This is a genomic window from Prosthecobacter sp. SYSU 5D2, assembly GCF_039655865.1.
GTDB lineage: Bacteria > Verrucomicrobiota > Verrucomicrobiia > Verrucomicrobiales > Verrucomicrobiaceae > Prosthecobacter.
This window is the reverse complement of sequence record NZ_JBBYXL010000007.1, coordinates 115344-173014: the sequence shown is the minus strand read 5'-3', so window position 1 is coordinate 173014 and position 57671 is coordinate 115344. Positions and strand designations below refer to the sequence as shown.

Sequence of the window (57671 nt, the reverse complement as noted above, 5' to 3'; positions counted from 1 at the left end):
ACGCAGAATTATCTGGGGCCAGACCTGCTGCTCTGCTCAGCGGACGATCTTGACTTTGTAGCTGACGGCACCGGGGGCTTTGGGGTTTTCGCCGCCGTACTGGATGCGGAGGATGACGTTGTTCCGGGAGGTCTGGACGACGTAGGTGAAGGGTTTGCTTTGGGTCAGGGGTGGCACGGGTTTGATGATGGGGCCGGGCTTCCCATTGACGGGGGATTCGGTGATGGCGAGGCGGGTTTTGTCTCCCCGCTCTGTTTTCTCGGCATCCGGATTGTCAGACGGGTACATGCCGTCGTTTTTCCACTGGCCGCTCAGGTAGCTGAGGGTAATGACATCGCCTTTGCGCAAGTTGCCGAGCTTGAACCCTTCGGGCGAATTGGCGGGGACGACGGCGATGGTCTCCAGCACAGGCACCTGGACGCCGGGGGTGAAGCTGCCCATGGCGGTCATTTTGGATTCCATGAGGGTGATCTCTGCCTGCACGGCCTGGGCTGCTTCGGGCCGGGCATCGCGGGTGAAGGTTTCCTGCATGCGCTTGAGCTCGTCCAGATAGGTTTGGGAAAGAGGCTTCACGGCCCGCTCCACGGCGGACTGGTAGGACGTGCGGAGACCGCTGAGCTCCGCTGGCTCCTGAGCCATTAGGTTGGACACAGCCAGGCAGATGAAGGAAATCAATACATTTCTCATGGTGGTTTTATTAACCGCCCCCACCGCCTGTGCAAACAAAAGTGTCCAGCTTGCTCAGCCTGAAAGGGCTGTGGCCGAGGTGATCATGGCAAGAGGGCTGAGTGACGGGTGGCTCCCCATTGTATGACAGGTGTGAGCGGTTTTTTTGTGAACTGTCGGCGGGCCTGCAGCATTGCATGAAATCACACCGGCTAACAGCATATGAGTCCAAGAATTTGGTTCTTAATTTTGAGGCCTGATGGTAAAATGACTGTCTCTTTAAAGTGCCCTCATCCGCGCAACCTGTCTGCGGTCAGCCGGTTTCAAGACCCACCTCTTTTTTATGAAGTCACGATTTTTCTGTCTCCTTCTGTCCGGTTTCTGCACTTTTGGTTATGCCCAAGTCACCTCGGAAAACAATGACCGGCTGCGCCAGGGACTGAAGCAGTATCCGCAGGCGGATGCGAACAAAGACGGCATCCTGACGATGGAGGAGGCGCGGGCTTTCCTGGCCAGCAAGAAGTCCGCCCCACCCACCAAGACGGAGGCGAAACCGGGGGCGATGAAACCGGATGCGGCGGATGTCTCCTACGGGCCGCATGAGCGCAACAAGCTGGATCTATATCTGGCCAAAAACGCGACCGGCGCCACGCCTGTGGTCATCCTGATTCACGGCGGTGGATTTCGCAATGGGGACAAGAGCAAGTGGGCTTCTGACAAGACGGTGAAGGAACTGCTGGAGCGGGGCATTTCCTGCGCGGCGCTGAACTACCCCTTTCTGACGGACAAGCCGGTCCAGGACATCCTGCGTGACTGCGCGCGGGCGGTGCAGCATCTGCGGGCGAATGCGGACAAGTGGAAGCTGGACAAGACCCGCTTTGCCTCCATGGGCGGCTCGGCCGGGGCAGGCACGTCCCTGTGGCTGGCCACCCGCGATGACCTGGCGGACCCGAAGGCGGAGGACCCGGTGCTGCGTGAATCCACGCGGCTCCTCTGCGCGGTGTGCAATGCCACCCAGGCGACGTATGATGTGTCCCGCTGGGAGTCCTTCATGGGGCCGTCGAAGCCGGAATTCGGCACCAGTGAAGTTGAGGCGGCGCTTTTTTATCATCTGCCTTCCATTGAGGCTTTTGAGACGGAGCCGGGCAAAGCCATCCTGAAGGAGTGCGACATGCTGTCCTGGATCAGCAAGGATGATCCGCCGCTGCTCATCAACAACAGCCAGGTGGTGGAGGCCCCCACCAACCGGGGCGAGTGGCTGCACTGCATCCACCATGCGCGTGAGGTGCACAAGGTCTGCGCTGCGGCGGAGGTGCCCTGCATTGTGCTGCAAGATCAGGTGGAGCCGAAGACGGATGCCACCGAGTTTTTGGTGAAGCACCTGACGGCGGAGGCGGAATGAATTGGGGCATTACCGGCGCTCCTGCAACGGAGTGACATAGGAAAAAAATGTCCAATGTCAGCGCGGTTTTGCCTGATGATGGACACCTCCGCCATGACCACACGCCGCCATTTTATTGCCTCTATCACCGCTGCCCTGGGCGGCAGCCTCATCGCCGCTGACGGCAAACCCAAGACGATCCTGCTGCAATCGGCGTGGGATACGATCAACATTGGCGACATCGGCCACACACCGGGTACGTTGCGGGTGCTGGAGGAGCATTTGCCGGAGGTGAAGGTGGTCCTTTGGGCTTCCAAGCTGGATGAGCGGGTGGAGGCGCTGCTGCGCCGGCGGTTCCCAAAGGTGGAGATTATCCAGGGACATCTGACGGGCAAAAAAGAGCGTGATGAGGTGCTGCGCCAGGCCATTGCGAATTGTGATCTTTTTATCCGCAACTCCGGCATGGGCCAGAGCACGGACTATATGGAATACTGCCTCAAAGCAGGCAAGCCGTATGGCCTGTTTGGCCAGTCGTTTTTCCCGACGATGGTGGAAGGCAAGGGGGCGGCGGAGCGCATTGAGCTGCTCAACAACGCGGCCTTCATCTATACCCGTGAGACCAAGACGCTGGACATTCTGAAGGGCGCGGGGGTAAAAACGCCGGTGCTGGAATTTGGTCCGGACGGCTGCTTTGGGATTGATGTGACCGATGATGAACGGGCGCTGGCGACGATGAAAAAGCTGGGCCTGGAAGACCGCCAGTTCATCACCCTGCAACTGCGCACGCATACCGCCAAACATGAAGGTGTGGACAATCCGCCGCTGAACCCGCTGAACCCGACGCCACAGATGGTGGCTGATGATGAGCGGCGCGCGGCGAAGTATCGTGAGCTGGTGACGACCTGGGTGCAGAAGACTGGGAAGAAGGTGCTCATCGCTCCCGAGGTGAAGAAGGAGATGGTGCATAACAAACGATTGATCTACGATCTGCTGCCGCCGGAGATCCAGAAGAACGTGGTGAACCTGGAGTACTTTTGGAACGCGGACGAGGCGGCCTCCGTCTTCGCGCGGGCACATACCATTGTCTGCCATGAGCCGCATTCACCGATCATCGCGCTCGCCAACGGCACCCCGATCATCCACACGTATTCAGAATTCCACAGCCCCAAGTGCTGGATGTTCAAGGATATCGGCCTGGGTGAATGGCTGCTGGAATTTGATGAAACGCCGGTGGAAAAAATGGCCGACACTCTGCTGGCCATTGATGCCGATTACCCGGCCGCCCTGGAGAAAGTGAAGAAAGCCATGGAGTATGTGCACGGCTGCTTTGCCTCGTCTAGCAAGACGATCAAGGGTGTCATTGGATGAAATCGGAGCAGCTTTTGAAACCACTCAGAAGCTAGTTAGCGTGAGGGCAAAGCCTTCTCACAGTCCCATGGGCTGATCCTCCCCGATCACCTTGACCTCCATCTCCAGTTGCACGCCGCGCTCGCGCTGGGCGATCTCCTGGATCTCGGCGATGAGGTCCAGCACTTCTCGGGAAGTCGCGCCGCCGGAGTTGACGATGAAGTTGCCATGCACATCGGAGACGACCGCTTTGCCCACGCGGCGGCCTTTGAGGCCCAGTTCATCAATGAGCCGGCCGGCTCCGCAGACCTCTGGATTTTTAAAGGCGCAGCCGGCGCTGGCGCCGACGGGCTGGCTGGTGCGGCGCTTTTGATGTGAGGCCGCCAGTCCGGCATCAATCTCCGCCTGCGGAGCCGGGCTGCCTTTCAGCACGGCGGAAACGATGTAGCGCTCCTCAAACTCCGGCACGTTTCGGTAATGGTGTACAATATCCGCCAATGATTTCTCCCGGAGCTGGCCGTCGGTGTCTATGAACCGCACGCTGACGATCTGATCAAAGGTCTCCGTGCCCATGGCACCGGCATTCATGCGGATGGCCCCGCCCAGATTTCCGGGCACGCCTTCCATCCACTCAAAACCGCCCAGCCCGGCATTGCGCGCGCTGCTGGCGATCTTTTTCAAACGGGCACCGGCACCGGCCACCAGCGTTTCCCCCTCCACCCGCACGTCCTCAAATTCACCCTTGGCCGGATGAATGACCGCACCGCGGATGCCGCCGTCTTTGACCAGCAGATTGGACCCGCGCCCGATGACCCGGATGGGCACCGACTGAGCCCGCAGGTAGCGGACGACTTCGGCAAAACCCGCCACAGTAGCAGGCTCCACCCAATACTGCGCGGGGCCGCCGATGAGAAAAGTCGTGTGGCGGTTCATCGGCTCATACAGCTTCGCGCTGCCGCCGCCGTTGGTCTCCAAAAGAGCGCAGAGCTTTTCAAGGACAGCGAGGTCACGTGCAATGCAGCGGCCCACTTCATGAACGTTTCCAGCTCCCAGCGTGATCAGCAGATCCCCGGGACGGAGGGCATTGCCCACCTTGTCGCGTGAGAGCATCAGCGTCGGGGTGGACTGCGCCTTTGTCGCGGACTGTGCCTTCACTTCTTCCACAATCGTCTCGCCGCTGACGCCTGGCAGCGGCTTCTCGCTGGCGGCATAAACGTCCGTGACAAACAGCTCATCCACATCGCCGAAGCTCGCGCCAAACTCTTTTTTCAAAAGCTGGGTGCGGCTGTAACGGTGCGGCTGGAAAAGGCAGACGATGCGCTTCGGTTGCAGGCCCTTGGCCGTGGCCAGCGTCGCAGCGATCTCACTTGGATGATGTCCATAATCATCCACCACGGTAAACCGCTCGCCGCTGTGCCGGATCTCAAAACGCCGCTTGGCCCCGCGAAAGCTCTTCAGCGCGTGCTGGATGTTTTCAAAGGGCACGCCCAACCGGGTCGCGAGGGCAATGGCAGCGAGCGCATTGGAGACATTGTGCTTCCCCGGGATGCCCAGCGTCGCCACGCCTAACAAACGATTCTTTTCATACACCTCAAAGTCGCTGCGGTCCGGCTTCATGGCCAGGATGTTCGCGGAATAATCAAAGTCGCGCGACCAGCCATAACTCACCCCTTGCGGCCCTGCGCAGACTTCCCGCGCGACAGGATCTTCAGCGCAGTGCACCCAATGTCCCGGAGTCTGCGACAGGAGCTGGCGAAAGACTTTTTTGATCGCCTCGATGCCGTCATAAAAATCCAGGTGCTCCGCCTCGATGTTGAGGATGATGGAATGCTGCGGGTGGAAGTTCACCAGTGTGCCATCGCTTTCATCCCCCTCCGCCACAAAGAGGTCGCCCTCGGGATCCCAGTGCGCATTGGCCCCCAGGATGGGGATCTCCGCACCCACATAGTGGCTCGGTTTCAAACCTCCCTGGCGCAGGACATGGGCCGTCAGGGCGGATGTCGTCGTCTTGCCATGGGTGCCGCCCACCACCACACCCTGCTTGTTGGCCATCACGGCCGCCAGCGCCTCCGCCCGCCGCACCAGCGGGATGCCTTGCTTATAGGCCGCCTCATAGGCCACATTCCCCGGCTTGATGGCGCTGGAGTAAATGACCATGTCACACTCTTCCACCTCCTTTTCCGAATGGGGTGAAAAGAACTGTAGCCCCAGCTTCACCAGGCGGTCCGTCTCCAGGGTCGTCACCTTGTCCGATCCGCTCACCCGGTGCCCCAGCGCCAGCAGCAGCGAGGCCAGCCCGCTCATCCCCGATCCGGCCACGCCGATGAGGTCAATGCGCATGGGGTGACGGCTTTCTTTGAGGAGGCTGAGGACGGCGTGGGACATGGAGCGCCCACGTTAAACGGAAGCCGTGCGCGGGCAAGCGGGAGCACGCATTGTTGCGGGGGTGGGGGGCGCATGAATTCCACCAATATTTACGCACTTCCCTCGATGTCCTGCCTGAGCCGGGCAGGAAGATCCATGTTCTCATGCAGCACGCTGATCACGCCAAGATGCTTCTTGGAAAGCTCACGGAAGAAAACGTAGTGGTGCCGGTAACGGCAGTAATACACTCCTGCCATTGCAGCATCCGGTACCGGCCGCCAGCGGTGACGCTGACTTGCGACTTTATCAATGTCGGCGACCAGACCGCGCACATAAGCATCTGCCTGCTTCTCTCCCCATTTCTCTTCTGTGTAATCCCAGATTCCAGAATTCGCTCCTGGGCGGCAGGGTAAATTTTAGCGGCCATGGGCGCTCTTGCGTTTTTTGGCCTGAACAATCAAGTCCTCGGCATCCAGTGCCACAAACTCTGAAGCATCGGCCACAGCTCCCGCCGCCAGTTCATGACGAAGCCAGGCCCATTTCCGCTCCTGCTCCTGTTCATAATCACGACGTACGAGATCCCGAATGTACTCGCTGGTGGAATTGTACAGTCCTGTCTGCGAGACACGTTGGTGGATAAAGCTCTGGAGCTCTCCTGCAAATCTGACGTTCACACCTTCAGCCATAGATTGCATTTTAAAAGCTGTCCCACAAATTGTCAATCCTGTGAGACAACTTCACCCCCGCAGCCGCACCCAGGTCGCCCCCCACCCGCCGGACCTTTCCCCGGCGGGCCAGGTCCAGCCTTCCACCATCTCCATTTTGGTCAGGGCCGCATGCACACCGGTGCGCAGGGTGCCGGTGCCTTTACCATGGATGACACGCACATTCAGGATGCCCAGCTTCTGGCATTCGCCGAGGTAGTCCACCAGCAGATCGCCCACCTCGTTGGGGCGGAAGGTATGCAAATCCAGTTCATCGGTGATGGGGATGCGGACGGGTTCTTCCTCTTCTGGCATTCGGCCATCCTATCCCGGACAGACGGTTCAGCCACAGGATAAAAGGACTTGGCGGCTGCTTTTAGTGCATTGGCATTCAATTGCCGTTTTAAACAGTCGCTGGCATTCTCACTTCACCTCTGCAGCCACGGGGTCCAGGGCGGCATCAATTCGTTTGCGCAGGTCGCCGTTCCAGTCGGCGGGGCTGAGGCCACGGCGGTTGGCAATGGCGGCGTAGTTGAGGCCGTCGCTGCGCTGGGCGGAGACGGAAGTGACGCCGGGGAGGCTTCCGTTGAAACTGTAACTGAACCGTGCGCCGGGCTTGCGCGGCTGACCGCTGATCCAGTAGGCCTCCAGGAAGCGGCAGTAGTCTGCAGCGGTGCTTGCCAGCCCACCGGCACCGTCGCGAGCCTCGGCGCGGTAGGGCAGGGGGATTTCCTTTTGGGGATAATCGGGGTGATAGCAGTACCAGATCTCCCCGGGCTGACGCTCGCGGGCATCGGAGCTGCTGAGACTGAAGGAGAGCGCTTCGGCGGTTTTGAAAACAGTGGCCTGGAGGTAGTCGGTGAAGGTCTGGCCGCTAACTTTTTCAATGACGCGGACGAGGAGGATGTAGCCAAAGTTGCAATAGACCTCCTTGTTCCCTGGATCGAAATCCAGGGGAAGGGTGAGGCCATAACGGACGACGTGCAGTGGCCGCAGTTCCTCGGGCTTGAGGCGGAACATTTCCGTCATCTCTGTGCTGCGGGTGGTGAAGTCGCCGGAGGCGTCGCGGTCCCAGCCACCTTTGTGGTCCAGCAGGTGCTGAATGGTGACGGTCTTCCACCGCGGGTCGCAGCCTTTGGCTTCTTTATATTGGGCCAGCTCCAAAACGTCGAACACGGGATCTTCGGGTTTCAGCCTGCCATCGGTGACCAGGGTCTGAATGGCGGCACTGACGACGGGTTTGGTCATGGAGGCGAGACGCATTTTCACTCCGGGCAGCAGCGGAATTTTCATGTCGGCATCGGCCCAACCAAAAGTGCGTTCATGCAGGATCTTGCCGTTGCGGCTGACGGCGAAGCTGACGGCGGGCACGCCTTTTTCCACCATGAACTCGCGGATGGCTTCGTCCACCGGGGCCAGGGCTGCATGAGCAGTGCCGTTAACAGGGATTTTTTCGGCCTTCAGCTGTTTGACGTCTTCAAAGCGGTCCTCGGCCTTGATCACCTGCACGGAAGGGGCGGGCTTGAGCTGCTGCTGGACGAAGGCCTGGTCCTCCGGGGACAGGCGTGCCAGCTCAAGCTTGAACTGTCTGCCTCCGCGCAATATGATGGTCACCTCGGTGGCAGTCGCCGAGACAAATTCGGCTTCAATTTTCTTACCCGTGGAGGCTTCTGTCCAGGTTCGGGCTGGCAGGCGGTCAGCAGCCAGAAGGATTAGCAGAGCGAGGTATAACCGGCAATTCATGCGCCACATCTAGCGAAACGCGATTCAAAAGGCAATGCGATTGGCGGGCCTCCTGGCTGTCATTTGCGTGCCAGTGCAATCTCCACGGTCATCTCGCATTCTGCCTAATCAAACCCTGACCGGACTTTCATCTTGCAAGGCCTTGGGGCCAAAAACCCCTGATTTACCTGGGAAAGAGACTGTGACAGGCGTGGCACGGTGGATGCAATGAGAGAAATCTCGAATCCCCACACACGCCATGACTGCTCCATCCTTTGTCCTGCCGCTCCAGAATTTCCTGTTCATGCTTCCGGCCGATACGACCCCGGCTGAGCAGGAGGTGATTGTGAACCTTGCCCGCCGCCTGACGGCCATGGGTTATGTGTACATCGCCAGTGCTCATGAAAAGACCATGGAGGACCGCGAGGACATCCGCTTCATGCCTTTCCACCAGGATCTGCTGCCATCCTTTGGAGTGATGGCCGGTGTCTTTGTGGTGAGAGATCAGGACATCGCTGCGGCAGCCCGTGAGGCTTACCCAAATGCCCACGTGCTCGTGATTGATCCAGACCGGGTGCAGGAAGACCTGGCAGATTACGAGCCAGAAGTGATCCGCTCCTGGCCCGCCCCTGCCGCACAGAAACGTCTGGTTGCCGCCTAACAAATATTAGCGCTTGCGACGGCGCATCAGAAGGCAGCCCAAACCGCTGACGAGAAGCAATGCACGCGAAGGCTCCGGAATGATGCCGACGATGAGGATGCCGTCGCTGTTGAAGAGGCTGGTGTCCCATTTGAGGCCTTCGCTGAGGATGGCCTGGCTAAGGTCCAGGTTGTCCACCCAGTTGGTATCACTGCCGGTGCCCAGGGTGGTCCAGTCAAGGAGGTTAAAGGTATCGCCTTCATCGGCTGCGTAGTTTAGCAGGATGCGCAGGGTGGCTGAAGTATCGAGAGTGAAAGCCTCCAAAACGAGCCGGTCACTGCTGCCATCCGCAATGAGACGGAAATCAGCCTGGCTGCCAGCTTCGAGAACGGTCTCTCCTGTCAAAGTCAGCGTCCCCGCCGCCGTGGCCGTGCCACCTTGAAGGAGCGCACCATTTTGCAGGATGACATTGCCGGTGATGCGGCCCGTGCCCAGCAGCCGTGCACCGCTGGCGATGGTCACAGCACCAGTGCCCGTGGCGCTTCCGCTGGAGTTTGCGACCAGCAGCGTTCCCCCGGTGATGAGCGTGCCGCCAGTGTAGGTATTTCCTGTGGCCGCGAAACGCAGAGTGCCGGGGCCCTGCTTGGTCAGCATTCCTTCCCCAGTAACATTACCTGTGAGACTGATGGTGCCGGTGGCCACCTCAGTGCTGACGAGCGTATCGCCCGCCAGGTTGAGTTCGCGATTGAAGGTGGTGGTGAAAACGGCGTTCTGGCTGGTGCTGCTGTTAATCTGGCGCAGAGCACCTTCGCCGCCGCCAGTGCCATTGAAAGTGTATTTCCCACCTGAGGCCATGGACCAGGTGCCTGCGGTATTGTCATCAATAATGAATTGTGCACCCGCTGCCACAGTCAGGTTTTTGGCCAGGTTGAGCTGGGCTGACGTCATGAGCAAGGAGCCTTCAGCGATCAGGATCTCTCCGGAGAAGGTGCTGGCATTGGACCCCACGCTCCACCGGCCCGGGCCGGTTTTGACCACGTTACCGGCGCCGAAGAATCCGCTTCCCTGGAAGGTCTGATTGGATTGGAAGTCCAGCGTGCCGCCTGCAGGCCCGATGGTGACCGTGCGGCTCGCGGCGGTGACGGAGCCCAGATTGCTGGCCGTCAGCTGCAGGGTGCCACCGTTGATGAAGACATCCGCCGTGGTGGCCCCAAGGCCGCGCGTACTCGATACAGAGACCGTGCCGCTGTTGATGACCGTGGTGCCGGTAAAAGTATTGGTGGCCGGCAAATACAGGGTGCCGCTGCCGTTCATGACTACCGGTTCCAGTGCAGTGCCGCTGATGACTCCGCTCAAACGGAGATCACCCTCACCCGTGATGGTGAGCACGTTGCTGCCCAGCGCCAGGGCGGAGGTGATGGCGGCCAGGCCGCTGCCGTTTTGGACAATGCCTGTGCTGACGCCAAGTGTGATGGGGCTGCTCAGGGTGAAGTCATCGGACCGGTTAAAGGCCAGGCTGCCGCCGCTGAGGACCAGCGGCCCGGTGATGCTGCCGCTGATGCCCCCGTTGCCAAGCTGGAGGCTGCCGCCGCTGACTGTTGTGCCACCGGAATAGTCATTGTCCGTGGCGAGGACGAGCGTTCCGCTTCCGGATTTGTTTAGCGCGGTGATACCGCTGATCTTGCCGCTGCCGTTGAAGGTGTAATCGGAAGCCGCATTGATGGATACGGCGTTAGGCCGGAGGACGCCTTCAAGGGTGACATCAAAGCGGGAGGCGGTGTCGTCAAAGTGCACAAAGTCCGCCTGTACAAAGTTGGTGGAGGCCAGGCTGGTGATGGTCTGCCAGTTTTGTGTGCCGCCGATGTCCACGCCAGTGCCAGCATCCCACTTCGCATTGGTGGTGCCGGTCCAGCGTACTTCCTCCCCCTGGAGGATGGTGGCCGTGATTTTCGTGCCTGCGGTGTCATAGTTCAGGGTGCCGGAGGCGCGCCCGGCCAGCTCCAATGCAAACCCGGAGGTAATGGCGCTGCCGCTGTAGTCTAACAAAGTGTATAGACCCGTGGCGAAGTGCTGGCTGTTGGTCAGACGCAGCAGGACTTCCCCTCCCAAGCTGAGCGCGTCCGTATCCGTGACATTCACCAAGGGCAGCACCGGCAGCGTTGAAGAAGCAAATTCATACTGCAATACCGAGCCGCCAGCCAGCATGACCGCCGGGACATTGAGGGAAGCAGCCACGGCATCGTAGCTGACCGCCAGGAGCGCCCCGTCCACTGTTGCGAGGCCGCCTGCCATGGTGCCAGGCTTCAGCCGCAAGGTGCCTTCGCTGACGGTGGTCAGGCCCGTGGAGTCCAGGTTGCCGCTGAGGTTCAGTGTGCCAGCACCGGTCTTGATCAGCGGGCCGTCACCTGAGATGGCACCCGTGAAATTCAGCACAGTGCCCGGCTCAGTCACCTCCACTTTTCCACCACCCGCATGGAGGGTGATGTTTCTGGATGTGCTGCCAATGCCGGAGCCGTAAATCTGAAGCGTGCCCTGCGTTTCCGCCGTTCCGAATTCCAGGCCAGCCAGCGGACCTCCCGAGACAACAGCCGTTCCGGTGGCCGGAACTGAGGTGGTGGGCATAGCCAGTGTGCCTTCACGTACCTGCAGGGCCAGATTGGCATTGAATGTCATGCCAATACCCATGGTAACTGTGCCGGATGTGGTCTTGGCCGCCACCCCGCCACCCGACTGGCCCAGCGCACCGCCGCCAGTCCCTGTCCCTGAGTTCTGGGTGCTCATGGTACCTGAGCGCAGATCAATCACCACCGTTCCTGGAACCGTCGTCTCTCCGTTGGAGGCCAGCGAACCTGCTGTCGTGGTGACCAGATAGTCCCCCCCATTGAGCACCAGGCCTCCATAGGTCTCCCCCGTGCGCAACTCAAAAAGCCCGCCCGTGTTCACTGTGATGATGGTGGTGCCGGGAAGATCCGGATTGCCTTCGCCGCCGAAGATAAAGGTGCCGCCGTCATTGACCATGATGGACTTGGCGCTGATGTCTCCGCTGCTGCCGCGATCCGTGAGCTGGACCGTGCCGGCATTGATGTTCAGCGTGCCGTTAAAGGTGTTCAGACCCAGGAGGTTCAGGTGGCCGCTGCCGTTCTTGTTGATAACGCCGCTGCCGGTGATGGCGCCCGCCAGATCCAGCATGCCGATTCCGTCAAAAGTGAGCGTGTTGGTGCCCAGGGCCAGCCGCGAATTCATGGTAACTGTGGCGGCTCCGTTCTGCACCAAAGTGTTGCTGCCGGTCAGATTGACGGCATTGTCAAAAAAGAAGGGTTCCGCGTGGTTGAAAGCGAGCGTGCTGTTGGCCAGGGAAAGGGGGCCTGTGATGCTGCCGGTGCCACCGCCATTGCCAAGCTGAAGCGTGCCTCCCGTTACCACAGTACCGCCCGTGTAGTCATTGTCCGTGGCCAGGACAAGTGTGCCTGTGCCGGATTTGCTGAGACCTGTGGTTCCAGTGATCTTGCCTGTGCCGCTGAATGTGTAATCCTCGCTGGCATCCACCTTGATGGAAAAAGGGTTCATGATTTCCTGGATCTGGACGTCAAAACGCGCGGCGCTGTCATCAAAAAGGACGGTGTCCGTCTGGATGAAATTCGTCGCCGTGCTGCCAGTGACAAGCTGCCAGTTGTCCGTGCCACCCACTCCCGCTGCCGTGCCCACATCCCAGGCCGTATCCACCGCACCGGTCCATTTCACACTGTCAGTGCCCGTGATGTTCATCTGGATCTGGGTGTTGTCCACATCATAGACCAGGCTGCCCAGGGTGCGGCCAGGCAGCTGGAGTGTGAGCCCGCTGGTGATGGCCGTGCCTGCGTAATCCAGCAGCGTGTAAGTGCCGTTGGCAAATGGGAGCGAATTGGTCACCTGCAGCACAGCGCCTTCATTGAAGAAAAAGCCGTCTGTATTCCCCACTTTCACCAATGCATGGGCGGAAACGGTATCCCGGCCCAGTTCCAGCAGCAGCGTTGCGGTGTCCTGCATTACCAGGGCAGGCAGGCTGAAGCTGCTGCTGCTGTTGCCTGAATTCACTGCCAGCACCGTCCCTGCCTCCACATAAAATCCACCGGAGGCGGTCACAGGATTGACCCTCAGCATACCTTCTGCCACTTGCGTGGGTCCAGTCGCAGCAAAAGAACCTGACAGGTACAGCGTGCCGGGTCCTTTCTTGCTGAGGATGCCTGAGCCGGTATTGGCCCCGGAGAGTGTCAGAATCGTGCTGGCCTGAGTCACCTGGATCACCCCGGTGCCCCCGGTGCTGCGGATGAGGTTTCCTGCCCGCAGTGCACTGGCCCCCTGGTATTCCAGGGTCCCCGTGGTTCCATCAGCGCCAAAAGTCAGCGGAGCGGTGCCCAGGTTCATCGCATGGGCCATGACCACCTTGCCCTCCTGGAGGCGCAGTCCCCCGGTGTTCGTCAGAGCCACGGCCCCGCTCATCGTCACCGTGCCTGCCGTCGTTTTAAAGATCGGCGCGCTGCCCGCCATGTTGTAGGCGGAGGCTGTGTAAATGTTCCCGGTGATGCTGCCGTGCGTCCAGGATTGTGCTGTTGTGCCGTTCGGGGTGGCCGTCCCGTTGGTGAGGGAGATGCTGCCGCCCAGGAGGTTGAAGCCGCCAAAGGTCTGGGTCTCCTGCCAGCTTACGGTTCCACCTTCATTGACAGTGATGTAGGTCGTCAGGGGCAGGTTGGGATCGCCGATGCCTGCATTGCCAAACTGGTAAGTGCCCCCATCGTTCACCACGATGGAAACGGGATTAAAGTTGGTGGTCACGGCATTGCCCGTGGACGTCCCTCCCCAGCTTGAGAAGCGTCCCTCGTTGATGATGATCGTCCCGGTGAATCCGCTGCTGTTGCTGTCCTGGATGAAGGTGCCGGAGCCCGTTTTGGTGATCGTGGCGGAACCCGCCAGGATTCCCGTCACGCGCGTGATGCCGGTGATGTCCAGCGTGGGTGCCAAGCCGTCAAAAGTCAGTGTATTGGCCGTGGAGGAAGCCGCCAGCGTGAGGGTGCCATTGCCTGTATTGTTGACCGTCAGGCGGTTCAACGTCAGCGCTCCGAGGTTGTTCGTGCTGGTGTAGGAACTGGTGGCATTGAAGCGCAGATGCAACTCCGGACCGCTGACCGGCACACCGGCAGGGCTCCAATTGCCTGCGACATTCCAGTTTCCGGTGGTCACGTTCCAGACAGACTGGGCGGACAGCGGGCTGTCTGGCACGAACAAGGCGAGGACAGCTAAAGCGTAACAGGGGAGCAGTTTCATGGGGGGGCAGCCCCGTAGCTCAAGCTCTGAGCACCGTCAGTGTTTCTTGAGAGACGATATTGTTTCCTGGATAGGTGTGGCTGAGGGGGGGCTGAAACCTATCGGATTCTGATTAGCTACATGTTCGTGATGAGACATTTGAAAACCGGCTAGGCACAGCAGTGTAAGGATGTGGCTATGAAATAATAAACCGGAGCTTTAGCACTCAGAAGAGATCGTCACATGGCTTGCATTGTCATTCACAGGTGACCAGCGAAAGGACCGTCCCCCCTTTATGAAGCGACTCTTTTGGCCTCTGCTGGCGGTGCTTGTATGCACGCTGAGAACTCTTTCCGCGCAAACCGCGAGTCCCACCTTTGGTAACATCACCGTCCTCCAGAATAATGAGACGAACGCGGCCAACGGCGTCTCACTCAGCCTGAGCTACAGCCAGGCAGCGCTGTCAGCGGATGGCATCACTTCATTAGGAAACATCGCTTTGCGATCCGGCTCCAACCGGGGGGATTTTCTTTTTGGATTCACCCCCACCACGGCCAATGACCGCAGCCTGGGCATCATGATTTCCAATGTGGCCCAGCTAACCCGTGACAATACCGCCTTTGGAGACGCCACCGGGCCGCTCCGGGCGACGAGTGCCACCGCCAACGATGCCAATGGCTACTTCATCCCCGTGCATTCCACCCCGGCTGGCGGTGAATTTAATATCAATCTGGCCGCCTCCTGGTTCCCCTATGCGGACGGCTGGATCGGCGGTCACGCCGTCAACAGTGCCAACGGCGGCATCCTGACCAGCATGGCAAGCTCCCCCGGCCTGACCCTCAGCACCACCGCCCCCGGGCCAAGTACCTTGTATGATCCCGGAGCAACCGGTGTCTATGAACTCAACCTGGCCGGCATCAACAGCCAGACCGACGGCATTCTCATCGTCACGGGCGGCAAGAATGAAGACAACTATGCAGGTTCCATCGCCAATGCGGATGGCACCTGGACCATCCAGGTGAAGGACAATGGAGCCAATGGCGCGGCCACCGAACCCGACGGGCTGGCCTTTGTTTATGTCCCCACCACCTCCGTCGTCAGCGGCGATGCCCCAGGCGTGCATGCCATGGGCAGGCTCAACGGTAACCTCAGCCGCGACATCACTGGCGGGAATTACGCCTTTGTCCGCAGTGCGACTGGTCGCTACGAGCTCTATGCCCCCGGCATTGACCCCGCCCAGGCCACCCTGCTGCTCAGTCCGGAGCTGGCGGATGTGGCGGGGGACAATCTCTGGTTTTATGAACCCACCACCCATGGCTGGGACCTGGAATACCTGGACCTGCCAGGACTGGGCTACCAGGATAATGGCAACACAGCCGATTCGCTGAGCTTCGTCCTGATGGCCAGCGGCAGCACCGCCGCCATCTGGGATGCCGGCGGTGCCAATACCGGCTGGACCACGGCAGGCAACTGGACCGGTGACGTGCTCCCCACCGCTGGCCAGGATGTGGTCATCGGCACCGGCACTGGCAATGTCGCCATCAACAGCGGCACCGAGGTGGGCATGCTCATGATTTCCCGCCCGACCGGCTTCACCCTTTCCAGCAATACCCCCCTGCCCATCAGCACCGGCATCATCATCAACAGCCGGCCCACCAGCACCCAGACCTTCATCATCAGCGCCCCCTTGGTTCTGGAGGAGGATGCCTTCATCTTTGCGCAAACGATTGGCTCCAGCCTGACCCTGCGCCTGGACGTAGCCTCCGGCAATGCCGTGACGGCAGAGGATAAAAACCTCATGCTCGGCGGCGGCAGCGGTATCGAAATCCGCGACCCCATCTCCCTCGGCAGCGGCAAGCTCATCAAAGAAGGTGCCAATCAGGTGACGCTTACCACCGCTCACAATGTAGGTGGCGTGCAAATCTTTTTTGGCCCCACTTCCACCACCAACGGAGCCTTCCGCCTAAATGCCCCAGCAGCCTATGGCGGTTTCGGCAACGGTGACATCGTGCTGACCCACCCGAGTGGCAACTTGACGGCGCTCTACTTTGATTCAGCAGCCGGGAGCGGCACCTTTGCCAACAACCTGGTTCTGCAAAGCGCCGCCACCAATGCCGGTGCTCGTATCCTTGTGGACAGTGCCGCCGGGTTCAATACCACCATGTCCGGCCTCATCTCCGGTGGCAATGCCACGTCTGAATTCATCGTCAGCAATGACGCCGCCGGGGGCCAGGGTCGCCTGCACCTGACCAATGAGAGTAACAGCTTCACCGCCCTGCGGGTGAATTTAAACCGCGGCGGCCTGGTCATCTACAGTGACGGTGCCCTGGGGGATGCCACCAACCCGCTGTATCTGGATACGAATAACACTACGCCTGACACCCTGACCGGACTTCACTTCGGCGCAGATAACATCACTCTGGCTGCCACGCGGGCCGTGACGCTGAATACGCCCACTGCTATTCAGACAGGAGCTTTTCATTCGACCATCGCCGGGGACATCAGTGGCATGGGCGGGCTGGCCAAAACCGGCACCGGCACCCTCACGCTCACCGGCAGCAACAGCTATGCCGGCAGCACCCTCGTGCAGGGCGGCACCCTCTTGCTCAATCCTGCCACCGGCTCCGCCATCGGCCTCGGCCCAGTCAGTATTGACTCCACCGCCACCCTCGCCGGCCAGGGAGATGTGGCCGGAGCCGTCAGCGTCCTCGCCGGTGGCCGCATCACTCCAGGCATCGGCACCCAGGCTGGTACCCTCTCCCTCCTCACCGGCCTGGATGTCCAGGGCGATGGCCGCCTGGTCCTGGACCTCTTCGCCAACGGCCAGAACGACCGCCTTGCCATCACCGGCACCCTGCAAATGAGCACCACCTCCATGATCGAGGTCCTGCTCCAATACACCCCCTCCGCCGGCGACCAGTTTGATCTCCTCGACTGGTCCACCCTCATCGTCCCTGGCCTTCTTGAGGACCGCCTCTCCGTCCCCGACCTCACCAGCCTCGGCCTCGCCTGGGATTACACCCAGTTTCAAAGCCAGGGCATCCTGGGCGTCCAGTTCATCCCCGAACCCACTCGCGGCATCCTCCTCCTCACCGGCATGATGAGCCTGCTTTTCCGTCGGCGGCGATAGAAGAGGGCGCGGTCCTCGCCGAAGCCCGGCTTGACTCCCCCGGCTGCCTCGCTTGGATGGTCTGCCCGTCATGGAACTGCCTGCCATTGTTGAATCCCTGCTTTTTGCGACCCAGGAGCCCTTGCCCCTGACGCAGATGGTCACGGCGGTGAAGGACACGGCGAAGGACATCCGGGATGCCACGCCCGAGGGCGAAACGGCCCCCGAATGGGTGGAGCCGCTGCTGACCGTGGATGAGCTCAGCATCCGCGAGGCGATTGACCAGCTCGTGGCCCATTATGAGCAGGACGGACGCGCCTTCACCATCGTGGAGCGCAGCCATGGCTGGCGGCTCTGTGCCAAGGTGGACTACGTGGAGTGGTGCCGCGCCCTTTACCCCGGCAAGAAGGTGCAGCGCCTCAGCCAGCCTGCGCTGGAGACCCTGGCCATCATCGCCTACCGCCAGCCCATCACCAAAGCAGGCGTGGAGGCGGTGCGTGGCGTGAGTGTGGATGCCATGGTGCAACAGCTCGTGGACCGTGGCCTGGTGAAGATCGAAGGTCGCGCCGACCTGCCCGGACGCCCCCTGCTGTACGGCACCACGGACGCCTTTTTGGACCACTTTGCCGTTCGCACGCTGGATGAGCTGCCGAATGCCGCCGAGCTGCGCCGCGTGAAGCTGCCGACTGCGGATACTGAGCAGCCAGGTGCCTCCGCCCCTGAAGAAACCCAGCTCTCCCTGGGTTCCACTGAATCCGCCGCCCCGGCAGAATCCGGGCACCTTGAATCATGACGCTGGAAGAAACTCGCATCAAGATTGACGCCATTGACCAGCAGCTCATCCGCCTGCTGAACGAGCGTGCCGAGATGGTCCACGTCATTGGCGAGATCAAAAAGAAGGACGGCCTGGACATCTACGTGCCGGGCCGTGAAGAAAAGCTGCTGCGCAAGCTCTGCGAGCTGAATGATGCGCAAAAGGGCCTCCTCACCGAGAAAGCCATCCGTGCCATTTTCCGCGAGATCATGAGCGCGGCGCTGGCATTGGAAAACAGCCTTAGCATCGCCTATCTGGGCCCTGCCGGTTCCTGGACTCACCAGGTGGCGATCAACAAATTTGGCAACAGCGTAGCTTATGCCGCCGAGGCCAGCACGGAGGGCGTTTTTGCCCGCGTGGCCAGCCAGGAGGTGGACTACGGCGTGCTGCCCATCGAGCATTCCACCGAAGGGGCCGTCCATCACACGCTGGACCACCTGGTGGATTCCGATTTGCAGATTTATGCGGAGATCCTCTGGAAGGTGGAGACCGTCGTCATGGCCAAAGGTGATGCCGCCTCCATCCATGTCATCTACGGCCTGCCCCAAATGCTCGCGCAGTGCCGCCCCTGGCTGTCGGCCTGTTTTCCCCATGCCGCATTGAAGGAAAGCGCCTCCTCCAGCCTCGCCGCCACCCATGCTGAAAACGAGCCCGGTGCCGCCGCTATCGGCACGCCCCTGGGTGCGGAACTTCACGGCCTGCGTGTCCTTTCCACCTCCCCGCGCGAGCATGCTTCCCGCGCCCGGTTCATCATCCTGGGCCGCCGCAGCGGTGCCCCCTCCGGCCATGACAACACCATGCTCATGGTCCACGCCCGCGACCGCGTTGGCGCGCTCCTGGAGGTGCTGCAAGTCTTCGCCAGCCGCAATGTGAACGTCCGCCAGATCGAGAACCGCCCCGTTCCCGGCGACATCACAGGCGAGCAAGCCCGCTTCTTCCTCGAGATCAGCGGCCATCATCAGGAGCCTTCCTTGCAGGAGGCCATTCATGACCTGACCACCCAGGGAGCCAAAGTCAAAGTCCTCGGCAGCTACCCGGCTCCCGGCTGGGTGGAGGAAAGGTAGGCATCGCTGGAGGAGGCTGGTCGTCAACCTTATCCTACCGCCTCATGACTTTCGTCTATATCCGCATGGCCTGCCTGCTGCTGGCCCTCATTGCCGCGCCGCTGTCACTGCTGTTGCTGATGGTGGGGCAGTCTTTTGAGAGCACTGTGTTTGGCATGGCCGGGGTGATGATCGGCCTGGCGCCACTGCTGGTCTGTCTAGGGCGGGAAAATGAACAACCGGGTTTGGAATGGGCGGGGTGGCTGGGCTTTCTGGTGTGGGCGGGACTGACGATCTGGTTGGTGACACGGGCGCCGGACGGAAAGCGGCCCGCCGAGGCCCGAATCCAGCATCGGTATGCGGATGGTGGATGGAGGTTTCAGCGGCAGGCGCTGGGCAACCTTGTGCCGGAGCTGGACCAGTTTTTAATGGGCTTCCAGGTGGTGCCTCTGCTGGATTCGCTGATGACCTTTGAGCAGGCAAGGGAGCTGTCCGGCTGGACGGAGGAAATCTACCGGGAGCTGGAGGCGGATGAGGACTTCCATGCGCTGGGCAGCGTGATGCCAGTGGCCTATGAGGATCTTTTCTTCGGCCGGGCCAATCGGGGGCATTCCTTCATCTATGTGCCGCCCGGACTGAAGCGGGATGTGCCAGCCCCCGTGCTGGTTTTTCTGCACGGCAGCGGCGGTAACTTCAAGGCCTATCCCTGGCTCCTCTCACAGGTGGCGGATGCTCTGGGCATGGTACTGGTCTGTCCCAGCTACGGCATGGGCAACTGGACGGAACCAGCTTCCGCCAAGGTTGTGGAAAAGGCCCTGGCCGAGGCCGGCAAAGTGGCCCGGCTAGACCGGGAAAGGATGCACCTGATGGGCCTGTCCAACGGCGGCAAGGGCGTGAGCCACGTGGGCCGGGACCTGGGGACCCAGTTCCGCTCCCTCACGTTCATCTCTCCGATCATGGAGGAAGATGCCACGGAGTCCTTACGGTTCATGGCCCGCTGGAAAGACAAGCCGGTCTTTGTCATTACCGGTGCCGAGGATGACCGCGTACCCTTGTCGTACGTTGCCGATGCAGCCGCCCGGATGAAGAAAAACGGTGCCCAGGTGACCTTCAAGACGGTCACCGATGCCGATCATTTTCTGCTGTTCAGCCACCGGGAGGAGGTTATTGCGCAATTGAAGCAGTGGCTGGCGGCAGCGATGAAGACGGAGGAAGGGAAGACTGCGCCGCGATAAGATGCTTTATACCGATATCCAAAAAGAATGTCCAAAATTCAGCCACTCCGTCCACGACCTGCTCCGCAGGAGCAGCCCCATCGGCACTATGACACCGATGCAGGTGGCGATCTGATGGGGCAACCCTGCGGGTTGGTCTTCAAGACGGGTCGTGCTTGCCTGACCGGAGGTTAGCTCGCCGAGGCTCGCGTCACCTTCCGGCTACTCATGGGTTAGCCCTTCGGGCTAGAAAAACGGGCCACACAGAGGCTTGCTTGCGCTTAAGCGAGGTTGCGGAAACACTGCGGCTGACAGGAGCCACACGCTTGTCCAACACACGCCGGACACCGGACGGATATGACCGCATGCTGAGGAGCTTCAGCCGGGCTTTGGATTGGATGAGCCCCATTCGCTGGCACGGACTTTTCAGACAACCTGTATGGAAATCAGTATAACCAACGCCCAAACGATGCGGATGAATCACTCTGCCACGCTCACAGTATGCGTCACGGCCTTCACGCGCTTGCGGACGTTGCTGGCGTATTTGGCGTGTTTGGCCAGGACCTTCTTTTTCAGGACTTCGAGGGCGTTTTTAAACTCGGGGTCGGTTTCGGATTCGGGGGCGTAGGTACGGAAGTGGGTGATGAGGTTTTTGATCATCGTGGTCTCGTAGGCCTGCTTGGAGCCGATGGCATTGATCAGGTCAGCAAAGGCGGTGTCAAAGGGGGTGGTGGCGAATTCGGCGGGGAGATTGATGCCTGCTTCGAGCTGGGCTTTGGCGAATTCTTTGGTTTCGCTGCCCCAGGTGACTTTGGCTTTGTCCTTGGTCAGGCCGTTGACGGTGAGGATGTAGCGGTTGAGGTCCTGGTTGAAACGGGTGAAGGGGAGGATGCTGCGGGTGCTGGTAGAGGCCTTGGGATCTGCATCAAAGCAGAAGGGCCAGGTGGTGCTGGCGAGCGTAACGCTGCCGGGCGCGCGGGCGGTGATCTGGTGGCCCTCGCTGGCGGTGGATTCACCGCCGAGGTGAATCGTGATCTGGCCGATGTTACCGTCCAGTTTCAGGCCTTTGAGGAAGGCTTCCGCCATGAGCAGGTGGCCGTTGGGGCCGGGGTGGAAGCCGTCTGGGCCGCAGACATCGTAGTCCTGGCCGAGCACGGGCTTGGCCTTGGCCATGGCGTCAATCATGGTGTCGTGCACATTGGCAAAGCTGTGGCCGGTTTCGGCAGCCAGTTTTTGGGCGATGTCGCGCAGATGGGCGAGGTTGTCGTTGTAGATGGCGGGCTCAAAGCGGGTGAAAAACTTCGTATCCACGGCACCTGGGGAGCCGACGGCGACGTGCTGCACCCCCATGTCCTTCAGGCCGTCCATAACGAGGCGCATATTCTTTTCATACTCGGCGCCGATGGCATCGGTGTAGGTGGTGTACTGGCCGTCGTTCATGCCGTAACAGGTGGTGGCGACGGTGGGGTTGAAGACGCTAAGGTCGTTCTTTAACCGGGCGGCAAAGCCGCTGGCGCGCTCGCCGCTCCAGCCGAACTGGAAGACCTGAATGTCCTGCCGCCCGGTGCAGGCCAGTAGGTAGGCCTCCATGTATTTGGAATAGAGCTTCTGCTCGGTGATGCTGTCGCCAATGATGGCCACGCGCGCATTGGCGGGGAGGAGGGATTCGGCGTGGGCAAGGCTGGTGCCGAGGAGGACGAGAGGGAGGAGGAGTTGGCGGAGCATGAGGAGAAAATGACGAATGCAGAATGACGAATGCAGAATGACGAAGACTGAGGACTGAGGACTGAGGACTGAAAAAAACGGAATCCTGAAACCTGTCCTTGCCAGCCCGGGTGTCATTTAGTTTTGAATTGCAAAATGCTTCCTGCGTGACAGAAGGGCTAGGCTGTTTTACTTGCAGCCGACATGCGCATTCTTTGGGTGAAAACTGGGCCGCTGCTTCCGCTGGATACGGGGGGGAAGCGCCGCACCCATGCCATGCTGACGGAGATCAGCCGCCAGCATGAGGTGACCTATCTGGCGCTGCTGCCGGAGGGCATGACAGTCTCTGCTGAGGAAGAGGCGGATGCGTATGCACAAAGGAAGATCTGGATTCCCACCCGGCAGGCCCCGAAAAGCTCTCCGCGCTTCTGGCTGGATCTGGCACGCAGCACGGTGCTGACTAGCCGCCCGTATGCGGTGCAGCGGTATGAGGAGCCCCGGTTGCGCGCGAGCCTGCAAGCCATGGCTGCGCAAAAGGAATATGACCTGGTGATCTGCGATTTCCTGGCCCCGGCGCTGAATTTCCAGGGGGTGGACTTTGCCTGCCCGACGGTGCTGTTTCAGCACAACATCGAATCCCAGATCTGGAAGCGGCTGGCGGAGGCGGAAACCGGTCTCATCAAACGCCGCTACCTGCACCTGCAATACCAGCGTATGCACGCCTGGGAGGACCGGCTCTCACGCCTTTTTGACGGGGTGATCACGGTCTCCCCGGATGATTCCCGGCTGGCGCTTGAGCTGTATGGCCTGACGAATGTGCTGGGGGATGTACCCACCGGAGTGGATGTGGACTTTTTCAAACCGGGGCCGCCGCCTGCATCGCCGCCCTTTTGGTTAGGCTTTCTCGGCTCCATGGACTGGATGCCCAACATTGATGCGTGCCAGTTTTTTCTGGATGAGATTTTCCCGCAGGTGCTGGCGCAGAGACCGGACTGTCGGCTGAAGATCATCGGCCGGAATCCGCCTGCGAGCCTGCGGGAGCGCGCCAGCGAGCAGGTGGTCATCACGGGCACGGTGGACGATGTGAGGCCGCATGTGCAGGGCTGCCACGCCATCCTGGTGCCGCTGCGTGCCGGCGGGGGCACACGGATCAAGATTTACGAAGCCATGGCCATGGGCGTGCCGGTCATCTCCACCCGCATCGGGGCGGAAGGGCTGCCGGTGCAGCATGACAGTGACATCCTGCTGGCGGATGAACCGGCTGCCTTTGCCCGTGAAATCCTGCGTCTGGCAGGCGATGCGGCCCTGGCGGACAAAGTGGCAAAACAGGCTCGCATGAACGTTGAGAACCATTATTCATGGAAAGCGGCCACTGGCATCTTCATGGACCTGTGCGCTGCCTGCCCCTCCCGTTGACTTTTTCTATCCTATGGCCTCCGAATCATCCCGCTCACTGGACCGTCTGCGCCATCACTATGAGGTGGAGCGCGAGCTGGCCGCCCGGCTGCGAAATTCCACCAAGGAGGAGCGCAGCACACTGTTTGCCACGCTGTATGGGGAGCTCTTTGAGCGGGTGCCTGACCATCCGCGGCTGACGCGGCGGGACACGCCCGAGGACAGCCGCCGCAAGGTGGCCTCCCAGATGCGGCTGCTGACACCGTTTTTAAAACCTGACAGCGTGCTGCTGGAATTTGCCCCCGGGGACTGCCGCCTCGCGGCTGCCGCGGCGGCCAAGGTGAAGAAGGTCATCGGAGTGGACATCTCCGACCAGCGCTCCGCCACGGAGGCTTCCCCGCCGAACCTGGAACTGGTAGTCTATGACGGCTACACGCTGGACGTGCCGGCGCAGTCCGTGGACATCTGCTTCAGCTACCAGTTCCTGGAGCATCTGCATCCGGATGACATCGGCCCGCATTTCCAAATTGCCCGGCGGGTGCTGAAGCCGGGTGGTGTGTATGTTTATGACACGCCTCATCGCTACTCCGGGCCGCATGACATCTCCGCTCATTTTACGGACAAGCTGGAGTGCTTTCACTTCCAGGAATGGACACACCGGGAGATGCGCCAGCTTTTGAAGAAGCACGGTTTTTCCACGACCTGGGTCTTCCGCTTTGGCAAGCCGCAGCGCAGTGCGCTGGTGAATGGACTGGTGGACACACTTGAACTGTTGCTCAGCCCGCTGCCGCACAAGCTGCGCCGTCGGCTCTGCCAGCGTCTTTTCCCCTCCGTCGGTCTGGTGGCCGTGGCTGACTGAAGCATGAGCGCCGTGCCTCCCACCGTCCGCGTTCTTCACGTCCTGGATTCCCTGGCCCCAGGTGGCCTGGAGAACGGCGTGGTGAATGTCGCCCAGCGGCTCAACGGCCAGGGTTTTGACATCCATTCCGCGTGCCTGCGCTTTCGGGGAGACTTCGCCGAGCGCATGCCGGAGCCGGAAAAAGTGGTGGTGATGGGCAAGACGGCGGGCTTTTCCTTCAAAGCCGTGCGCGCGCTGCGCAAACACATCCTGCGAGTGCAGGCGGACGTCATCCATTCGCATAATTTGGGCACACTCATTTATGCCGCGCTGGCCACGCTGGGCGGGCGCACGCACCCAATTGTGCATGGTGAGCATGGCCAGGTGCAGAAGCAGGATCTCACGCCCAAGCGGCTGGCGCAGCGTCGCTGGCTCTTCAAAGTCTGCCGCAGTGTGCACGTCGTCAGCAGCAGCGTACGGGACAATTTGCAGGACCTGGGCCTGGACCCGCAAAAGAAGATCGTGGTGACGCCGAATGGCGTGGACAGCCAGCGTTTTTCCCCCGCACCGGACCGCGCCGCCGCCAGGCAAGAACTGGGCTTTCCAGGGAATGCCACAGTCATCGGCATCGTCGGCCGGCTGGTGGCGCTGAAGCGGCATGAAATGCTTTTCGCTGCCTTTGAAAAACTGGCCTCGCAATGGCCCTCCCTGCGCCTTTTGGTCGTGGGCGATGGTGGGGCGGAGCGGGACCACATCATCGGCCTCATGAAGGCCCATCCTTTCGCTGACCGCATCCTCTGGGCCGGGCATCAAAACGACCTGCCCAAATACTATCGCGCCATGGACCTTCTGGCCGCACCTTCGGAGATCGAAGGTCTGTCGAACGCCGTGCTGGAGGCCATGGCCTGCGGGGTGCCGGTGCTGGCGCATTCCGCCTGCGGCAATGCGGAGGTGATTGAAAACGGCCTAACAGGTTATTTGTCAGACATTCATGATGCAGTCACCCTGGCCGCCTGCATTGAGGCCCCATTGAAGGATGCTGCCTCACTGGCCCGCTGCGGCAGCGGTGCCCGCGAAACGGTGCTGAAACGCTACTCCATGGAGGCGATGGCGGACTGCTACCGGAAGCTCTATCGTGATGCAGCGAAAGCGAAGGAATAACGTTGAACCCTAAAGGCTCAGGACCATGGTGGATTATCTGGATGAACGCATGCAGGACGGATCGCGACTGTTCGCCATCCTGCGGGATCCTATCTCATGGAAGGCCCTGAGAGATCATCTGGAGTCACGGGAAGACATGAAGATCCTGCGCTTTGAGACGGACGGCATCACGGAAGGCTGGCTGGACTTTGAATACTTCGGCCACCAGTTCACCGTGCACGATCCGCTGGGGGAGTTTTATGTGTTTGTGAAGGACCCGGAGTGCCCCGTCTTCATCCTGGGAGAACTGATGACCCATTTTCGGAAGCTGAAGCCAGGCGTTTAAATTTTGCCAGTTCGTAAAAGCCAATACCCGTCAGGATGATGCCAAAGGCGCACATGCCCCAGCCAGAGAGTGTACTGCCGGGCCTGAGCACGCTGTCTTTTGGATCTTGCGGATCGTAATGCACGGTCACCGGCTGACCCGGCTGCCAGGGTTGGAACCGGGCGCTGCCGGCATACTCGGAGAGTGCCTCCTCCTGGCTGTTAAATATGCCCGGCAATGTGTCGGAGGAGTGGGAATGCACGTCCCCCCAGTAAAGCCGTCCCTCCACCCAATAAGAATAGGTGACTCTCACGCCATAAGTGATGTGCTTGCCTGAGCCCTTGGTCACCCGGTAGGAGGAGATGCTGCCCTGTACGGTGGGCCAGAAGTGCGACTGCAAGGCCGCAGTCAGCATGAAAGCGGCCAGCAGCAGCGCCCCCAGGCCCGATCCCATCAGCAGCCAGGCGATGCCCCGGCTGGCGTATCTCGGACGTTTACGGCTCATGGGGATTGCTTCGCGGTCTGTTTCTCCCAGCGCGTGAAGCTCCGCTCCACAGCCACCCAGAAGCGCCAGCCTGCGCCCGCGCCACGCCCGGTCAACCAGCCATGCACTTCCGCCGTGAGGAAGGCTGAGATAGCAGCCAGCAGGACCATGAGTAAAAGCAAAACCATGCCTGCAAAGAACGCCTCCCATCCGCCCACCTGACGCTCAAAGGCCGCATCCAGATATTGATTCCACAAAGACGAAAGGGGCCTGCTACGAGGGGAAGTTGAAAAACCGATCTGGGTGACCAGCAGCAGCACCGGTGGCAGCCAGGCCGATGAACGTTGATGCTCAAAGAACCGCACCAGGAACGCCCCGCACAGAACAGGACAGAGAAAGACCAGCAAGTGCAGCGCCGGTTCCGGCTCCGCCTTGCCATATACACCCCAGGCCAGGAGATGAACCCCCGTCATGAGAGCCAGGAAGATCCATCCGTCTAACTTCATGTGTGTTCGCGTGTCAGTGGTTAGGCCACAAACTTTCCAGGATTCAGGATGCCGTTGGGATCGAGGGCTTTTTTCAGGCGGGAGTGCATATCGAGTGCCTCGGCGGAAAGAGCTTCGGGGAACCAGCGGTTCTTGGCGATGCCGACGCCGTGCTCGCCGGTGATGGCTCCATCCCAGGCAATGACCTTGCGGAAAAGCTGGTCCAGGGCCGCTTCGGCCCGCTCGCGCAAAACGGGATCGTCCATGCTGAGGACCATGATGTTGACGTGGATGTTGCCATCCCCGGCATGGCCGAAGCTGGCGATGGGGAAGCCGCACTCAGCCTGCAGCCCTTCGGCAAATTCAACGAGGTCCACCAGCCGGCTGCGGGGCACCACGATGTCCTCGTTCAGCTTGATGAGGCCGGTGTTGCGCAGGCTGTAGCTGAACTCGCGGCGCAGTTTCCAGAAACGTTCGCAGGCTTCTTCCCCCAGGGCCTCTTCCAGTGAAACGCAGCCCAGCTCGCGCACCAGCTTCGCCAGCGTCACCAGCTCGCCTTTCACGGATTCATCCTGGCCGTCAATCTCCACCAGCAAGTGGGCATCGCCCAGCGGCGTGACGGATTCGCCCAGATATTCACGGGCGGCTTTAAGGGTGAACTTGTCCGCGATCTCCAGGGCGCTGGGCAGGAAACCAGCGTTTAAAATGCGCTGCACCGCGTTGGCCGCCTCGGCAAAGGTGGCGAACCCGGCGGAAAGCATGGCCCGCATGGGAGGATGCGGGATGAGGCGAAGGGTCGCCTGGGTGACTACGCCGAGCAGGCCCTCGCTGCCGACCATGAGGCCCACGAGGTCAAAACCCGTCTTGTTTTTGTGGCAGCGGCCACCGGCCTTGACGATGGAGCCGTCCGCCAGCACGGCCTCCAGGCCCAGCACGTAGTGGCGGGTCACGCCATACTTCAGGCAGCGCGGACCACCGGCATTCGTGGCCACATTGCCGCCCAGGCTGCATTCTTTCAGGCTGGCAGGGTCCGGCGGATAAAACCAGCCCAGTTCACGAACGGCGGCCTGCAGGTCGCCGGTGATGACGCCCGGCTCCACGATGGCCACGCCATCGGCAATGTTGATTTCCACGATCTTGTTCATCCGTGCCAGCGACAGGGCAATGCCCCCGCGCAGTGGCACCGCGCCGCCCACATAACCCACGCGGGAGCCCTGCGGCGTCACGGGGATTTTGTGCTCATTGGCATACTTTAGCACCTTGGACACGTCTTCAGCGGACTCCGCATGAACGACCACTTCTGGCGGATGGGAGGCAAACCATTTGTCCGTGCTGTGCGTCACCAGATCCTCCGGGGTGGAGGAAACACGCGCTGCGCCGATGAGGGAAATGAGATCTTCTGCCAGGGAGGCCATGCCGCACCCTGCACGGCTGCGCGGCCGGTGCAACGGGCGCGGAGGCAGGGGGCCTGGTTATTTCATGACACCAGCTTTTTCATGAAGCCGCTTTTCATCGCAATGATCACCCCCCGGCTTCCGTTTTAGCTTTTCCATGAAGCTTGCCCTGAGTCTCACCCTTCTCCTTTCCACCCTGTCCCTGCACGCAGAGCTGCGCCTGCCAGCCATCATCGGGGATAACATGGTGCTCCAGCAAAAGCAGGCCAATCCCATCTGGGGCTGGGACACGCCAGGGACCGAAGTGACAGTGAAATTCGCCGGCCAGACCAAGACCGCCAAAGCCGGTGCCGACGGCAAATGGACCGTGAAGCTGGATGCGGTGCCTGCCAGTGCCAAGGCCGCCACCCTTTCCATCCAGGGCAGCAGCAGCAAGGCACTGAAAAACGTCCTCGTCGGTGAAGTATGGCTCTGCTCCGGGCAGTCCAACATGGGTTTTTCCGTTAGCAGCACCTGGGATGCAGATCTCACCATTGCGCAGGCCAAATATCCTCAAATCCGCCTCATCTCCGTGCCGCAGGTAGGCACGCAGGAGATCCAGGATGATTTCAAAGGCCAGTGGGAAGAGTGCTCCCCAGCCAATGTGGGCGCCTTTACCGCTGTCGGTTATCATTATGGCCGGGTGCTGCATGAGGTGCTGGGCGTGCCGGTGGGCCTGATTGACAATGCCTGGGGCGGCAGTGCGGCGGAGGCCTGGGTACGCCGTGACCTGCTGGAAAAGGATGCCCGTTTCAAAGGCATCATGGACACCTGGAAAAAGAATGAGGCCGAATTCAGCCAGGAGGCTTTTGACAAACAGGAGGCCGCTTATAAAGCCAAGGCTGATGCCTGGGCCACCGCCCGCAGGGAGGCCATCAAAAACGGCACCCCGCAGCCAGCCCCCATCGGTCGCGCCCCGCGCAATCCTATGACCGGCCAGCACCGCCCCGGCAACCTTTATGCCGGTGTGCTGCATCCCACCATCGGCTACGGCATCAAAGGCGCCATCTGGTACCAGGGGGAAAGCAACGCCTCCCGCGCCAAAGAATACCGCGACCTGTTTCCCTTCATGATCGAGCATTGGCGCAAGGAATGGAAGCAGGGCGACTTCCCTTTTTACTGGGTGCAGCTGGCCGACTACCTTGCCGAGCAGCCTGATCCCGTGGAAAGCACCTGGGCCGAACTGCGTGAAGCCCAGACGATGACCATCAGCAAGCTGCCCAACACCGGCGAGTGTGTCATCACCGACCTGGGTGAGGCGAACGACATCCACCCGAAAAACAAGGTGGATGTGGCCGAGCGCCTGGTCCGCTGGGCACTGGCCAGAGACTATGGCATGAAAATGCCCTACCGCAGCCCCACCTACAAGGACGTGAAGTTTGAGGAGGGCAAAGCCATCATCTCCTTTGACTACGCCCCTACCGGCCTGCGTGTGGTGGATGTGGATGAGGTGCGCGGTTTTGCCATCTGCGGGGAGGACCGCAAGTGGGTGTGGGCGGAAGCCGTCATCCTGCCCGATAACAAGCTGAGCCCGCGCACCCCGCGTGGCAACCAGATCGCCGTCAGCAGCCCGAAGGTGGCCAAGCCCGTGGCTGTGCGCTACGCCTGGGCGGACAATCCCGTGGCCAATGTCTATTCCGCCGAGGGCCTGCCCTTGACCCCTTTCCGCACCGACGACTTTCCCATGATTACCGACCCCGCCAATCCCGACGGCCTTCAGGCTCAGGTCCTGAAGCGCGCTGAGGAAATTCGCGCCGTGCAGGCCGCCCGTGCTGCCGCGCAAAAGAAGATGGCGGATACCCTCAAAGCCAAAACCGAAAGGGCGAAAAAGGACAAAGCGGACGGCAGCAAAAAGCCCAAAGCCCAGGCCGCAAAGAAAGACGTCCCGTGACAGGTTTCATTTGCGCATAGGCATTCGTGTTTCACTCTCGGCTGCATATGTCCCGTTTCGCCCCCCTTTTTCTGCTCGGACTGGCCCTCCTGCTGCCAGCCTGCAGCTCCACCAGTCCGCGCCAGCAGCAGCTCATTGAATACCGCCGCCTGGAGATCGCGGCGGAGACGCCGGGGGACTATTACATTGGTCGCCGGTTCAATATCGAGCGCACGCACCTCTGGGGTTACGTGCGCCGTCCCGGCCAGCCCTGGCATCAGTCCAAGCTGGTCATGATGAATGAAAAATACATGCGCCAGCCTGACCGCTACCCTGAAATACCCTCGGGAGACGGCCCCGCCTTTGGTAGCGATCACAATCATGAATACCGCCTCTGGGGTTACTATTCGGGACGCCGGGTGTATGATCCCAACAGCAACCTGGCCCTCCCGGAATTTGTCCTCCAGCGCTATGAGCTGAAGAACCGCTCCCCCGGCTGGCTTTTCAATCCGGGTGAGCGCTTCAATGGCAAGCAGCTTCTGCGGGGTGAAGCAGGTTCAACACCTTGAGTGCCTCCATGAGCCGCTCCACCTGCTCCGGCAGATGCGCGGCGGAAAACGTCAGCCGCAGCCTTGCCCGTCCCCGCGCCACTGTTGGGTAGCGGATGGCAGGCACCATCAGTCCCGCTGAACGCAGGGCCGCACTCGCTGCCATGGCTGCGTTTTCGTCTCCCAGGATCAGCGGCAGGATGGCGCTCTGGAAGCCAGTGTTTCCCAGGCCCACCTTCGTTTGGACATTCTCTACATGTGCACGCAGCAGCTTCCGGCGGCGTTCGCCTTCCTCCCCCCGCACCATCTCCAGCGCGGTCAGCGCCGCATGGGCCACCGCCGGTGGCGGGGCGGTCGTGTAGATAAAACTGCGGGCCCGGTTGATCAGCAGGTCCACCACGGCGTGCGAGGCCGCCAGGTAACCTCCGCTCAGGCCCAGCGCCTTGCTCAATGTGCCCATCTGCAGCTCAATGCGGCCCTCCAGCCCCAGCTCTGCCGCCAGACCCCGGCCCTGGGGTCCCAGCACACCCACGGCATGCGCTTCATCCAGCAGCAGCCAGGCACCGTAGCGCTCCTTCAGAGCCACCATCTCGCGCAGCGGAGCGGCATCGCCGTCCATGCTGAATATGGATTCCGTGACGATGAGCACCCGCCCTTTGGCCGTTTGCAAAAGCCGCTCCAGCTTCTCCAGATGATTGTGCGGAAACACCCGCAACGTCGCCCCGCTTAGCCGTGCCGCATCCACCAGGCAGGCATGGCTCAGCTTGTCCAAAAGCACCGTGTCCCCCGGTCCCAGCAGGGCGGGTAAAGTACCCATGGGCACGGCAAACCCGCTGGAAAAGGTCAGCGCCCCTTCAGTGCCCTTAAAGTCCGCCAGGGCTGCCTCCAATTCTGCATGGGGGCGCAGGCTGCCGCAGACCAGCCGGGAAGCACCCGATCCTGCGCCATATCGCGCCGCGCCATCCTGCAGTGCTGCCTTCAGCACATCGCAGGAGGCCAGTCCCAGGTAGTCGTTGGAGGAAAAATTGACAAAGCTTTTCCCCTCATGCTCCAGCAGCGGTCCCTGCGGGGAATCCATCACCCGCAGCTCGCGCCACAGGCCTTCGGCGCGGAGCTGATCCAGTTGTGGCCGGATCTCCCAGCTCACTCCTTCAGCCTCCGCTCCACAATCTCGTCCTTTTCCACCCCCAGGGACACCGCCTTGTCGTAATGCCGCTTGGCCAGCTCTATCGCCGGCGGTTTCTGGTCCAGGTAGAGCAGCGCCAGATTGAAATGGGCGATGCCGTACTGCGGGTTCAGCTCGATGGCGCGCAACAGCTCGTTTTGCGCCGCATCCACCCAGCCCAGATTCTTCGCCGCGATGGCCAGATAATTGTGCGCCCGTGCATCCGTCGGCTCCTCATGAATCGCACGGGTGAAGCAGGAGATGGCGCGGTAGGTGTCACCTTCGGAGGAAAAGATCAGTCCCAGGGCACTCCAGCTCTGCGCCAGATGCGGGTTGATCTCCACGGACCTCTCGAAGCAATCCACTGCCGCCAGCGTCTTGCCGGCCTGCTGCTCCACCGCGCCCAGGTTGGCCCAGGCCAGCGCATTGTTTTCATCCAGCTTCAGCATCTCTTCATAGGCCGCACGTGCCTCTTCCCACTTCTGCTCGCCAAAAGCCGTCGCCGCCCGTTGGGCCAGCACGGTCGTGTGGTTCGGCAGTTCCCCAATGCTTCCTGGCGTGGCCAGACCAGCCTTGGGCACCGCAGCCGCTGGCTCAGGGGGAAGAGTGACAGGGGCTGCTGCTGGCAAAGGGGTAGGCGTCACGGGAGAAGGCGTCTCATCCGCTTTTTTCTCCACTGACGGAGCAATGGGTACCGGAGCCTTTTCGGGCGCAGCCGGGACAGCAGGTGGGGGTGTCGTCTCTGGTGCCTTCCCAGGTTCCTGGGCGACGACGCTGAAGGCAGCACTCGTGATCAGAAGAAGGAAACGAAGGGTGGGAAAAGCAGGCACAGCTAAAGATTCATGCAAAATGGCGGACACGCAAAGGTTCGATGCAAACTAAGTGCACGGATGTACAAGTTTCTTCCATGCAAGAAGGCCCCGTAAAACTTCTTGCATCCTGGCTCGTTAGGTTGAAGTGTTCAGGCGAACAAACAACATTCCATGTTCGATTTCAACACCAAGCTCACCGACCGCCAGCGCGAACTGCTGGACTACCTGCGCCAGTATCAGCGCGAAAACGGTGTCATGCCCAGCACGCGTGACATTCAGCGGCACTTTGGCTTCTCCAGCCAGACCGCCGCCATGAGCCACCTGCGGGCTTTGGAAAAAAAAGGTGTCATCCAGCGTCATCCCAACAAGGCCCGCGCCGTCGTCTTTCCAGAGGATCTCGAGCGTGCCGAGATCGTGGACATCCCCCTTTATGGCATGATCCCCGCCGGTTACGCCAGCGCGCAGGAGCAGACGGCGGATGGCTCCATCGCCGTGGATGTGCACACGCTCGGCCTCAGCCGCAGCGCCAAGGCCTTTGCCCTCAAGGTGCGCGGTGAATCCATGATCGGTGCCAACATTTGCGATGGCGACATGGTCATCCTTGAAGCCAAAGAGCCCCGGCCGCGCGACATCGTCGCCGCCCTCATTGATGGCGAGACTACCCTGAAGCGTTTCCTCATCAAAGAAGGCCGCCCCTACCTCCAGGCGGAGAATCCCGACTTTCCGGATCTCATCCCCGCCAATGAGCTCATCATTCAGGGCGTCATGCAGGCCCTCATCCGCCAGGTCGGTCGTGACTGACCTGGCTCACTTGCCCCGTCGCCTCAGTCCACCGCCCGCTTCTTCGGCCTCGTCATGAAAAACAGAACGATGCCCAGCAGAGCCACGATGCATGTGGCAAAGGTCAGCGTTGTCAGCACCAGGTCGCGGACATCCTTGTTGGGGATGAAACCGAACTTGTGAAAATTGGTGAAGATACGGGCCTCAAACTGCCGCCCGTCATCCGTGTGGCGGGTCACGCTCCCGGTGGTGGTGGAAACGTAAACACGGGTGTGATGTTCATCCTCCAGGTCAAACCGGTACACTGGCAGGATGCGGAAAATGTTGATATACTCATTGTTAAACGCCGTGAGGTAGTCCGTCTTCGTTACCTCCGCACCGCCCAGGAAGGCCTTTGCGATCTCGCCCGCATACACCTCATCCTGGGCTGCATCCACCCGGCCATCCACTGCGCTCACATACTGGGCTGAGCGACTGCCGTTCACATACACCTGATACCAGGGCTGGCCGCCAATGCTGCGCACATTCACCGCTGCCACACCTTGAGCCGCATCGGGCAGACGGGCGGTCGCATCGGCGATGCTCATGGTGATCTGGTTGACGTTCAGCCCTTCTCCACTGGGGCTCGCCGCTGGCGGGGGCGGCTGCGTGCGCGTCATGATGTTATGAATCACACCGCTCCCGGCGGACATGAGGATGCTGATGCTGAAGATCAGGCCTAACCAACGATGGGCTTTTCGGACGAAGTTTTTGTTCATGTAAAGAGGATGGGAAAAAGGCAGGAGACAAGGACATGCCTCCTGCCCCGGTTTCAAACAGGATTACCATTTCCATTCGATGCCGGCGTACACCGCGCGGCCATCACCAGGAAAATACACCGCACTGCCTGCATTCGCGGTTTTCAGCACACCGGTAGTGGCGGCAAAGGTTTCATCCGTCAGGTTCTTGCCTTCGATGAAAAAGGACAGCCCCTTGGGCGTACGATAGCCCAGCTTGAATCCCAGCAGCGCATAGCTTCCCGCCTTCTGCGTGTTGGCCAGGTCCACAAAGTAAGCCTGTGGTACCCATTCCACATTCGGCCCTGCATAAAAGCCGCAGGGATGTTCATACAGCAGCTCGGCACGGTAATAATGCCGGGGCATGCCGGGCAGCTCGTTATTGCTGAACTGGCCGCCGCTGGCGAAGTGGAAGTCGCTAAACAGGTACACCTGACGCAGAAAAAGCCGGTCTCCTTTGACTGCTTCGGTACCTGCCTGTTTGCCACTGCCCATCGTTTCATCCTGCCAGGGGGTTACGATCCCGCGCAGAAGGTCAAAGTCCACCATCGCCTCAATGCCGTGATGGATGGTGCGGCCGGCATTCACCGTCTGCGTGGGGTTCACACCGGGGATGCCCAGGGACAGCAGCTCGTTGTCAAGCCATGAGTAGTACCAGGCCAGGTCCCAGCTCACCCGGTCCGCACGGCCACGGGTGCCCAGCTCGAGGGTCGTGCCTCGCTGCGCATCCAGTTGCACCAGCCCAGGAGCCGCACCGGCATTGGACAGCTCACCAAAGGACGGTGGTTCAAAGCTGCGGCTGACATTAAAGAACACCTGCGTCTGCGGATTCACCTCCCACAGCACGCCCAGCTTGGGGCTGAATCCCCAGTATTCCTGCATGTCCGTATTATCCGCGCCAAAGATGAGCTGCTCCTCAAAGTCACGTTTGGCATAGCTGCCCTGCGCCCCCAGGACCAGCGCCACGGAATCCGTCACATAAAACGTATTCTGCAGATACAGGTCCACATTGGCGGACTGGTGCTGGTTCTCCGCCGTGCGCAGGCCGCGCTCGCCGCCCAGGTTCTGGAAACGGTTGTCCTGGGTGATGCCATACATCGCCCCCAGTCCCAGGGTGAAAAGGTTCCGGTGCCCCGCCAGGTCCGCCAGCGAGTCATAACGCACATCCACGCCGAAGTCATTGGAGAGCTGGTCAATCACCTGGAAGATGGGGTGATCCAGATCCTTCCAGGACCAGAAGCTGCTCACCGTCAGCTTGTGGTCGTCGCTGCCAAAGGTCGTCTTGTTGGCGATGCGCAGCAGCTCAAAATCACGCTTCTGCCTCAGTGCCACGCTGCCCGCATTCGCCTGATCCGGACGGCTTTCCAGCTGGGCACGGGTCAGGGCTCCCGGCAGTTGCGAATCCGTCTGCACATAGGTCAGGTAAAAACGGGTCTCCACTTCGTCATTGAAACGGTAGCCCACATTGCCAAAGAAACGCTGGTTGCTCTGACGGCTCCAGTCACGATACCCGTCCGAGGACGAATGCGTGAAGCTGGCATAATAATCCGCCGCCCCCAGCACCATGCCTGAGCTGATTTGCGCCCGGAAGGAATCAAAGCTGCCTGCTTCAAAACGCATCTGCGCCGGTGCCGCATCGTAACCCGTCATGGAGACAAAGTTGATGGCCCCACCCAACGTGGTGGATCCATATTGGAGGGCATTGGCGCCACGGAAGACCTCCACATAGCGCGCCGAGAGCGGCTCAATGGCCTGCATGTCAAATCCCCCGTCCGCCAGGTTCAGCGGTGATCCGTCCTGCATCAGCTTCAGCCCGCGACCATGAAAGGTGCGCTGGATGCCGGAGCCACGGATGGAGATGCGGGATTCCTCCGCCCCGAAACGCGGCTGAACGAAGACACCGGGGGAATAGTCCAGCGCATCCTTCAGCGTCGTGGCTCGGCCACGTTTGTAGTCTTCCGCATCCACCACATTCACCCCGCCGGGGATCTGGGCCAGTTGCTTTTTCACCGTCGCCACACTCGGCACGGTCAGGGATTCCGCCTGGGCATCCGCCGTCACCACCACCTCAGGGAGGTTCATGGGCTCATCGGCAGATTGGGAGTAAACAGAGGGGCAGACAGCGGTCACGCCGCCCGCGATCAGCAGGGACAAAAAGAAATTCAGTTTCACAAAAAGTTGGGGAGAGAGAACATGGGCATGACCACGCCGCATAAAGCAGACGCGGTTCACGACACCGGGATGAAGAGAACAAATGGCCACCTCCTGGGTGGCAGGTGCTTCATGCCTGGCCTTGTCTCGGCGGCGTCCACGGCGGCATCATGGCCAGCCGTTCTCCCTGTTGGGTGGGTTCGGGGAAAGTCCTCAGCACAGGGGCCGGAGCCACCACGCAGACCATCTGGGCCAGCACGGCCTCCAGCTTTTTCAGCGGTGCGCTGGCCGTCTTTTCCTGATCCTGTTTTTGTCCATTCTCCACCGCTTTGCAAAGCTGGCACGGATGCTCACCATCAAAAGTCTTCGTCACCGCCTCGATCAGCGATCCGTCCCTGGCATAGCTGATCAGCATGCCCGTCCACGCCACCCCTTGCAGCAGCGTCCATTGCAGGCCTAATGAAATGCATAGCAACGCCACCAGCATCCACCGCGCCAGGCGGGGAAGGAGAGGGTGTTGGTTGGCGGGAGTCACGTCCGCCATGATGAAGAACCCCAACCAAAGATCAAATCAAACAATCAAATTCGTCGGCAGGGCAGGGTTGTCTTCACCACCTCGCTGCCCGGGCTTTCCAGCAGACCTTCTTAGCAAGTCTGCAACCCCCAAGAAGCCGGCCTTTTCGATGGACAAGGTCGTGTCGCAAGCAAACGGATCGGCATGTCTCCCGACTTGTTGAAATCCGTCCTTCTGCCACTGGCGCTCATCATCATCATGTTTGGCATGGGGATGACGCTCAAGGTCGCAGACTTCACCCGAGTGTTGTTTTCTCCAAAAGCGACGTTGCTTGGGCTGGGCTGTCAGCTGCTGGCGCTGCCGCTCATTGCTTGGGGATTGGCGCATCTGTTCCAGCTGCCCGGCGATCTCGCGGCGGGCCTGATGCTCCTCGCGGCCTGCCCAGGCGGACCGACCTCCAACATCATCACCCATCTTTCCAAAGGAGACACGGCTTTGTCGGTCACGTTGACGGCGATTGCGAGTGTGATCACGGTGTTCACCATTCCGCTGCTGGTGAGTTTTTCGATGGATCATTTCATGGGTGCCGGGCAGGCCATTACCTTGCCTTTTGGCAAGACTTTCCTTCAGCTCATGGTCGTGACCTTGCTGCCGGTGGGCCTGGGGATGTGGGTGCATCATGCGCGGCCTCATCTCACACAGCGGCTGGCAGGCACGGTGAACGCACTCTCGGTGGGGTTCCTGGCGCTCATCATCCTCGCCGCCGTGTTCAGCGAGAAGAACCTGGGGGCACAGATCGTCGCCGGTGGCCCGGCGGCGGTGACACTTAACCTTTGCGGCATGCTGGTGGGCTATGCACTGGCCACGGGTTTTCGGCTGCCCCAGCCCCAGCGGGTGACCCTTTCCATTGAGGTGGGGATTCAAAACGGCACCCTGGCTCTCGCCATCGCCCTCGGCTTGCTGGACAGCCCCCGCCTGGCCATCCCCGCCGTGGTTTACAGCCTCTTTATGTTCCTGAGCGGGACCTTCATGATTCTTCGTTTCAGTCGTCGCCGTGCATAAAAAGAATTCTTTTCTTCTACTCCTCACCGGCAAAAGTACGCTGAAGGGCGTTCAGCTTCGCTGCATCCGGCTCGCCGTCTTCGGCGATGATGCGGTAGCGGGAAACCCAGGTTTTGCCGGGATCGATTTGAAACGGTTCCTCCACGGTGGGGATGAAGCAGAAATAGGGCATCGCGGAATGCAGGCGCACATGCTGGGGATGCCGGAAATTGGTGGGATGCGGGATCAGGGTGATCGAGACAGGCGCTGCATCCACGGGGCCGCTCATGCACACCCAGAGGGGGCGGCTGTGATTGCCATTGGCCTGGGTCAGGCCCTCGCTGGTGAGGATCGCGCATGGGGCGACGAACTCGTCTTTCAACGCGCCTTTTCCTGCGGAGATTTGCGCGTCCGGGAACCACTGGCGTGAGCCGCGGACCGCCATGCCGCCGTAGTGGAACTTGTCCAACGTGAGGGGTGAGTCCGCCACGCAGCGCTGCTCCGAAGTGAAGTCAATGTGACCCGTCTCCGCGTGGACTTTCACCGTCCATATCTCGCGCAAAATCGTCCGGTCACCGTTGACATGGGCCAGCTCGATACGGAAGCCGGCCAGCGACTCTTCATTGATCACTTCCAGCACTTTTTCATGGCGTATCTTGGCGGCGCCGGGTTCCCAGAAGTTCAGCGTCTCGCCTTCAAAAGTCGCCTTCTTCCAGGCAAAGAACAGCCCATGCTGATGCGCATGATGCGGCACCGGGTAGCCATCCGTGATGACCCGGCCCGACGGTGTGGAAATGGGATGAATGAACCCGCTGCGCCCATACTCCTGCCCCACACCCTCTGGAACCTGGATGGTCTTCTGGTAACTCAGCACCTGCCGTCCATCACGCGTGATGACTAGCTGATCCGCGCTCTCCACACAAGCGACTCCGGCCAGTGCGGGGATCGAGGTGAACAGGAAGACCGCAGCGAGGAGGAAGAGCGTTTTCATCGGCGTTTAAGGAAACCCACTTCAACGCCGGCCGCACGGTGGACTTGCGCAGGGTTGTGAAGGCTGTGAGAGGAGCGCGGAGACTCCTCTCCGGAATCGAAAAACTAGGCAGCGAAGCCGCGATGAAAGAGGCGGGCAAGAGTGCCCACGCTCCTCTCGCACCGCTTGGACTACTGATGATACTCCTGCAACGCCTTCACCTGAACCTCACTCCCCTGGAGTGACTTAATCGCCCGCATGGCGGCATCGGCACCGCGCAGCGTCGTCATGATCGGAATGCGGTTTTGCATGGCGGCGGTGCGGATTTTGATTTCGTCTTCGCGGGGGTTTTTGCCGCTGGGGGTGTTGATGACGAGGGCCATGTCCTTGTTCTTCATGAGATCAATGACGTTGGGGCGCTGGCCGCTGGCGAGCTTGGGCAGGATGTTAACGGGAGTGCCGCTTTCGGAAATGACCTGGCCGGTACCGGCGGTGGCGTAGAGGGTGAAGCCGAGGTCGGCGTAGCCTTTGGCGATGCGGGCGACGTTGGGGCGGTCGGTTTCTTTGACGCTGATGAAGACGTTGCCTTTCGTCGGCAGGGTGCCGCCGGCGGCCATCTGGCTTTTGGCAAAGGCGAGGCCCATGTCCATGTCGATGCCCATGACTTCGCCGGTGGATTTCATCTCAGGCCCAAGGGCGATGTCCACGCCCTGGAACTTGCTGAAGGGGAAGACGGCTTCTTTGACGCTGAAGTGCTTCGGACGGATTTCCTCGGTGAAGCCGAGCTCCTTGAGGGTCTTGCCGACCATGATCTTGGCGGCGAGCTTGGGCAGCGGCACGCCGATGGCTTTGCTGACGAAGGGGGCGGTGCGGCTGGCACGCGGGTTGACCTCAATGACATACAGGTCATCGCCTTTGACGGCGAGCTGCATGTTCATGAGGCCGCGCACGCCGAGGGCTTTGGCCAGCTTTTTGGCGGCATCGCTGATGCGGGCCTGCATCTCGGCAGTGAGGCTGAAGGGGGGGATGACGCAGGCGCTGTCGCCGGAGTGGATGCCGGCCTCTTCGATGTGCTCCATGATCGCGCCGATGACGGTGGTCTCGCCATCGCTGATGCAGTCCACATCCACCTCGGTGGCGTCTTCCAGGAAGCGGTCCACCAGCACGGGGCGGTCGGGCGTGGCCTCGACGGCGTTCTTCATGTAGTGGGTCAGCTCGGCATCGCTATAGACGATCTGCATGGCGCGGCCGCCGAGCACGAAGCTGGGGCGCACGAGGCTGGGGTAACCGATGCGGGCGGTGATGGCCAAAGCCTCCTCCAGGGAGGTGGCGGTGCCGCTGGGGGCCTGGTGCAAACCGAGCTCATCCAGGAGCGCGGCGAACATCTTGCGGTCTTCGGCCAGCTCGATGTTTTTCGGGCTGGTGCCGATGATGCGCACGCCGTTTTCTTCCAGGCCTTTGGCGAGGTTCAGCGGCGTCTGACCACCGAACTGGACGATGACACCGAGCACCTTGTCGTTGCGGTTTTCCCGCTCATAGATGTTGAGCACATCTTCCAGGGTCAGCGGCTCAAAGTAGAGCTTGTCGCTGGTGTCGTAGTCGGTGGAAACGGTCTCCGGGTTGGAATTGACCATGATGGTCTCATACCCCAGCTCACGCAGGGCGAAGGAGGCATGCACACAGCAGTAATCGAACTCAATGCCCTGGCCGATGCGGTTCGGCCCGCCACCCAGGATGATGACCTTGGGCTTGTCATTGTCCTGAACTTCGTCTTCGGTGCCGTAGGTGGAGTAATAGTAAGGCGTGTAAGCCTCGAACTCCGCCGCACAGGTGTCCACGAGGCGGTAAGTGGGGAGGACACGGTTTGCTTTCCTCAAACGACGGATGTCGGGTTCGGAAAGATTCATCGCGATTGCGATCTGACGGTCCGAGAAACCAAGCTTTTTGTATTTCCTCCACTGGGCTTGCTCCGCATTTCCATCCTTCATGGAAGCGGCTAGCTTGAATGACTCCTCGGTCAAGGGTTCAGCATGATGAGGAATGAGCTTCTGCTCCTTCACAATCTCCTCAAGCTGCCTCAAGAACCACCGGTCAATCTTCGTCAGCTCAAAGACCTTCTCCACATCCCAACCGATGGCAAAGGCCTGGCCGAGGAAGAAGATGCGCTCGGCATTGGGGACGGTGAGTTTGGTGGTCAGGGTCTCTTCGTCCACTTCCACATCGGCACCGTCGCCGATCAATCCGAAGCGTTTGATTTCCAGGCTGCGCAGGGCCTTCTGCATGGATTCCTTGAAGGTGCGGCCAATGGCCATGGCCTCGCCCACGGACTTCATCTGGGTGGTGAGGGTGGTATCGGCACCGGGGAATTTTTCGAAGGTGAAACGCGGGATCTTGGTGACGACGTAGTCAATGGTCGGCTCAAAGGAGGCCGGGGTCTCGCGGGTGATATCGTTTTTCAGCTCGTCCAGGGTATAACCAACAGCGAGTTTGGCGGCGATCTTGGCAATGGGGTATCCGGTGGCCTTGGAGGCGAGTGCGGAGGAGCGCGACACACGCGGATTCATCTCGATGACGATCATGCGCCCGGTGTCCGGATGCACGGCGAACTGGATGTTCGACCCGCCCGTCTCCACACCGATCTCGCGGATGCAGGCAAAGGAGGCATCGCGCATGATCTGGTATTCGCGATCCGTCAGCGTCTGGATGGGGGCCACGGTGATGCTGTCGCCAGTATGCACGCCCATGGGATCCAGGTTTTCGATGGAGCAGATGATGACGCAGTTGTCCGCCTTGTCCCGCATCACTTCCATTTCGAATTCCTTCCAGCCCAGGAGGGACTCTTCGATGAGCACTTCACTGACGGGGGAGAGATCCAGGCCGCGGGCGGTGATGGTTTCGAATTCTTCCTTGTTATACGCAATGCCGCCGCCGGTGCCCCCCAGGGTATAAGCCGGACGGATGATGAGGGGCATGGTGCCGATCTCCTCAGCAATGACGCGGGCTTCTTCAATGGTGTGGGCCACGCCGGACTGCGGCAGGTCCAGCCCGATGCCGAGCATGGCGTTTTTAAACTTGAGGCGGTCCTCGCCCTTCTCGATGGCATCCGGCTTCGCGCCGATCATGCGCACGCCGTGTTTCTCCAGCACGCCGGAGTGGTGCAGAGACATGGCCGTATTCAGCGCGGTCTGGCCGCCCAGGGTAGGCAGCAGCACGTCCGGCTTTTCCTTGATGATGATCTTCTCCACGATCTCTGGAGTGATCGGCTCAATGTAGGTCCGGAAGGCAAATTCCGGATCGGTCATGATGGTGGCCGGGTTGGAATTAATCAAGACCACCTCGTAGCCCTCCTCGCGCAGGGCCTTGCAGGCCTGGACGCCGGAATAGTCGAACTCACAGCCCTGGCCGATGACGATGGGGCCGGAACCGATGACGAGGATGCGTTTGATGGAGGGATCTTTGGGCATGGAGGGGAAAAATGACGAAATCCGAAGGACGAATGACGAATTTGAGGAAGAAAGCGTGAGTTGGAGGCTTTCAGGGCTGCCACAGGTGGAGGCGGCGGTTCCAGGACCGCTCATCTTTTGCGGCGGCAGCCGGGAAAGCGCGGCATCTTGCACAGAGCAGACGCGCTGTAAAGGGCGGAGGATGAAGATGTGTTGCCGGAAGGCCCGGATTGTGGCATTTTTTGAGCCGGAAGTCATGAGTGCGCTTTTAAACCTCCCCACGATCAAGGACCAGACGGCCTTCAATCTGGACCGTTGGGATGAGCTGGCCCGTGATGAGGACGTGCGCAAACTGCAAGGCCGGGTGGAAACCGACCGCTTCGGGAGGACGATCATGTATCATTATGCGGAATATTCACATGGCGGCAGGCAGTTTGATATCGGCACCTGGCTGGCAAAATTATTGCCTGAAGGAAAGGTGAACGTCGAATGCCCCATCTCCACCTCCGACGGTGTGAAGGTGGCTGATGTGTCCTGGGTATCCAAAAAGCGCCTGCTCAAAATTGGTGGCCGCACCGCCCTGTCCGCCGCACCGGAGATCTGCGTGGAAGTCATTTCCCCTGCGAACACCCGAGGAGAGATCGAGGAAAAGCGACGGCTATACTTCGAAGCTGGAGCCAAGGAAGTCTGGATCTGCGATAAAAAAGGCCGGATGATTTTTTTCCTCAAGGATGCTCCGGCAGTCGCAGTGAAGGTGTCGAAACTCTGCCCGGAGATGCCGAAGATGATTGAGTGATTCAGGGTTCTGCGTACCGCATTTATGTGGGGATTGGTGGCTGAGTGAAGTCAAAGATTCCGCTTAAAAGCGATACTTCGAACGTTAAGATTCCTCTGCCCGCAGCTTCTCAAAAACCACCCGTATCTCCTCCAAACGCCCAATCATCAGCACAGCCTCGTATTCAAAAACCAGTCCCGGTTTGAGCGCGAAGGTGCGAATGGGTGCGCAGTAGGAGCAGTCGCCGACGTTTCCGTTGCGCACGCGGTAGCTGGTCAGTTCCTCGGCATGCGGCACATAGAGCCCCAGGCCGGAATCCTGGGCATCCACCCAGGCGGCCCAGGGTTTTGGCCCCAGGCGGAAGAGCTCATTGGGAAAACCGGGCTGCTTTCGCTGGAGACTGCCGTCCTCTCCCACGAAAACCAGGGTATCCAATACGGATTTCACAAACAGGGCGGGCAGCTCCTGGTGATAGGGCCGGTGCTGTTTCTCGCCTGAATAGGTCATCTTGAACTTGAGCCGGGCCAGTTTTCCCTCCAGGCGCAGCCATTGCTCCATGGACACCTCCTTCAGCAGCTCTCCTGTGGCCCAATGGCGCGGGTGGATTTTGGCGTAGAGCTGGTCCTTTTCCTCGCGGCTTTCCACCACCTGGGCGGGTTCATTGCGCCAGCTTCCGCCCTGCACCGGGTTATACCGCCACGGTTTGCCGTTCCAGTCGCTGCCGTCAGTGTCGCCATAATAGGACTGCTGGAGGTAGCGGCCCACATCGTAGGCATTCAAAAGGTTGTTCTTGGAGCCTGACGAAGAGAACCACCCGATGCAAGCCCCGGCGCTGAGGTTGGCCCCCAAGCGCACCTGACCGTTGTCCAGATAAACCCAGCGCTCCAGATCCTGGGCGATCACGGGCGCGGCCAGCAGACAGAGGGCGATAATCAAACGCATGGCCCATGAAACGGCGGGATGCCCCCCGCGCAAGGACGGACACTCGCGCCTCAATAGTATGAGGACAGGCCTTCTTGGCACCTTGAGCGTAGCGTGCGTCCGTGTTATCACATCCCGTGCCTCCAACTCTCGCCACGCTAGTTTATCCGCTCATTGCCGCGCTTTTTTATGCCTTCGGGGCGTTGGTGCTAAAGCGGTCCAGCGAGCTGGGTGTCGGCCTTTGGCGCACCACTTTTGTGGCCAATTTCATCGTCGCGGGCCTGTTTTCCATCCTTTGGCTCTTTGGCGGCCCGCCGGTGGACCGCGATCTCCTGTGGCAGCCAGGTGTCATCGCCATGTGCCTCTTCGTCGGGCAGATTTGCCAGTTCATTGCCCTGGAAAAGGGGGATGTGTCCGTGGCAGTTCCGGTATTTGGTTTAAAGGTCATCATTGTGGCCTTCCTCACCCCTTTTATCATTGGCGATGCCGTGGGCCTGAAACTCTGGGGCGCAGCGTTTCTGAGCGTCCTGGGTATCGCCTTTCTGAACAAGAAGGACCAGGGAAAAAGACCGCGCGGGCTGGCCATTACCCTCATTGCCGGCGGCACCGGGGCCGTGTGCTTTGCCATCTTTGACGTCCTGGTGCAAAAGTGGGGGCCGCACTGGGGCATGGGGCGGCTTTTGCCCTGCATCTTTTGGATTAATGCGTTGTTTTCCTGTGGCCTCGTCTTCCGTTTTTCAGCCCCTCTCAGCGCCATTCCCCGGCCGGCCTGGGGATGGCTCACGGGCGGCTCCGTCCTGCTGGGCACGCAGAGCATCCTCTTCGTCAGCACCCTTGCCGTCTATGGCAAAGCCACCTCTGCGAACATCGTGTATGCCTCACGCGGCCTGCTCAGCGTCCTTCTCGTCTGGATGGTCGGCCATTGGTTCGCCAATCTCGAGCAGAACCTCGGCCCTTCTGTGCTCCGCTGGCGTCTGGCCGGTGCCCTCCTGATGATGAGCGCCATCGTCCTGGTGATCGTCTGAGGCGAGCCAGATGAAGGTCACGAACAAGATAAGGATGAAGAGCCTGGCTGCCCCCTCTCTTCATCTTAACCTTGTTCAAAACCTTCATCCTCCCCGTCTTCATCACCCTCAATAAATCTCCGGCTCCGGCACCCCTTCCGGATGATGCTGCAGGAAGTCAAAATCCGCTCCCTCGTTCGCCTGGGTCACGTGGTCCACGAACAGCTTCGCATACCCGCGATGATACCGCTGCGGTGCCGGTTTCCATTCCGCCCGCCGTTTCGCCAGCTCCTCGTCACTCACATGCAGGTGCAACTTCCGGTTAGGCACATCCAGCTCGATGAGGTCTCCGTTCTTCACCAGCGCCAGCGGCCCGCCCACGGCGCTTTCCGGAGCAATGTGGAGCGCGCAGGCCCCGTAGCTCGTCCCGCTCATCCGGCAGTCGGACAGCCGCACCATGTCGCGGATGCCCTGCAGGATCAGCTTCTTCGGGATCGGGAGTTGTCCCCATTCCGGCATGCCCGGTGCACCCACCGGCCCCGCATTGCGCAGGATCAAAACCGTGTCCTTCGTCACGTCCAGGTCCAGGTTGTCAATCTGCGCCTTCATCTCCGGATAGCTGTCGAAGACCAGCGCCGGGCCCGTGTGCTGGCACAGCTCCGGTGTCGCCGCCGCATGTTTGATCACCGCTCCGTCCGGGCACAGGTTGCCCCGCAGGATCGCCGTGCCGCCGTCCGGCTGGATCGGGTCCGCAGGCGTGCGGATCACATCCGGCTGATAGATCTCGCAGCCCGCCACATTCTCGCCCAGGGTCTTGCCCGTGATGGTCAGCACATCCATGTGCAGAAGCTCCCTCATCCCGTTCAGCAGGGCCCGCAGACCACCCGCCACGTAAAATTCATCCATCAGATACTTGCCCGCCGGCCGCATGTTCGCCAGCAGCGGGATGCGCCGGCTGATCTCGTCGAACTTCTCCAAGGGCAGCTTGATGCCCAGCCGCCCCGCCATCGCCACCAGGTGGACGATCGCGTTTGTACTGCCCCCCAGCGCCATGTCCACCGCTATGGCATTTTCAAAGGAACGCTCCGTGACGATCTTCGAGGGCCGCAGGTCATTCCACGCATTCTCCACGATCTGCCGCCCCGCTACTGCCGCCAGCCGCACATGCGCCGCATCCACCGCCGGCACGGAAGATGCCCCTGGGATCACCAGTCCCAGCGTCTCCGCCAGCGCCGTCAGGGTAGAGGCCGTTCCCATCGTCATGCAGTGCCCCGGACTGCGGGCGATCCCGTCCTCGATCTCGCACCACTGCTCCCAGCTCAGATTGCCTGCGCGTTTCTCATCCCAATACTTCCACACATCACTGCCGGACCCCAGCGTCTCGCCCCGCCAGTTGCCTTTGATCATCGGTCCGCAGGGCATGTAGATCACCGGGATGTCCATGCTGAAGGCACCCATTAATAGTCCCGGCGTGGACTTGTCACAGCCGCCCAGCAGCACCGCCCCGTCCAGCGGATTCCCTCGCAGTACCTCCTCCGTCTCCATCGCCAGCAGGTTGCGGTGAAACATCGCTGTCGGTTTCGTCAGCATCTCCCCCGCAGACAGCACCGGGATCTCCATCGGATGCCCCCCCGCCTGCAGGATGCCCCGCCGCACCCCGTCCGCCGTCAGCTTCAGGTGCATGTGGCAGGAGTTCTGTTCCGACCAGGTATTCAAAATACCGATCACCGGTTTCCCCACATAATCCTCCGCCCCCCACCCCGACTGCTTCGCCCGCGAGCGATGGCCAAACGACCGCAGTTCATCCCGCCCATACCAGCGCCAAGAGCGCAACTGTTCCGGTGTTTTGCGTTCAGCACAGTGTTCATCACTCTCCGAGTGATGCGGTTTAGAAGGGTGGCTCATAAGGAAAAGAAGAAAGGAAAGGCTAAAACGCCAATCATGCCCAGCCCCACCAAAAATGCCAGGATTCAGCGCACCCCACCCACATCTTTTTGTGTTTTTTCATTTCCCTTCAGGAGGCATTCGGTTTCCGGCAAAGGTGGACGGCCAGTGATCTAAAGTATTTGTTCTCCGTCCAGCGCTTTCATGATTCACACCCTTTCCAAGGCGGATCCAGACTTGCCCCGGGCACGTCGTTGGTTGAAAAAGCACTCTGCATGAGTGACTCTTCCTCCAGCTCTTCCGGCTCCGAAAACAGCGCCCTGCCGCCGCGCCAGGTCCAGGTGCGCCATGCCGCCGGCTTGCCTGAACCGGTTGGCAAATCCATCCAGAATGAGCGTGAGCTGGAGCGTCTTATCCAGGGGGAGGACAAACCGGACCTCAAGCAGATCCAGGCTGTCGTCAGCAAGCTGCAGGTCGTCATTGCCGACTACCTCGACAGCGGCAAACCGCTGAAAATCACCCTCAATCCAATCGAAATCCTCAGTGCCCTGGATGCCGCCATCCAGGAAGCCGCAGGCCATCCCAGCCCGTGGCCGGATGGTGCCGATGCCCGCACCTTTTTCATCCACGGGCTCTATGATGAAATCATCCAGCAGCCCAGCAACATCTTCGAAACCCGGCTCTTCCCCGATGGCAGCGAGCGCTATGTGCCCGTCAGCAAATCCGCCTGGAAAGCCTGCCTGGAGCTGCTGCGCCAGCGCATTGTCGAAAAGGGTTCTGAGCTGGTGAAGAAGCACTCCCCTGGTGCGGAATAACAAAAAGCGTGTCATTGATTGCATTCACGCGACATGCCTCAGCTCCTTCGGCCAGGGGTCCTCAAACGTCCCGCCATTTTCCCACTGGTGGATCTCCTTCTCCGTGCAAAAGCAGTCCTGCAGCTCCCGCACAAATACCTCGCTCTCCTGCATCGTGCCGATGACCGTCAATTCATTCAGACGGTCGCCAAACCGGGGATGCGCCAACTTCACCTGACGGGCCAGCTCCGCCTTTTCTTCGGGATGCAGTTTGCCCAGCGGGTCTTTCACTAGCGCCGCCTTCCAGTAGGCCAGCAGTTCCAGGTCTATGCCGCCCGCCGCCTGGTTCCACAGCAGCACCTGCTCATCCCGGGAGGCCATCCAGACAAACCCTTTGCTGCGGTGAATGCCCAGCCCCAGGCGGGTTTGAAACTGCTGCCAGAGCCGCTGCGGGTGAAAGGGCCTGGCATCGCAGATCACCGTGCTCACGATGTTGTAGCCCGCCGTGTCCCCCAGGCTGTGCAGGTCTTCCTGCCGCCAGGTTGCCGATACGGCGCGTGCACGCTGGAGGTCATAATCCCCCGCTCCCATGAGCTTTTGCGGAGAAATCTGGCCATGCATCACGGCCTGGACCTCCGCGTCGGGATTCAGCAGACGCAGGCATTTGAGCACAAACGACAGGTCATCCTCCTTCACCCGGTCCATCTTCGTCAGCAGGATCATGCTGGCCATCTGGATCTGCTCCGCCAGCAGGTTGGCCGTGCTGCGGATTCCCTTTTCCTCATTGGCGATCAGCAGCTCAAAGAGCCTCTTTCCCGCTCCATAGTCCTCCACAAACGCCCGCACATCCACCAGGGTGGCAAAGGTGCACAACCGGTAGGCCGGGCGTTGGATGATCTCCTCGATCAAGGCCCAGGGGTGCGTGCTGCCGGAGGTTTCGATGATGAGATGTTCCAGCTCCTTGTCCTGCCACGCATCCAGCACCTGGGCAAACGCCTCCCGCCGGTCTCCGCTCATGGAGCCTGAATGCAGGCTGATCAAAGTGCCCGCCGCCTCCGAGACCCGGTGCCCTCCCCGCACCAGATCCCCGTCCACCTCCAGCCCCGCCATGTCATTCACGATGACCCCCACGCGTACGCCGCTCTGTTCCCGCAGCAGCCGCCGCAGAAGTGTCGTTTTGCCCGAACCAAGAAAGCCTGAGAGAATCGTGACCTGCATTCCGAGGAAATGCAGCCCAATTGCATTAAACGCAATTAAATTGCGATAATGAGCTTCATTCCATCATGCCATCTTCTGCGCCCCATGGCTCCAGGTTTTGCAGCTTCTTCCCGGCCAGCGCCGCATAGCAGTCCGGCAGGTCAAAATGCGCCAGCACATTCGGCAGCATCACGGCATACGGCCACTGGTATTCAGGGTTCGTGGCCACTTCATGATAGGAGGACAGCGCATTCTTCAGCGTCACCTGCTTTACATCCACAGTCAGCAGCGCCGCAAAGGCCGCTGGCAGTGCGCCCCAGCCACGTCCGGCCAGATGCACTTCCTCATGCCCCGCCGCACGCAGCGCCTGGATGACCCGCAGGACATCAAAGACCCGCTGGCCTAACAAAGGACGGTTCAACATCAGGCCATGCGCCGCATAAAAATACTGACTGCCATAAGGTCGCAGAAACTGGTTCGATCCGCAGGTGTTCGGCTGGGATTCGCCAATGCCGCGCACATCGCAGGTATAAAAGGCCGCCTCAGGATTCTCCTGAATGAGCGTCTGCACAAGCGCCTCATCCCGCAGCTCTGCATCGGCTGAGCGATGCGAGACATACAGCACCGCCTTCATGGCTGAGCCGGGCATCCGCGATGTCAGAGACTCCTCCTGGATACGCGTCACCAGTGCCTGGACGCCCGGCTCCGTCTCCACCGTATAGACGCAATACGCCTTGGCCGGATACTTTCGCGTCCCTGCACTGCGCAGGATGCCGTAGTCCGGGGCCGTGGCTGGCAGTTCCGGCAACCGAAGTACGTCCTTAACCGCCGCTTTCAAAGCCTCGCCTTTCAATGACTTCCGGGCCTTGGCTAAAGTCTCCGCTTTTTCCTGGGTAAAGGACATCAGCGTGCGGGATTGCAGCTCCACCACCTGCCCCTTGGGTGCGCAATGAAGCACCTCGTCTTTTTCGATGGTCAACGCCGGTTCCGTCTGCGCATCGGAGGCCCCGGTCACCTTGTTGAAAAAGCGGTACATCGCCTCCCGGTTCGACTGCGAATACCCATGCGGATCCGGCCCTATGTGCAGCTGGATGTTCTCCGGCTTGCCTAACAAAGTGTATAACCTCTTGAGCCGTTCATAAGCTTCAGCAGAGCCGCGGGCATCGAAGAAGTCTTTCTCCTGGGCCATGATGATGACCGGCTTGGGGGCCATCGCGGCCAGGAAGTCGGAGTGGTCCAGATCCAGCGCCAGGGCTTGCGGCGGGCACTGCTCCGTATCCGCAGGCAGTTCGTTCTCCACATTGCGGCGGAAGGTGGTGATAAAACAAGACGGAGCGCCCATGGTGAAGCGCGGCTCCAGCCCGCACAGCCAGGTGGTCTGCGTGCCGCCGCCGGAGTTGCCCGTCACGCCCAGATGCGCCGGGTCCACCTCGTCGCGCGTCAGCAGATAATCCAGTGCGCGAATGCCATCCCAGGCAAACCAAGAACCGAGAAACTCCCCCACCAGCGTCTGGTTGTTGCCCATCTGGATGTGTTCGGAAACGCCTCCGCCCAGGCGGGATTTCAGGCTGCCTTCTTTGAGATACTGAAACCGCTCGCCCTGCCCCACGGGATCTATGATGAAACAGATGTGCCCCTGCCGCGCCAGCCCCTGGGCAAAGCTCTGGTAGGCCTCCGCCGCCTTGCCGTTCACCGAATGCCCGCACACCCCGACCGTCGCTGGCATCTTGCCGCTGCGGCCTTTGGGCAGGTACAGGTTCCCTGTCACCAGATACCCTGGACGGCTTTCAAAAACGATGTTCTCAATGCGATAGGCATCCCGCTCCACCGTGCTGGTGATCTTTGCATTCAGCGGCGTCTCTTCCGGCATCGGGCCGAAACTCTGGCGGATGCGCTCCTGTACAGACTTCACATAGGCCTCCGCATCCGCCTTCGTTTTCAGCGCCTCACGCCGGGCATTGCCACGCGTCTCTGTCTCACGCACCTGGTCCACCAGCCATTCCTGCATCATGCGCGGAAAGCGGTTCAGCGGCGGCAGCGCTGCCTCTGCTGTCACCGACTTGGCTGCCTCTGCGGCCATCGTTGTGCCCGTGCTCCATTGGGACAGCACCGGCAGGCTGAGCAGGCTCAGTCCGGTGGTTTGCAAAAATTCGCGGCGGTGTGGGGTCGGGTGGCTGGACATGAGGATGAAAAATACCCCTCCACCCGCCCTTTTCTTTCCCCGCGTATGGATCGGAAACCGATACAAAAAAGACCCGTCGTACCCCTGGCTGGCAGGAATACGACGGGTCAATAAACTTTAAACTCAGCCCGCGATGGAGAACACCTCGCGTGCATCGGCGATGCTGCCGGTGAGAGCCGCCGCAGCCACCATCACAGGAGACATCAAAACGGTACGCCCAGTGCTGCTGCCCTGGCGGCCCTTGAAGTTGCGGTTGCTGGAGGAAGCACAAAGCTGGTCACCGATGAGCTTGTCAGGGTTCATCGCCAGGCACATGGAGCAGCCTGCGCCACGCCATTCGAAGCCAGCCTCAGAGAACACCTTGTCCAGACCTTCCTGGCGTGCCATGGCATCCACGATCTGCGATCCTGGAACAGCAATGGCTTTCACATTCGCCGCCACTTTCTTGCCCTTGATGAACTTGGCCACTTCGCGGAAGTCGCTCAGACGGCCGTTGGTGCAGGAGCCGATGAAAGCCACATCAATCTTCGTTCCCTTGATCGGTTCGCCGCCAGAAAGCTTCATGTAGTCCAGGGCATCCTGGATGGAGATGCGTGCAGGCTCGGTCGTGGCGCTTTCCGCCGTGGGAATGTTTTCCGTCACGGAGATGGCCTGGTCGGGGCTGGTGCCCCAGGTCACCGTCGGAGGAACGTCTTCCGCGCGGATGTTGACGATGTCATCATACTTGGCATCAGCATCAGAAGCGGTCAGGCGCCATTTGGCCACCGTGGACTCCCACTCATCGCCTTTCGGGGAATATGGGCGGCCTTTGAGGTATTCAAAAGTCGTATCATCCGGATTCACATACCCGCAGCGGGCACCGCCTTCGATGCTCATGTTGCAGACGGTCATGCGCTCTTCCATCGTGAACTCGTCAAAGACATTGCCACCGTATTCATAGGCATAGCCGACCCCACCACCAGCGCCCAGCAGGCGGATGATGTGCAGGGCCACGTCCTTGGAATACACGCCTGGGCGCAGCTTGCCGTCCACATTGATGCGGCGGACCTTCATTTTGCCCAGCGCCATCGTTTGTGTGGCAAGAATGTCCCGCACTTGTGTCGTGCCGATGCCGAAGGCGATGGCACCAAAGGCACCGTGTGTCGCCGTGTGGGAGTCACCGCAGGCGATGGTCGTTCCTGGCTGGGTGATGCCCTGCTCAGGCCCCACCACGTGGACGATGCCCTGCTTGCCGCTGGCCAGGCTGAAATACGTCACGCCAAATTCCTTGGCGTTCTTGTTCAGCTCCTGGATCATCGCCTCGGCGAGGGGGTCGGAAAAAGGGGAAACCTGGCTGTCTGTCGGCACGATGTGATCCACCGTCGCGAAGGTGCGGTGCGGGTAGGCCACTTTCAGATTCAGATCGCGCAGCATGCCGAAAGCCTGCGGGCTGGTCACTTCGTGCACAAGGTGCGTATCAATGAGAAGCTGCGTCTGTCCGTTGGCGAGAGTTCCGACGACGTGTGATTCCCAGACTTTTTCGAAGAGTGTTTTGCCCATGTGCAGAGTTTTGTGGGTGGAGAGCATAACATACGAACGGCCGGGGGCAAGGCGCGTGTGAAAGTTCTGGTCTCCATTGGTCAGCGCAGATCAGGTAGGGTGCACAGTCAAGGGACAGCTAAAGCCACCCTGCAAAGTTTATAAAATCAATAAAAAGCATCGTTTCCGCAAAGATTAAGAAATTAATAATAAAAATTCTGAGGCAGAAGATTAAAGAAGCAATAGCGTTCAAAGAATCGGAGAAACTTTTCCAACCTCTTCCGGTAAAGCTAGTAATCAGGCATTTAATCTGTTACCAATTTGGTAACATCAAAATATCGCCTGGGCTAATGCCTTATTATATTATGAAACCATCAGTATTCTCGATTTGGATGTATCGCCCGCTCAGAGCGTCATGTCTAAACCTTGCCGCTGCGGGCCTGACAGGTCTGGCCTGGATGTTCAGCCCGGTCGTGGCGGATGCCGCCGCTCCCAAGCCTGATCATACCATCACCGCAGGTGAAAACTACTCAGAAAAAATCGCCTTTGTGAAAGTGGACAACGCCAAGGTTTATTACGTCAGCAGCGCATCCACCTATTCCGCGAGAGCTGTCATGAAACTGGGAGAGACGGACCTCTCCCAGGCAGATGAAAAGACCCATGTGGATTTCACCCTCGGTAAACTGGAACTGCATTATCTCCTTGGAGATGATCCCAAGTTCGCCCCAGGAAAAAAGAGGGCCAGATTTGTGGACAAGGTGCTCAATGAAAAAGGAAAGCCGGTCAGCACCCGCACACTCACCGTCTCATGGAACAAAAAGACGCTGACTGTCTCGGTCCGGGGCGCCACCCGCTCCGGACAGGCAGATGCGCATCCCTTCCTCCGGGCGGACGGCTTTTCCGGATATCCCAAGGGGGAGATTTCAACGTCTCTGTCCTGCCTGGTCATCATGGGACCGATGAACGGCATGTATTCTTCCATCCCCATGAAGGGAAAGGCCAACACCCGCACGGTCACTCCCAAGGACAAAGTGCCTCGCACGCTGACCCGGGCAGGCCTGAAGGGCAAGGGGCCGGGAGATCTGGGCGCAGCACCTGCCCGTGGCATCGCCGGCACGGACACGGTCTTGGATTCGGAGCCAGTTGATCCCAATGCCGGCAACACTCTTGAGGTTGAAACCGGGCCGCTGGCCGGACTCAGGGTGGTGGTGCCGGCCGGGGCGATCCCGTCCCCGAGTACTTTTTCCCTGGCGCGCAACAGCATGACACTGGTGCCAAATTCAGGCCGCTATCCAGGCCATACCATCAATATCAAGACAGATGGGGCGACAGATTTTAACGAGCCTCTGCAAATCACCGTTCCCATTGAGGACGATGACAGCCTGATACCCGTCCCCTATTACATTGATGAAAACGGGTTTTTGCAGGTCTGCCAGATCATCTCCATTGACCGCAATGCGGACACCATGACCTTCGAGACCTTTCATGCATCCTTTTTCACCTGGATCTATGAGCAGTTTGCCGGAGTGGGAGAGTTTGCTGGTGCCACAGATTTCCTGGGCTCGCGAGATGGCTTTCAGGTGGTCAATGTCAGTTCCGTTTACAATCCCGGCGGCGAATGTTTTGGGATGGCCGCTTTCGCGCAGTGGCATTACACAAATGCCGGCGGCGGCCTGTTTGACAGATACATGGAGAATCTGCCCCTGCCGCCTCCTCGTGTCAGCGTCATCGCCCAGCAGGTCATTGCCACACGCGCCCACACCTCCATGAGCCGGGTCTGGAATGAATACGTTCCCGGCATTCAGCAACGTCAGAACCTCGGCGGAGCCGAGAAGTACGCTGCCATCAAAAATGTCCTCGAAAATACCGCCCGTCCTACCATCCTTTACCTTTACAGTGCGGCCAGCCACAACGGAGCCCATGCCGTCCTGGCGACGGACCATAACAACTCCAGGCACCTGAAAATCAATGACCCCAACCTGCCAGGTCAGGAACCCTCCGCAGAAGTCGGCGCTTTGGGCAGCCTGACCTATGGCGACTATGCAGGGGTTTGTCTCATCGGTGACGGCAGCTTCCAAAAGGAGCCTCTGCGTGAGATCTACCGGGATGCAGAAAACGGCTTTGGTGGTAACGCGGCGGCCCAGATCAACATCACCAGCCATAGCGATGGCGCCACCGTTACTGACCGTACCGTCGTCGTGTCCGGCCAGATCCTCAGCGGGCAGATGCTGGTGGCCCGTCTGGAGATGGTTTTAAACGGCACCACCACCTTTGAAACGGACGTCTCGTCCACCGGCTTTTTCTCCGTTCCCATCAGTCTCGTCAGCGGCTCCAATCGTCTCACCTTCAGGACCAAAGGGTACAACGGGGATGATCAGCTGGTTGATGTGCCCAATACCCAGCTTCTTCCATTTGAGCTGCTTTACGAAAACTCGGCCGCTATATTGGTCACGCTTTCATGGAACACAGACGATACGGACCTGGATCTGTATGTGATTGACCCGCAGGGGGACTATTCAGCCTATTACAACAAAGTAACCGCCGACGGAGGCGAACTCGATTACGACGATACCAATGGCTTCGGCCCTGAACACTGGACCCTGGACACCAGCGATACAGTACGTTGGGGCCAGCCCTACCAGGTGCGCACCCATTATTATAGTGATCACGGCCGCGGTGGAACCACCACCCTTCCCACCCGCTGGACGGTCACTGTGCTTCTCTATGAAGGCACGCCCCGTGCTCAGACCTTCACTTACACTGGCGTCCTGGCGTATGACAACAGCAGCAATAACGGCCCTTTGAGCACTGGCGCTGACTGGGCCGATGTCTGCACCGTCACTCCGGTGGAAACCTCTGAGGCCCTGGGCATCGCCCGTGTGCGGATGAGCGCGCGGGGCATTCCGGACATCGTCGTCCCCGTCCCATCGCTGGAGCAGCAGGCTGCCATCAAGGAGGCGGGCCGGCATCTGCCACGTTAAATGTACCCTTCGATGTTCATGACATCCGCCTGGAGATGGGGTGGCGCCTGTCTGGCTCTGGCCGCCAGTGGAGCCGTGTGTGATGCTGCTCCGCCTGACAGCCCCCCCCGCCGTATGGCCAAGCCTGTGATCTATCAATCTGGCCCGGAAACGGTCCTGGTGACAGGGCGCGCAGGTCCGGCTGGCACCGTCATCCAGGCCCGGTTGCCGCTGCCCGCCACGGCCGGGGAGGGGCTGGTCCTCACCGTGCCGTCTGGCAGCTTGGCGCGGGAGACCAGGATCACCCTTTCAGTCAATGCCGGTACGCTTTCCCTGAGATCCGGCGTGGCGGCAGAGACAGTTTTCCGGATTGCAGCGGAGGGTGTCAGCTCCTTTGAAAAGCCCGTTCTCTTAAAGGTATATTACGATGCCGTACGCTGGAAAAACCACATCCTGGTCGGATACGCCATCGGACCAGAGGGGGAGCTTTCCCCCGTGGATTTGGGAACACAGGATCATCGCAAAGGGGAAGCCCTTTTTTATACACGGGTGCCGTTGCTGTTTACCTGGGCGTATGTAAAGGCCTGAACTCTCCCGCCTTCGCCCTTGCATCGGCGCGGTGGCCCGGCACACTGGCCCGGTATGTCTCCCGACTCCCTTGAACGCCTTCGCACCACCATCCGGGATGTGCCGGATTTTCCGCAGCCCGGAATCCTTTTCAAGGACATCACCCCGGTACTGGCGGATGCGGAACTCTTAAAATCCGCAATCAGCGGTATGGCGGAGGTTTTTGCCGGGCAGCAGGTGGACAAAGTTGTAGGCATTGACGCACGCGGATTCATCTTCGGTGCCATGCTGGCCCAGGCGCTGGGGGCGGGCTTTGTACCGGTGCGTAAAAAAGGCAAGCTGCCCTGGAAAACACGCGGGGTGGATTACAGCCTGGAATATGGCACCAACAGTGTGGAAATACACCTGGATGCCCTGGCCCCCGGGGAGCGCGTGGTGCTCGCGGATGACCTGCTGGCCACCGGCGGCACCGCTGGCGCGGCTTTGGAGCTGATTCGCGAATCCGGGGCAGAACTGCTCGGTTCCGTATTTTTCATTGAACTGGCCTTCCTTTGCGGTCGGGAAAAGCTGGAGGGCCGGGGGCCGATCCATTCATTGCTGACATTTTAAGCTCGACTGCCGACCTGCCCTTTCCCCTTCATGACTGAACAGGAGTATCAACGCCGTCTCGAGGCGGCAGGCCAAAAAGTGTTTGGAAAGGACGTGCCCCTGCCTCGCGGACGCACGGAGACCCTCAAGCTCTGCAAACGCTTCCTGCGCCTCAAGGAGCAGCGCATCAAGCAGCGGCACCGCGCGGGTGCCGGCGGTGTGGAGATCTGCCGCATGCGCTCGGATGTCACGGATTACATTGTCCGTCTCCTGTGGCAGGAGTGCCTAGCCACGCTGGAGCCGGCATTTAGGAAGAAGCTGAACCTCAGCGTCGTCGCCCATGGAGGTTATGGCCGCCAGGTCATGAGCCCGGGCAGTGATGTGGACCTCACCTTCATGCTGCCGGGGAACAGCTCCAGCGTCTCCACCGACGTGGCCAAGCTCATCGGCGATTTCCTGCTCTACTTTTACGACATGAAACTCAAGGTCGGCCATGGCACCCGCAGCGTTGGGGACTGTCTGAAGCTGGCCAATGAGAGCATGGAGACGAAAACCGCCCTTATGGAAGCCCGTTTCCTCTGCGGCAAGGAGGATGCCATCAAGGAATTCCGGGAGCGTTTTAACAAGGAGTGCATGGAAGGCCGCGAGGCGGAGTTTCTCAAGCTGCGCCAGGAGGATCTGGCCTCCCGCCATGGCAAATACGGTGGCACCAACTGCGTGCAGGAACCCAATGTGAAAAATGGCTGCGGAGGCCTGCGAGATTACCAGAATCTCATCTGGATGACCTATGCCAAGCTGGGCACGCTGAATCCTCATGACTTGGTCAAAAAAGAGCTCATGACCCCCGCAGGCTGGCGGGAGCTGGAGCAGGCCTATGATTTCATCCTGCGCACGCGCAATGAAATGCACTACACGGAGAAACGCGCTAGCGACATCCTCACCCTCCGCCTCCAGGGCTTCGTCGCCACCAATCTGGGCTACCGCCACAAGCGCATCCTCCGCCGGATCGAGGCCTTCATGCGCGAGTATTATACCGCCACCCGCGACATCCTGCAGCGCAGCAGCGAGGTTATGGACCGGTTTCACCTCCAGGCGCTGGATGATGAAAGCACCCGCAAAGGCC

General features: G+C 60.3%; 45 protein-coding genes (1 of these 45 only partly in view). 22 read left to right on the top strand and 23 right to left on the bottom strand.

The window, feature by feature from the left end:
* Positions 1-36: 36 nt before the first annotated feature.
* Positions 37-687 carry a hypothetical protein gene (locus WJU23_RS13470; protein ID WP_346333106.1) on the bottom strand — a complete coding sequence of 217 codons (651 nt, stop codon included), beginning with the start codon at positions 685-687 and terminating at the stop codon, positions 37-39.
* Positions 688-1009: 322 nt separating this feature from the next.
* On the opposite strand from WJU23_RS13470, the gene WJU23_RS13465 reads away from it, so the two are divergent.
* On the top strand, positions 1010-2068 hold the full coding sequence (locus WJU23_RS13465; protein WP_346333105.1) for an alpha/beta hydrolase: 1059 nt from the start codon (positions 1010-1012) through the stop codon (positions 2066-2068).
* Positions 2069-2161: 93 nt separating this feature from the next.
* On the top strand, positions 2162-3415 hold the full coding sequence (locus tag WJU23_RS13460) for a polysaccharide pyruvyl transferase family protein (protein WP_346333104.1): 1254 nt from the start codon (positions 2162-2164) through the stop codon (positions 3413-3415).
* A gap of 57 nt (positions 3416-3472) precedes the next feature.
* Here the strand turns inward: WJU23_RS13460 and murC are convergent, their stop codons facing one another.
* The 5 genes from murC to WJU23_RS13435 form a co-directional block, all read right to left on the bottom strand.
* Positions 3473-5779 (bottom strand): UDP-N-acetylmuramate--L-alanine ligase, encoded by a 2307-nt coding sequence (gene murC, locus WJU23_RS13455; RefSeq protein WP_346333103.1) that lies wholly within the window; start codon positions 5777-5779, stop codon positions 3473-3475.
* Positions 5780-5868: 89 nt separating this feature from the next.
* On the bottom strand, positions 5869-6090 hold the full coding sequence (locus tag WJU23_RS13450) for a hypothetical protein (RefSeq protein ID WP_346333102.1): 222 nt from the start codon (positions 6088-6090) through the stop codon (positions 5869-5871).
* An 84-nt stretch (positions 6091-6174) separates the two neighbouring features.
* Positions 6175-6432 carry a type II toxin-antitoxin system ParD family antitoxin gene (locus WJU23_RS13445; RefSeq protein WP_346333101.1) on the bottom strand — a complete coding sequence of 86 codons (258 nt, stop codon included), beginning with the start codon at positions 6430-6432 and terminating at the stop codon, positions 6175-6177.
* A 63-nt stretch (positions 6433-6495) separates the two neighbouring features.
* Positions 6496-6777, bottom strand: a complete 282-nt coding sequence (locus WJU23_RS13440; RefSeq protein WP_346333100.1) for a Smr/MutS family protein — start codon at positions 6775-6777, stop codon at positions 6496-6498.
* 108 nt (positions 6778-6885) lie between these two features.
* Positions 6886-8205, bottom strand: coding sequence for a serine hydrolase domain-containing protein (locus tag WJU23_RS13435; RefSeq protein ID WP_346333099.1), 1320 nt, complete (start codon positions 8203-8205; stop codon positions 6886-6888).
* Positions 8206-8443: 238 nt separating this feature from the next.
* Between WJU23_RS13435 and WJU23_RS13430 the strand changes: the two genes are divergently transcribed.
* Positions 8444-8845, top strand: coding sequence for a hypothetical protein (locus WJU23_RS13430; RefSeq protein WP_346333098.1), 402 nt, complete (start codon positions 8444-8446; stop codon positions 8843-8845).
* Between the two features lie 6 nt (positions 8846-8851).
* Here the strand turns inward: WJU23_RS13430 and WJU23_RS13425 are convergent, their stop codons facing one another.
* Positions 8852-14125, bottom strand: coding sequence for an autotransporter-associated beta strand repeat-containing protein (locus WJU23_RS13425; RefSeq protein ID WP_346333097.1), 5274 nt, complete (start codon positions 14123-14125; stop codon positions 8852-8854).
* 274 nt (positions 14126-14399) lie between these two features.
* On the opposite strand from WJU23_RS13425, the gene WJU23_RS13420 reads away from it, so the two are divergent.
* The 4 genes from WJU23_RS13420 (at position 14400) to WJU23_RS13405 (ending at position 20305) form a co-directional block, all read left to right on the top strand.
* Entirely contained in the window at positions 14400-17234 is a 2835-nt protein-coding gene (locus tag WJU23_RS13420; protein WP_346333096.1) for an autotransporter-associated beta strand repeat-containing protein, read from the top strand.
* A gap of 70 nt (positions 17235-17304) precedes the next feature.
* Positions 17305-18006, top strand: coding sequence for an SMC-Scp complex subunit ScpB (gene scpB, locus WJU23_RS13415; RefSeq protein ID WP_346333095.1), 702 nt, complete (start codon positions 17305-17307; stop codon positions 18004-18006).
* Positions 18003-19091 (top strand): chorismate mutase, encoded by a 1089-nt coding sequence (gene pheA / locus WJU23_RS13410; protein WP_346333094.1) that lies wholly within the window; start codon positions 18003-18005, stop codon positions 19089-19091. The genes scpB and pheA overlap by 4 nt, the downstream gene beginning before the upstream one ends.
* Before the next feature lie 44 nt (positions 19092-19135).
* Positions 19136-20305, top strand: coding sequence for an alpha/beta fold hydrolase (locus tag WJU23_RS13405; RefSeq protein ID WP_346333093.1), 1170 nt, complete (start codon positions 19136-19138; stop codon positions 20303-20305).
* A 459-nt stretch (positions 20306-20764) separates the two neighbouring features.
* Here the strand turns inward: WJU23_RS13405 and WJU23_RS13400 are convergent, their stop codons facing one another.
* Positions 20765-22009 carry an SGNH/GDSL hydrolase family protein gene (locus WJU23_RS13400; RefSeq protein ID WP_346333092.1) on the bottom strand — a complete coding sequence of 415 codons (1245 nt, stop codon included), beginning with the start codon at positions 22007-22009 and terminating at the stop codon, positions 20765-20767.
* 183 nt (positions 22010-22192) lie between these two features.
* Here WJU23_RS13400 and WJU23_RS13395 point away from each other — a divergent pair, with 183 nt between their 5' ends.
* From WJU23_RS13395 to WJU23_RS13380, 4 genes are read left to right on the top strand one after another with little or no spacing between them, the layout of a single operon-like run.
* Positions 22193-23404, top strand: a complete 1212-nt coding sequence (locus tag WJU23_RS13395; protein ID WP_346333091.1) for a glycosyltransferase — start codon at positions 22193-22195, stop codon at positions 23402-23404.
* A gap of 13 nt (positions 23405-23417) precedes the next feature.
* Positions 23418-24242: a class I SAM-dependent methyltransferase gene (locus WJU23_RS13390; RefSeq protein ID WP_346333090.1), complete on the top strand. Its 825-nt coding sequence runs from the start codon at positions 23418-23420 to the stop codon at positions 24240-24242.
* 3 nt (positions 24243-24245) lie between these two features.
* Positions 24246-25382 (top strand): glycosyltransferase, encoded by a 1137-nt coding sequence (locus tag WJU23_RS13385; RefSeq protein ID WP_346333089.1) that lies wholly within the window; start codon positions 24246-24248, stop codon positions 25380-25382.
* A gap of 25 nt (positions 25383-25407) precedes the next feature.
* A complete protein-coding gene (locus WJU23_RS13380; protein ID WP_346333088.1) occupies positions 25408-25707 on the top strand; it encodes a hypothetical protein in 300 nt (99 codons plus the stop codon).
* Here WJU23_RS13380 and WJU23_RS13375 read toward each other — a convergent pair.
* The 3 genes from WJU23_RS13375 to WJU23_RS13365 are packed head-to-tail and all read right to left on the bottom strand — an operon-like array spanning position 25655 to position 28070.
* Complete coding sequence (locus WJU23_RS13375; RefSeq protein WP_346333087.1) at positions 25655-26191, bottom strand: DUF3592 domain-containing protein; 537 nt, start codon at positions 26189-26191, stop codon at positions 25655-25657. The two genes, WJU23_RS13380 and WJU23_RS13375, sit on opposite strands and share 53 nt — an antisense overlap.
* Positions 26188-26676 carry a hypothetical protein gene (locus WJU23_RS13370; protein WP_346333086.1) on the bottom strand — a complete coding sequence of 163 codons (489 nt, stop codon included), beginning with the start codon at positions 26674-26676 and terminating at the stop codon, positions 26188-26190. Before WJU23_RS13370 ends, WJU23_RS13375 begins: the two co-directional genes overlap by 4 nt.
* A 20-nt stretch (positions 26677-26696) precedes the next feature.
* On the bottom strand, positions 26697-28070 hold the full coding sequence (locus tag WJU23_RS13365) for an FAD-linked oxidase C-terminal domain-containing protein (RefSeq protein ID WP_346333085.1): 1374 nt from the start codon (positions 28068-28070) through the stop codon (positions 26697-26699).
* A gap of 136 nt (positions 28071-28206) precedes the next feature.
* Here WJU23_RS13365 and WJU23_RS13360 point away from each other — a divergent pair, with 136 nt between their 5' ends.
* Positions 28207-29979, top strand: coding sequence for a sialate O-acetylesterase (locus WJU23_RS13360; RefSeq protein ID WP_346333084.1), 1773 nt, complete (start codon positions 28207-28209; stop codon positions 29977-29979).
* A 47-nt stretch (positions 29980-30026) separates the two neighbouring features.
* Entirely contained in the window at positions 30027-30527 is a 501-nt protein-coding gene (locus WJU23_RS13355) for a hypothetical protein (protein ID WP_346333083.1), read from the top strand.
* Here the strand turns inward: WJU23_RS13355 and bioF are convergent.
* Positions 30481-31653 (bottom strand): 8-amino-7-oxononanoate synthase, encoded by a 1173-nt coding sequence (gene bioF / locus WJU23_RS13350; RefSeq protein WP_346333082.1) that lies wholly within the window; start codon positions 31651-31653, stop codon positions 30481-30483. The genes WJU23_RS13355 and bioF overlap by 47 nt on opposite strands.
* Entirely contained in the window at positions 31650-32501 is an 852-nt protein-coding gene (locus WJU23_RS13345; protein ID WP_346333081.1) for a tetratricopeptide repeat protein, read from the bottom strand. The genes bioF and WJU23_RS13345 overlap by 4 nt, the downstream gene beginning before the upstream one ends.
* 153 nt (positions 32502-32654) lie before the next feature.
* Between WJU23_RS13345 and lexA the strand changes: the two genes are divergently transcribed.
* The gene (lexA, locus tag WJU23_RS13340) at positions 32655-33284 is read left to right on the top strand and encodes a transcriptional repressor LexA (protein WP_346333080.1); all 630 of its coding nucleotides are present in this window, start codon (positions 32655-32657) and stop codon (positions 33282-33284) included.
* Positions 33285-33307: 23 nt separating this feature from the next.
* Here the strand turns inward: lexA and WJU23_RS13335 are convergent, their stop codons facing one another.
* The 3 genes from WJU23_RS13335 to WJU23_RS13325 all read right to left on the bottom strand — a co-directional run bounded on the left by WJU23_RS13335 (position 33308) and on the right by WJU23_RS13325 (position 36734).
* Positions 33308-34021 carry a PepSY domain-containing protein gene (locus tag WJU23_RS13335; RefSeq protein WP_346333079.1) on the bottom strand — a complete coding sequence of 238 codons (714 nt, stop codon included), beginning with the start codon at positions 34019-34021 and terminating at the stop codon, positions 33308-33310.
* A gap of 63 nt (positions 34022-34084) precedes the next feature.
* Positions 34085-36211, bottom strand: a complete 2127-nt coding sequence (locus WJU23_RS13330; protein ID WP_346333078.1) for a TonB-dependent receptor — start codon at positions 36209-36211, stop codon at positions 34085-34087.
* A 109-nt stretch (positions 36212-36320) separates the two neighbouring features.
* On the bottom strand, positions 36321-36734 hold the full coding sequence (locus WJU23_RS13325; protein ID WP_346333077.1) for a hypothetical protein: 414 nt from the start codon (positions 36732-36734) through the stop codon (positions 36321-36323).
* 174 nt (positions 36735-36908) lie between these two features.
* Between WJU23_RS13325 and WJU23_RS13320 the strand changes: the two genes are divergently transcribed.
* Positions 36909-37766, top strand: coding sequence for a bile acid:sodium symporter family protein (locus tag WJU23_RS13320; protein WP_346333076.1), 858 nt, complete (start codon positions 36909-36911; stop codon positions 37764-37766).
* 16 nt (positions 37767-37782) lie between these two features.
* Here the strand turns inward: WJU23_RS13320 and WJU23_RS13315 are convergent, their stop codons facing one another.
* Complete coding sequence (locus tag WJU23_RS13315) at positions 37783-38736, bottom strand: PmoA family protein (protein ID WP_346333075.1); 954 nt, start codon at positions 38734-38736, stop codon at positions 37783-37785.
* 170 nt (positions 38737-38906) lie between these two features.
* The gene (carB, locus tag WJU23_RS13310) at positions 38907-42179 is read right to left on the bottom strand and encodes a carbamoyl-phosphate synthase large subunit (protein WP_346333074.1); all 3273 of its coding nucleotides are present in this window, start codon (positions 42177-42179) and stop codon (positions 38907-38909) included.
* A gap of 235 nt (positions 42180-42414) precedes the next feature.
* On the opposite strand from carB, the gene WJU23_RS13305 reads away from it, so the two are divergent.
* Entirely contained in the window at positions 42415-42954 is a 540-nt protein-coding gene (locus tag WJU23_RS13305) for a Uma2 family endonuclease (RefSeq protein WP_346333073.1), read from the top strand.
* 84 nt (positions 42955-43038) lie between these two features.
* On the opposite strand, the gene WJU23_RS13300 is transcribed toward WJU23_RS13305, so the two are convergent.
* Positions 43039-43875 carry a hypothetical protein gene (locus WJU23_RS13300; RefSeq protein ID WP_346333072.1) on the bottom strand — a complete coding sequence of 279 codons (837 nt, stop codon included), beginning with the start codon at positions 43873-43875 and terminating at the stop codon, positions 43039-43041.
* Positions 43876-43991: 116 nt separating this feature from the next.
* Here WJU23_RS13300 and WJU23_RS13295 point away from each other — a divergent pair, with 116 nt between their 5' ends.
* Positions 43992-44879, top strand: coding sequence for a DMT family transporter (locus WJU23_RS13295; protein ID WP_346333071.1), 888 nt, complete (start codon positions 43992-43994; stop codon positions 44877-44879).
* A gap of 108 nt (positions 44880-44987) precedes the next feature.
* On the opposite strand, the gene araD is transcribed toward WJU23_RS13295, so the two are convergent.
* A complete protein-coding gene (araD, locus tag WJU23_RS13290; RefSeq protein ID WP_346333070.1) occupies positions 44988-46763 on the bottom strand; it encodes an L-arabinonate dehydratase in 1776 nt (591 codons plus the stop codon).
* A 254-nt stretch (positions 46764-47017) separates the two neighbouring features.
* Between araD and WJU23_RS13285 the strand changes: the two genes are divergently transcribed.
* On the top strand, positions 47018-47557 hold the full coding sequence (locus WJU23_RS13285; protein WP_346333069.1) for a hypothetical protein: 540 nt from the start codon (positions 47018-47020) through the stop codon (positions 47555-47557).
* 24 nt (positions 47558-47581) lie between these two features.
* On the opposite strand, the gene WJU23_RS13280 is transcribed toward WJU23_RS13285, so the two are convergent.
* The 3 genes from WJU23_RS13280 to leuC all read right to left on the bottom strand — a co-directional run bounded on the left by WJU23_RS13280 (position 47582) and on the right by leuC (position 52454).
* Entirely contained in the window at positions 47582-48754 is a 1173-nt protein-coding gene (locus WJU23_RS13280) for a GTP-binding protein (protein ID WP_346333068.1), read from the bottom strand.
* A 55-nt stretch (positions 48755-48809) separates the two neighbouring features.
* A complete protein-coding gene (locus WJU23_RS13275) occupies positions 48810-50915 on the bottom strand; it encodes an acetylxylan esterase (RefSeq protein ID WP_346333067.1) in 2106 nt (701 codons plus the stop codon).
* Between the two features lie 123 nt (positions 50916-51038).
* A complete protein-coding gene (leuC, locus tag WJU23_RS13270) occupies positions 51039-52454 on the bottom strand; it encodes a 3-isopropylmalate dehydratase large subunit (protein WP_346333309.1) in 1416 nt (471 codons plus the stop codon).
* 371 nt (positions 52455-52825) lie between these two features.
* Here leuC and WJU23_RS13265 point away from each other — a divergent pair, with 371 nt between their 5' ends.
* The 4 genes in view from WJU23_RS13265 to glnD are tightly spaced (at most 54 nt apart) and all read left to right on the top strand, a layout consistent with a single transcriptional unit that may run on beyond the window.
* Positions 52826-55414, top strand: a complete 2589-nt coding sequence (locus tag WJU23_RS13265) for a hypothetical protein (protein WP_346333066.1) — start codon at positions 52826-52828, stop codon at positions 55412-55414.
* A gap of 18 nt (positions 55415-55432) precedes the next feature.
* On the top strand, positions 55433-55981 hold the full coding sequence (locus WJU23_RS13260; RefSeq protein WP_346333065.1) for a hypothetical protein: 549 nt from the start codon (positions 55433-55435) through the stop codon (positions 55979-55981).
* Between the two features lie 54 nt (positions 55982-56035).
* Complete coding sequence (locus WJU23_RS13255) at positions 56036-56569, top strand: adenine phosphoribosyltransferase (RefSeq protein ID WP_346333064.1); 534 nt, start codon at positions 56036-56038, stop codon at positions 56567-56569.
* 30 nt (positions 56570-56599) lie between these two features.
* A protein-coding gene (glnD, locus tag WJU23_RS13250; RefSeq protein WP_346333062.1) for a [protein-PII] uridylyltransferase crosses the window boundary here: on the top strand, positions 56600-57671 show its beginning. 1703 nt of this gene lie beyond the right edge of the window; 1072 of the gene's 2775 nt are visible here — the first part of the coding sequence; its start codon is at positions 56600-56602; its stop codon lies off the right edge, out of view.

What these genes read in the sequence shown, in the direction of transcription:
- WJU23_RS13470 (WP_346333106.1), bottom strand. Translation starts at nt 687, where the DNA reads ATGAGAAATGTATTGATTTCCTTCATCTGCCTGGCTGTGTCCAACCTA.
- WJU23_RS13465 (WP_346333105.1), top strand. Translation starts at nt 1,010, where the DNA reads ATGAAGTCACGATTTTTCTGTCTCCTTCTGTCCGGTTTCTGCACTTTT.
- WJU23_RS13460 (WP_346333104.1), top strand. Translation starts at nt 2,162, where the DNA reads ATGACCACACGCCGCCATTTTATTGCCTCTATCACCGCTGCCCTGGGC.
- murC (WP_346333103.1), bottom strand. Translation starts at nt 5,779, where the DNA reads ATGTCCCACGCCGTCCTCAGCCTCCTCAAAGAAAGCCGTCACCCCATG.
- WJU23_RS13440 (WP_346333100.1), bottom strand. Translation starts at nt 6,777, where the DNA reads ATGCCAGAAGAGGAAGAACCCGTCCGCATCCCCATCACCGATGAACTG.
- WJU23_RS13435 (WP_346333099.1), bottom strand. Translation starts at nt 8,205, where the DNA reads ATGAATTGCCGGTTATACCTCGCTCTGCTAATCCTTCTGGCTGCTGAC.
- WJU23_RS13430 (WP_346333098.1), top strand. Translation starts at nt 8,444, where the DNA reads ATGACTGCTCCATCCTTTGTCCTGCCGCTCCAGAATTTCCTGTTCATG.
- WJU23_RS13425 (WP_346333097.1), bottom strand. Translation starts at nt 14,125, where the DNA reads ATGAAACTGCTCCCCTGTTACGCTTTAGCTGTCCTCGCCTTGTTCGTG.
- WJU23_RS13420 (WP_346333096.1), top strand. Translation starts at nt 14,400, where the DNA reads ATGAAGCGACTCTTTTGGCCTCTGCTGGCGGTGCTTGTATGCACGCTG.
- scpB (WP_346333095.1), top strand. Translation starts at nt 17,305, where the DNA reads ATGGAACTGCCTGCCATTGTTGAATCCCTGCTTTTTGCGACCCAGGAG.
- pheA (WP_346333094.1), top strand. Translation starts at nt 18,003, where the DNA reads ATGACGCTGGAAGAAACTCGCATCAAGATTGACGCCATTGACCAGCAG.
- WJU23_RS13405 (WP_346333093.1), top strand. Translation starts at nt 19,136, where the DNA reads ATGACTTTCGTCTATATCCGCATGGCCTGCCTGCTGCTGGCCCTCATT.
- WJU23_RS13400 (WP_346333092.1), bottom strand. Translation starts at nt 22,009, where the DNA reads ATGCTCCGCCAACTCCTCCTCCCTCTCGTCCTCCTCGGCACCAGCCTT.
- WJU23_RS13395 (WP_346333091.1), top strand. Translation starts at nt 22,193, where the DNA reads ATGCGCATTCTTTGGGTGAAAACTGGGCCGCTGCTTCCGCTGGATACG.
- WJU23_RS13390 (WP_346333090.1), top strand. Translation starts at nt 23,418, where the DNA reads ATGGCCTCCGAATCATCCCGCTCACTGGACCGTCTGCGCCATCACTAT.
- WJU23_RS13385 (WP_346333089.1), top strand. Translation starts at nt 24,246, where the DNA reads ATGAGCGCCGTGCCTCCCACCGTCCGCGTTCTTCACGTCCTGGATTCC.
- WJU23_RS13380 (WP_346333088.1), top strand. Translation starts at nt 25,408, where the DNA reads ATGGTGGATTATCTGGATGAACGCATGCAGGACGGATCGCGACTGTTC.
- WJU23_RS13375 (WP_346333087.1), bottom strand. Translation starts at nt 26,191, where the DNA reads ATGAGCCGTAAACGTCCGAGATACGCCAGCCGGGGCATCGCCTGGCTG.
- WJU23_RS13370 (WP_346333086.1), bottom strand. Translation starts at nt 26,676, where the DNA reads ATGAAGTTAGACGGATGGATCTTCCTGGCTCTCATGACGGGGGTTCAT.
- WJU23_RS13365 (WP_346333085.1), bottom strand. Translation starts at nt 28,070, where the DNA reads ATGGCCTCCCTGGCAGAAGATCTCATTTCCCTCATCGGCGCAGCGCGT.
- WJU23_RS13360 (WP_346333084.1), top strand. Translation starts at nt 28,207, where the DNA reads ATGAAGCTTGCCCTGAGTCTCACCCTTCTCCTTTCCACCCTGTCCCTG.
- WJU23_RS13355 (WP_346333083.1), top strand. Translation starts at nt 30,027, where the DNA reads ATGTCCCGTTTCGCCCCCCTTTTTCTGCTCGGACTGGCCCTCCTGCTG.
- lexA (WP_346333080.1), top strand. Translation starts at nt 32,655, where the DNA reads ATGTTCGATTTCAACACCAAGCTCACCGACCGCCAGCGCGAACTGCTG.
- WJU23_RS13335 (WP_346333079.1), bottom strand. Translation starts at nt 34,021, where the DNA reads ATGAACAAAAACTTCGTCCGAAAAGCCCATCGTTGGTTAGGCCTGATC.
- WJU23_RS13325 (WP_346333077.1), bottom strand. Translation starts at nt 36,734, where the DNA reads ATGGCGGACGTGACTCCCGCCAACCAACACCCTCTCCTTCCCCGCCTG.
- WJU23_RS13320 (WP_346333076.1), top strand. Translation starts at nt 36,909, where the DNA reads ATGTCTCCCGACTTGTTGAAATCCGTCCTTCTGCCACTGGCGCTCATC.
- WJU23_RS13315 (WP_346333075.1), bottom strand. Translation starts at nt 38,736, where the DNA reads ATGAAAACGCTCTTCCTCCTCGCTGCGGTCTTCCTGTTCACCTCGATC.
- carB (WP_346333074.1), bottom strand. Translation starts at nt 42,179, where the DNA reads ATGCCCAAAGATCCCTCCATCAAACGCATCCTCGTCATCGGTTCCGGC.
- WJU23_RS13305 (WP_346333073.1), top strand. Translation starts at nt 42,415, where the DNA reads ATGAGTGCGCTTTTAAACCTCCCCACGATCAAGGACCAGACGGCCTTC.
- WJU23_RS13300 (WP_346333072.1), bottom strand. Translation starts at nt 43,875, where the DNA reads ATGCGTTTGATTATCGCCCTCTGTCTGCTGGCCGCGCCCGTGATCGCC.
- araD (WP_346333070.1), bottom strand. Translation starts at nt 46,763, where the DNA reads ATGAGCCACCCTTCTAAACCGCATCACTCGGAGAGTGATGAACACTGT.
- WJU23_RS13285 (WP_346333069.1), top strand. Translation starts at nt 47,018, where the DNA reads ATGAGTGACTCTTCCTCCAGCTCTTCCGGCTCCGAAAACAGCGCCCTG.
- WJU23_RS13280 (WP_346333068.1), bottom strand. Translation starts at nt 48,754, where the DNA reads ATGCAGGTCACGATTCTCTCAGGCTTTCTTGGTTCGGGCAAAACGACA.
- WJU23_RS13275 (WP_346333067.1), bottom strand. Translation starts at nt 50,915, where the DNA reads ATGTCCAGCCACCCGACCCCACACCGCCGCGAATTTTTGCAAACCACC.
- leuC (WP_346333309.1), bottom strand. Translation starts at nt 52,454, where the DNA reads ATGGGCAAAACACTCTTCGAAAAAGTCTGGGAATCACACGTCGTCGGA.
- WJU23_RS13265 (WP_346333066.1), top strand. Translation starts at nt 52,826, where the DNA reads ATGTATCGCCCGCTCAGAGCGTCATGTCTAAACCTTGCCGCTGCGGGC.
- WJU23_RS13260 (WP_346333065.1), top strand. Translation starts at nt 55,433, where the DNA reads ATGACATCCGCCTGGAGATGGGGTGGCGCCTGTCTGGCTCTGGCCGCC.
- WJU23_RS13255 (WP_346333064.1), top strand. Translation starts at nt 56,036, where the DNA reads ATGTCTCCCGACTCCCTTGAACGCCTTCGCACCACCATCCGGGATGTG.